At 59.5% G+C, this 55320-nt stretch carries 47 protein-coding genes (1 of these 47 cut by a window edge); 32 read left to right on the top strand and 15 right to left on the bottom strand.

Annotated features, from left to right (window positions below; translation table 11 throughout):
- Window positions 1-56 precede the first annotated feature (56 nt).
- The 3 genes from LQ220_RS18765 to LQ220_RS18755 are packed head-to-tail and all read left to right on the top strand — an operon-like array spanning window position 57 to window position 3964.
- Entirely contained in the window at window positions 57-1469 is a 1413-nt protein-coding gene (locus LQ220_RS18765) for an ABC transporter ATP-binding protein (RefSeq protein ID WP_230189666.1), read from the top strand.
- Window positions 1453-2538 carry a biotin/lipoyl-binding protein gene (locus tag LQ220_RS18760; RefSeq protein WP_230189665.1) on the top strand — a complete coding sequence of 362 codons (1086 nt, stop codon included), beginning with the start codon at window positions 1453-1455 and terminating at the stop codon, window positions 2536-2538. The genes LQ220_RS18765 and LQ220_RS18760 overlap by 17 nt, the downstream gene beginning before the upstream one ends.
- Window positions 2528-3964 (top strand): TolC family protein, encoded by a 1437-nt coding sequence (locus LQ220_RS18755; protein ID WP_230189664.1) that lies wholly within the window; start codon window positions 2528-2530, stop codon window positions 3962-3964. Before LQ220_RS18760 ends, LQ220_RS18755 begins: the two co-directional genes overlap by 11 nt.
- Window positions 3965-4059: 95 nt before the next feature.
- Here the strand turns inward: LQ220_RS18755 and LQ220_RS18750 are convergent, their stop codons facing one another.
- On the bottom strand, window positions 4060-5004 hold the full coding sequence (locus tag LQ220_RS18750) for a LysR family transcriptional regulator (RefSeq protein WP_230189663.1): 945 nt from the start codon (window positions 5002-5004) through the stop codon (window positions 4060-4062).
- A gap of 215 nt (window positions 5005-5219) precedes the next feature.
- On the opposite strand from LQ220_RS18750, the gene LQ220_RS18745 reads away from it, so the two are divergent.
- Together LQ220_RS18745 and LQ220_RS18740 are read left to right on the top strand one after the other, a co-directional pair.
- Window positions 5220-6581, top strand: a complete 1362-nt coding sequence (locus tag LQ220_RS18745; RefSeq protein ID WP_230189662.1) for an aminotransferase — start codon at window positions 5220-5222, stop codon at window positions 6579-6581.
- Window positions 6582-6631: 50 nt separating this feature from the next.
- On the top strand, window positions 6632-7828 hold the full coding sequence (locus LQ220_RS18740) for an MFS transporter (RefSeq protein ID WP_230189661.1): 1197 nt from the start codon (window positions 6632-6634) through the stop codon (window positions 7826-7828).
- Window positions 7829-7966: 138 nt separating this feature from the next.
- Here LQ220_RS18740 and LQ220_RS18735 read toward each other — a convergent pair whose 3' ends face one another.
- Window positions 7967-8770 carry an SDR family oxidoreductase gene (locus LQ220_RS18735; RefSeq protein ID WP_230189660.1) on the bottom strand — a complete coding sequence of 268 codons (804 nt, stop codon included), beginning with the start codon at window positions 8768-8770 and terminating at the stop codon, window positions 7967-7969.
- Between the two features lie 12 nt (window positions 8771-8782).
- Window positions 8783-9475: a fumarylacetoacetate hydrolase family protein gene (locus LQ220_RS18730; RefSeq protein ID WP_230189659.1), complete on the bottom strand. Its 693-nt coding sequence runs from the start codon at window positions 9473-9475 to the stop codon at window positions 8783-8785.
- A gap of 240 nt (window positions 9476-9715) precedes the next feature.
- Here LQ220_RS18730 and LQ220_RS18725 point away from each other — a divergent pair, with 240 nt between their 5' ends.
- Genes LQ220_RS18725 through LQ220_RS18690 form a run of 8 tightly spaced genes read left to right on the top strand, consistent with a single transcriptional unit; the run spans window position 9716 to window position 18232 of the window.
- Window positions 9716-11218, top strand: a complete 1503-nt coding sequence (locus tag LQ220_RS18725) for an aldehyde dehydrogenase family protein (RefSeq protein WP_230189658.1) — start codon at window positions 9716-9718, stop codon at window positions 11216-11218.
- Between the two features lie 36 nt (window positions 11219-11254).
- Window positions 11255-12289, top strand: coding sequence for a glycosyl hydrolase (locus tag LQ220_RS18720; RefSeq protein WP_230189657.1), 1035 nt, complete (start codon window positions 11255-11257; stop codon window positions 12287-12289).
- Window positions 12276-12788 (top strand): VOC family protein, encoded by a 513-nt coding sequence (locus LQ220_RS18715; protein WP_230189656.1) that lies wholly within the window; start codon window positions 12276-12278, stop codon window positions 12786-12788. The genes LQ220_RS18720 and LQ220_RS18715 overlap by 14 nt, the downstream gene beginning before the upstream one ends.
- Window positions 12789-12842: 54 nt before the next feature.
- A complete protein-coding gene (locus LQ220_RS18710) occupies window positions 12843-13448 on the top strand; it encodes an amino acid synthesis family protein (protein WP_230189655.1) in 606 nt (201 codons plus the stop codon).
- Entirely contained in the window at window positions 13408-14376 is a 969-nt protein-coding gene (locus LQ220_RS18705) for an alpha/beta hydrolase (RefSeq protein ID WP_230189654.1), read from the top strand. The genes LQ220_RS18710 and LQ220_RS18705 overlap by 41 nt, the downstream gene beginning before the upstream one ends.
- Window positions 14377-14402: 26 nt before the next feature.
- Entirely contained in the window at window positions 14403-15974 is a 1572-nt protein-coding gene (locus tag LQ220_RS18700; RefSeq protein WP_230189653.1) for an acetolactate synthase large subunit, read from the top strand.
- Window positions 15971-16747 carry an SDR family oxidoreductase gene (locus tag LQ220_RS18695; protein ID WP_230189652.1) on the top strand — a complete coding sequence of 259 codons (777 nt, stop codon included), beginning with the start codon at window positions 15971-15973 and terminating at the stop codon, window positions 16745-16747. Before LQ220_RS18700 ends, LQ220_RS18695 begins: the two co-directional genes overlap by 4 nt.
- 57 nt (window positions 16748-16804) lie before the next feature.
- Complete coding sequence (locus LQ220_RS18690; RefSeq protein ID WP_230189651.1) at window positions 16805-18232, top strand: NAD-dependent succinate-semialdehyde dehydrogenase; 1428 nt, start codon at window positions 16805-16807, stop codon at window positions 18230-18232.
- A gap of 45 nt (window positions 18233-18277) precedes the next feature.
- Here LQ220_RS18690 and LQ220_RS18685 read toward each other — a convergent pair whose 3' ends face one another.
- Both LQ220_RS18685 and LQ220_RS18680 read right to left on the bottom strand, forming a co-directional pair.
- Entirely contained in the window at window positions 18278-19654 is a 1377-nt protein-coding gene (locus tag LQ220_RS18685) for an MATE family efflux transporter (RefSeq protein ID WP_230189650.1), read from the bottom strand.
- Window positions 19655-19724: 70 nt separating this feature from the next.
- Entirely contained in the window at window positions 19725-20228 is a 504-nt protein-coding gene (locus LQ220_RS18680) for an Lrp/AsnC family transcriptional regulator (RefSeq protein ID WP_230189649.1), read from the bottom strand.
- A 130-nt stretch (window positions 20229-20358) separates the two neighbouring features.
- On the opposite strand from LQ220_RS18680, the gene ald reads away from it, so the two are divergent.
- Together ald and LQ220_RS18670 are read left to right on the top strand one after the other, a co-directional pair.
- Window positions 20359-21474: an alanine dehydrogenase gene (gene ald, locus LQ220_RS18675; protein ID WP_230189648.1), complete on the top strand. Its 1116-nt coding sequence runs from the start codon at window positions 20359-20361 to the stop codon at window positions 21472-21474.
- Window positions 21475-21719: 245 nt separating this feature from the next.
- Window positions 21720-24137, top strand: coding sequence for a TonB-dependent receptor (locus LQ220_RS18670; protein WP_230189647.1), 2418 nt, complete (start codon window positions 21720-21722; stop codon window positions 24135-24137).
- A 510-nt stretch (window positions 24138-24647) separates the two neighbouring features.
- Here LQ220_RS18670 and LQ220_RS18665 read toward each other — a convergent pair.
- On the bottom strand, window positions 24648-25175 hold the full coding sequence (locus LQ220_RS18665) for a cytochrome b/b6 domain-containing protein (protein ID WP_230189646.1): 528 nt from the start codon (window positions 25173-25175) through the stop codon (window positions 24648-24650).
- A gap of 714 nt (window positions 25176-25889) precedes the next feature.
- Here LQ220_RS18665 and LQ220_RS18660 point away from each other — a divergent pair.
- From LQ220_RS18660 to LQ220_RS18645, 4 genes are all read left to right on the top strand, one after another.
- Complete coding sequence (locus LQ220_RS18660; RefSeq protein ID WP_230189645.1) at window positions 25890-27008, top strand: hypothetical protein; 1119 nt, start codon at window positions 25890-25892, stop codon at window positions 27006-27008.
- 69 nt (window positions 27009-27077) lie between these two features.
- Window positions 27078-29378 (top strand): bifunctional salicylyl-CoA 5-hydroxylase/oxidoreductase, encoded by a 2301-nt coding sequence (locus tag LQ220_RS18655; protein ID WP_230189644.1) that lies wholly within the window; start codon window positions 27078-27080, stop codon window positions 29376-29378.
- Between the two features lie 46 nt (window positions 29379-29424).
- The gene (locus tag LQ220_RS18650; protein WP_230189643.1) at window positions 29425-29907 is read left to right on the top strand and encodes a MarR family transcriptional regulator; all 483 of its coding nucleotides are present in this window, start codon (window positions 29425-29427) and stop codon (window positions 29905-29907) included.
- Between the two features lie 2 nt (window positions 29908-29909).
- Window positions 29910-30326 (top strand): thioesterase family protein, encoded by a 417-nt coding sequence (locus LQ220_RS18645; protein WP_230189642.1) that lies wholly within the window; start codon window positions 29910-29912, stop codon window positions 30324-30326.
- 60 nt (window positions 30327-30386) lie between these two features.
- On the opposite strand, the gene LQ220_RS18640 is transcribed toward LQ220_RS18645, so the two are convergent.
- Both LQ220_RS18640 and LQ220_RS18635 read right to left on the bottom strand, forming a co-directional pair.
- Window positions 30387-31298, bottom strand: coding sequence for a fumarylacetoacetate hydrolase family protein (locus LQ220_RS18640; protein ID WP_230189641.1), 912 nt, complete (start codon window positions 31296-31298; stop codon window positions 30387-30389).
- Between the two features lie 22 nt (window positions 31299-31320).
- Window positions 31321-32463 carry a cupin domain-containing protein gene (locus tag LQ220_RS18635; RefSeq protein ID WP_230189640.1) on the bottom strand — a complete coding sequence of 381 codons (1143 nt, stop codon included), beginning with the start codon at window positions 32461-32463 and terminating at the stop codon, window positions 31321-31323.
- Between the two features lie 112 nt (window positions 32464-32575).
- On the opposite strand from LQ220_RS18635, the gene LQ220_RS18630 reads away from it, so the two are divergent.
- From LQ220_RS18630 to LQ220_RS18610, 5 genes are all read left to right on the top strand, one after another.
- Window positions 32576-33514 carry a carbon-nitrogen hydrolase family protein gene (locus LQ220_RS18630; RefSeq protein WP_230189639.1) on the top strand — a complete coding sequence of 313 codons (939 nt, stop codon included), beginning with the start codon at window positions 32576-32578 and terminating at the stop codon, window positions 33512-33514.
- Between the two features lie 4 nt (window positions 33515-33518).
- Complete coding sequence (locus LQ220_RS18625) at window positions 33519-34148, top strand: flavin reductase family protein (protein WP_230189638.1); 630 nt, start codon at window positions 33519-33521, stop codon at window positions 34146-34148.
- 300 nt (window positions 34149-34448) lie between these two features.
- Entirely contained in the window at window positions 34449-36629 is a 2181-nt protein-coding gene (locus LQ220_RS18620; protein ID WP_230189637.1) for a TonB-dependent receptor, read from the top strand.
- A gap of 11 nt (window positions 36630-36640) precedes the next feature.
- Window positions 36641-38083 (top strand): PepSY domain-containing protein, encoded by a 1443-nt coding sequence (locus LQ220_RS18615; protein ID WP_230189636.1) that lies wholly within the window; start codon window positions 36641-36643, stop codon window positions 38081-38083.
- A 109-nt stretch (window positions 38084-38192) separates the two neighbouring features.
- Window positions 38193-39482 carry a PQQ-dependent sugar dehydrogenase gene (locus LQ220_RS18610; RefSeq protein WP_230189635.1) on the top strand — a complete coding sequence of 430 codons (1290 nt, stop codon included), beginning with the start codon at window positions 38193-38195 and terminating at the stop codon, window positions 39480-39482.
- A gap of 95 nt (window positions 39483-39577) precedes the next feature.
- On the opposite strand, the gene LQ220_RS18605 is transcribed toward LQ220_RS18610, so the two are convergent.
- Window positions 39578-40138 (bottom strand): nuclear transport factor 2 family protein, encoded by a 561-nt coding sequence (locus LQ220_RS18605; RefSeq protein WP_230189634.1) that lies wholly within the window; start codon window positions 40136-40138, stop codon window positions 39578-39580.
- A 410-nt stretch (window positions 40139-40548) separates the two neighbouring features.
- Here LQ220_RS18605 and LQ220_RS18600 point away from each other — a divergent pair, with 410 nt between their 5' ends.
- Entirely contained in the window at window positions 40549-41877 is a 1329-nt protein-coding gene (locus LQ220_RS18600) for a PepSY-associated TM helix domain-containing protein (protein ID WP_230189633.1), read from the top strand.
- Between the two features lie 47 nt (window positions 41878-41924).
- The gene (locus LQ220_RS18595; RefSeq protein WP_230189632.1) at window positions 41925-44168 is read left to right on the top strand and encodes a TonB-dependent receptor; all 2244 of its coding nucleotides are present in this window, start codon (window positions 41925-41927) and stop codon (window positions 44166-44168) included.
- A gap of 105 nt (window positions 44169-44273) precedes the next feature.
- Here the strand turns inward: LQ220_RS18595 and LQ220_RS18590 are convergent, their stop codons facing one another.
- From LQ220_RS18590 to LQ220_RS18580, 3 genes are read right to left on the bottom strand one after another with little or no spacing between them, the layout of a single operon-like run.
- Window positions 44274-44906 carry a hypothetical protein gene (locus tag LQ220_RS18590; RefSeq protein WP_230189631.1) on the bottom strand — a complete coding sequence of 211 codons (633 nt, stop codon included), beginning with the start codon at window positions 44904-44906 and terminating at the stop codon, window positions 44274-44276.
- Window positions 44903-45598 (bottom strand): HupE/UreJ family protein, encoded by a 696-nt coding sequence (locus LQ220_RS18585; protein WP_230189630.1) that lies wholly within the window; start codon window positions 45596-45598, stop codon window positions 44903-44905. The genes LQ220_RS18590 and LQ220_RS18585 overlap by 4 nt, the downstream gene beginning before the upstream one ends.
- Before the next feature lie 5 nt (window positions 45599-45603).
- Complete coding sequence (locus LQ220_RS18580; protein WP_230189629.1) at window positions 45604-46089, bottom strand: hypothetical protein; 486 nt, start codon at window positions 46087-46089, stop codon at window positions 45604-45606.
- A gap of 344 nt (window positions 46090-46433) precedes the next feature.
- Here LQ220_RS18580 and LQ220_RS18575 point away from each other — a divergent pair, with 344 nt between their 5' ends.
- A complete protein-coding gene (locus tag LQ220_RS18575) occupies window positions 46434-46922 on the top strand; it encodes a DUF6644 family protein (protein WP_230189628.1) in 489 nt (162 codons plus the stop codon).
- 55 nt (window positions 46923-46977) lie between these two features.
- Window positions 46978-47481 (top strand): DUF6644 family protein, encoded by a 504-nt coding sequence (locus tag LQ220_RS18570; RefSeq protein ID WP_230189627.1) that lies wholly within the window; start codon window positions 46978-46980, stop codon window positions 47479-47481.
- Window positions 47482-47747: 266 nt separating this feature from the next.
- Here LQ220_RS18570 and LQ220_RS18565 read toward each other — a convergent pair whose 3' ends face one another.
- Entirely contained in the window at window positions 47748-48839 is a 1092-nt protein-coding gene (locus LQ220_RS18565) for an AraC family transcriptional regulator (RefSeq protein ID WP_230189626.1), read from the bottom strand.
- Window positions 48840-48985: 146 nt separating this feature from the next.
- Between LQ220_RS18565 and LQ220_RS18560 the strand changes: the two genes are divergently transcribed.
- From LQ220_RS18560 to LQ220_RS18545, 4 genes are read left to right on the top strand one after another with little or no spacing between them, the layout of a single operon-like run.
- Window positions 48986-50215 carry a tyramine oxidase subunit B gene (locus tag LQ220_RS18560; protein WP_230189625.1) on the top strand — a complete coding sequence of 410 codons (1230 nt, stop codon included), beginning with the start codon at window positions 48986-48988 and terminating at the stop codon, window positions 50213-50215.
- A gap of 43 nt (window positions 50216-50258) precedes the next feature.
- Window positions 50259-50681, top strand: a complete 423-nt coding sequence (locus tag LQ220_RS18555; RefSeq protein ID WP_230189624.1) for a Rid family hydrolase — start codon at window positions 50259-50261, stop codon at window positions 50679-50681.
- Window positions 50682-50731: 50 nt separating this feature from the next.
- Entirely contained in the window at window positions 50732-52024 is a 1293-nt protein-coding gene (locus LQ220_RS18550) for an FAD-binding oxidoreductase (RefSeq protein ID WP_230189623.1), read from the top strand.
- 44 nt (window positions 52025-52068) lie between these two features.
- Complete coding sequence (locus LQ220_RS18545) at window positions 52069-52902, top strand: DMT family transporter (RefSeq protein ID WP_230189673.1); 834 nt, start codon at window positions 52069-52071, stop codon at window positions 52900-52902.
- 19 nt (window positions 52903-52921) lie between these two features.
- Here LQ220_RS18545 and LQ220_RS18540 read toward each other — a convergent pair whose 3' ends face one another.
- Window positions 52922-54442, bottom strand: coding sequence for an aldehyde dehydrogenase family protein (locus LQ220_RS18540; RefSeq protein WP_230189622.1), 1521 nt, complete (start codon window positions 54440-54442; stop codon window positions 52922-52924).
- Window positions 54443-54471: 29 nt separating this feature from the next.
- Window positions 54472-55320, bottom strand: the 3' portion of a protein-coding gene (locus LQ220_RS18535; RefSeq protein ID WP_230189621.1) for an APC family permease. Its footprint extends 630 nt past the window's final position; the window shows 849 of its 1479 coding nt (coding positions 631-1479); its start codon lies beyond the right edge, outside the window; the stop codon is at window positions 54472-54474.

Below are 55320 nucleotides of genomic sequence, written 5' to 3'. Positions count from 1 at the left end.
TATGATCTCAACTTCACGTAGCTTGCCGATGATCTCTTCCGGCTTGTGCTTCTTGCTTGGCATTCAATGTCCCCTTCGTGGTCCAGACTATCATAGTCTCTGGGCCACTCAGCGGGGGGCAGATCAACCTGTTCAACCGCTTCTTTGAAGTGATGAACGTGCAGAAAGCGATCCCCTCCCTGCTGGTCGGAGGATTCTCGATTTTCTTTCAGGCGATGGTCGGCTTCATCGTCACCTCCTTCTATCATCCGGTTTTTTTGGGCTTCAACCTGGCGTTCATTTTTACGGTCTGGTTGATCTGGAAGCTGTGGGCGCGGCGCGCGATGGAAAGCGGCATTGCGCTTAGCCATCGCAAATATGAAACGGCCCACTGGCTGGAAAGCGTCGGGGCATCTAACGGCTTTTACAAGTCCAGCCGCCATCTCGACTATGCCATGGACATGTCGGAAAACCGGACCGCTGCTTATGTAGAGGCTCACGCAAACCATTTCCGCGCGACCTTCCCGCAGGCGGTGGCGCTGCTGCTGCTCTATGCCATCGCCAGCGCGGTACTGCTCGCGATGGGGGGATGGCTTGTCATTCAGGGGCAGTTGTCCATTGGACAACTGGTCGCTGCGGAATTGATCCTTTCCAGCATATTCTACGGCGCAGCGCAGCTTGGCCCCTATCTCGATACCTTTTACGATCTGGTCGCCGCTGTCGAGGAATTGTCCCTGTTTCGTGCGATCACGTTGGAGGATGTTCCGACCGAAGCAGGGGACGGTGCAAGGCCGCGTGACGGGGCGCTGGCGCTGCGACAGGTGTGGATCACGGCAGACGGAGAGGAAGCCTCATTCGATCTGGTCATACCGGCGGGCGCTCATGTCGTTGCCGCCGCCGACCCCGGTGTCGACCGGTTGCTGGCGCGCCTGCTGAAACGCCATTATCGCCCGGACGCAGGGATCGTCAGTCTGGGTGATGCGGACATCAGCGCGCTCAACATCTATCAGCTTCGCAGCGACGTGATCGTCCTCGATCGCCCAACCATCGTGGAAAGCAGCATTCGCGACTATCTGCGCCTGGCCGATCCTACCGCGAGTTCGGCCAAGGTGCTCGACGCACTGGAGTTGGTGGGTCTGGGCGAACGGATCACGCGGTTGCCGCTGGGACTGGACAGCCTCCTTTCCTCGACGGGCTGGCCGCTGTCGGTGGCCGACACGATGCGGTTGAAGCTGGCGGGCGCCATTCTCGCCCGGCCCCAACTGCTCATCCTGTCCAACCTGTTCGATATGCTACCGTCCGAAGAGCTGCGCACAGCGCTGCACCAGTTGGACGGCGGGGATGGCGGCACGATCATCGTCTTTACGGCGCGGCCCGATGCACTTGGCTTCGACCATTTGCTTTGGCTGGGCAGGACACGCCAGTTGCTGACGCAGGATCCCAGCGCCTTTGCCGCAGCTCGGGGAGGCGACGATGCGATTTCGCGCTGATCACCTTACGCATTTCAAAACTCTGGCAAGTCTGCGCCCGCCGCGCCCCGCGCGCGTGCTCGGCTGGATGCTGCTCATCGGCATGGTGGCATCTATTGCCTTCCTGCTGTTTGTCCCCTGGGTGCAAACCTCCACCGGCATGGGGCAGGTCATTGCGCTTGACCCGCGTGATCGGGTGCAGAACATCACTGCGCTTGTCCCCGGGCGTGTCGAACAATGGTATGTGACCGACGGCGAAATCGTTAAGAAGGGCGATCCCATCGCCCGCATAGCCGACAATGATCCCGACCTGCTCAGCCGCCTGCGCGCGGAACGTGCGCAGGCCGATGCCGAGATCGCCGCGACGCGGCAGGCCATGGCCGTGGCCCAGCGCGACGTTGGCCGGATGCAACAATTGTTCTCTGAAGGGCTGTCGCCGCGCCGCGATCTGGAACTCGCGCAGATCAAGGTGGCCGATTATGAAGCCAAGGTCGCCAAAAGTCTGGCCGACCGAAACCGGCTCGACATCAACATCAATCGTCAGTCGGTTCAGATCGTACGCGCGCCGCGCACCGGTCGCGTCTTGCGCATCCTGGGCGGCGACAATGCAACGATGGTGAAGGAAGGCGACATCATAGCCACCTTTGCCCCCGAACAGGCGGTGCGGGTAGTGGAGCTGTATGTGGATGGGCGTGACGTGCCGCTCATCTATCCGGGCCGGCCCGTCCGACTGGAATTTGAAGGCTGGCCCGCTATCCAGTTCAGTGGCTGGCCCTCCGTAGCGGTCGGCATGTTCAACGGTCAGGTCCGCGCCATCGACGTGTCGGCCTCGCCCAGCGGCCTGTTTCGCGTACTTGTCGAACAGAAGACGGGCGCGCGCCCTTGGCCAAAAGAGCCATTCGTGCGGCTGGGCGCCAAGGTGCGTGGCTGGGTGATGATGGACACGGTGTCGACCGGCTACGAACTCTGGCGACTCCTCAACGACTTTCCGCTGCAATATCCCGCTGGCGTGCTCGATCAGCAGACCGGCCAGAGCGGATCAACGGGTACCACATCCGGCAGCGGCAAGGACGGCGGCAATGCCAAATAGGATCGCACGTGTTCTACTGGCGCTCGCCGCTGGCGTCATCGTTCCGCCCCTTGCCGCGCAGGACATCGCGCCCCTGCCACAGATGGCGTCGGTCGACGCGCCAACACTTACCGTTGACGCGCTACTCGCCAATTCCGCGCGGCAATCTCCACAAATTCTGGAGGCACTGGCAAAGACAAGGGCCGCCGATGCGAAGCGACTGACCGCCGAAGGCGCGTTCGACACCGTGTTTTCGGCGGAAGGCGGGTCACGGCTGGTCGGCTATTATGGCGGAACCTATGCCGATACGAAGGTTTCGCGGCCGATCGAGGATTGGAGCGGGCAAGTATATGGCGGCTATCGCGCTTCCAGTGGTCGCTTCCCCATCTATGAGGACAAGAATTACACCAACGAACTGGGCGAAATTCGGGCCGGCGCGGTCTTCTCCCTGCTGCGGGACCGGATGATCGACGAGCGGCGCTTCGGTCGCGTCAGCGCGGAAGCCGATCAGGCGATTGCCGATGCGGAACGGCTGATGGTCGCCATCGGCGTGCAGCGCAAGGCGCTCGACGCCTATCTCTCATGGGTTGCGGCGGGCCAGCGCTTGGCCATTTATCAGCACCTCCTGTCGCTGGCGCAGGATCGTCAGCGCGGTTTGCAACGTACGTTCGAGGCCGGGCTGCGTCCCCGCATCGTCCTGACCGAGAATGAGCAGCAATTGCTCCGTCGTGAGGCGATGGTGGTCCAATCGCAACAGGCGCTCTACGCCGCCGCCAACACCCTGTCGCTTTACTGGCGTGACGCTGAAGGCCGACCGACCATTCCGCGCATCGAACAACTACCAGATGCGCTGCCCCAACCGCTGACGACGGAACGTCCAGCAGCGGTGCAGCGGCCCGATCTAGTGGTCGCGCAAGTGCGGCAGCGATTGGTGCAGGATCGGCTTGCGCTGGATCGTAATGCGCTGCTGCCGCGCCTTGATCTGCAGATGGAGGTCGCGCGCGACATTGGCAACATCGGGCCGGGCGGCGTCTCGCGAAGCGGCAACGATGTCCGGCTCGGCGTCAAGTTCTCCGTGCCACTCGAACAGCGCGCGGCGCGCGGACGGGTGATGCAGACACGGGCGGAGTTGGACGCCAATCGTACCCGCGCGCAATGGCTAGACGAACAGATCCGCGCCGAGATAGACAGTATCGCCATCACTTTGGACGCAACCGCGCGCCTCATCGACTTGTCTGAACAAGAAAAGAAGCGTGCCGACGAAATGGCGACAGCGGAACGTCGACGATTCGACATGGGGGCAAGCGACCTGTTCCTTGTGAACACACGGGAAGACAGTGCCGCAAATGTTGCCCTGTCGTTGCTCGATATGCAGTTACGGCGTATCATCGCCGGCGCAGATCTTGCTGCGGCGTCTGGAGATGCAGAAGCCCTGGGGCTCCGTTAAACAGAGGTTGCCACGCTGTTGTTTTAATTAGACAGCCAAGTCAGCAAGTTCACTTGGGCTGAGAGCCAATGCGCCCGCAGGCCTGCTGGCTCTGCTCAGCCGACGGCGGCGAGGCCAATGCCCCTGTTGCCCACAGGCTCCGTCGCTCCACGGATTTCCTTGGTAAAGAAGTCGACAAAAGCGCGTACCTTGGCGAGCGTGTAATTGCCTTTTGGGAACATCAGGTAGAGCGGAATCTGTTCGGTAACGAGATCAGGTAGCAATATCTCTAGTCGACCCGCTGCAACATCTTCTTCCACGAGGAAGGATGGCAGATAGCTGATGCCCAGCCCCTCGAGGGTCGCTTCCCGCGCCATCCGCACAGAGTTGGACGTGAGTGGACCGCGATTGATGGCTACGGTCACGTCGCCTGAAAGCTTCCACTCGCCCATGCGGGACAAGTGGGTTTCCATGATGCAGGTGTGGTCCTTCAGGTCGCTTGCGATGGAGGGGCGGCCACGCTTGGCCAGATAGGATTGCGAGCCGACCAACACCATCGGGTAATCGCGAAGCCGTACCACATCGATGTTGGTATCATAAGGCTCGCCCATCCAGAAAGCGACATCGAAGCGCCCCTTGAGCAGATCGGCCCTACTGTCGGACAGATTCACGAATAGGCGTACGTCCGGGTAAGCCTGGAGGAAGTTCGGGATGATCTTCGTCAGGTCGAACAGTGAAGAGACGACTGGCGCGTTGACTTTGAGTTCGCCACGCGGGTGCGATGTCATGCTGGTGACGATGGTGTTGGCCTCATTCACCTCGTCCACGATGCGCGCGCACCGGCTGTACATTTCCCGTCCAGCCGGGGTCAGAGAGACGGCGCGGGTCGTGCGATCGAGCAGCTTGACACCCAAGCTCGCCTCCAACCGGGCAATCTGGCGGCTGACGGCAGCCTTGGAATAGCCAAGGGCCTTGGCCGCGGATGAAAATCCGCCGGTGCTGACTACAGCGGCGAACGACATCATGGCAATGACATTGTTGATTTCGGGTTTCTCGTCCATGACTTTCCATCCAGTTTGTTTCGGGCGCTGTCAATAATTCTGGGTGATTGACAGCCAATCTCGCAACAGAAGCGGCATTATCATTGTTTACTATTGACAACCATACGCGCTCAAATAAGGTAACTGTTGCTTTGGCATTGCCACCGGACAAGGTCTGGCCGCAATGTTTGATATTTGCCGGATGCCATGTTCATCCGTTTGCCCAGGAGAGCCAGATGACGACCAACGCCGCAGACCTTGCCCGCATGGACAAGCAGTCCCAGTTCCATCCCTTCACCTCGATTGCCGATCTGGAAAAAGATGGCCCTACTATCATGGTTGAGGGTAAGGGCGTTCGCGTTCGCGATGTCCACGGCCAGGAATATCTGGATGGTATGGCAGGTCTGTGGTGCGTCAATCTTGGCTATGGCCGCCGGGAAATCGTCGATGCGATTGCCCAGCAGAGCGAGCGGCTCTCCTTTTTCCACACCTTCAATGGCATGACGACCGATGTAGTGGCCGAATGTGCCGATGCGCTGCTTAAGCGCGCGCCTGTCCCCATGTCGCGGGTTTTCTTCGGGGCTTCTGGCAGCGATGCCAATGAAACGCAGCTCAAGCTGATCTGGCTCTATAACAACCTCATGGGGCGGCCAGAGAAGAAGAAGGTGATTGCGCGCTGGAATGCCTATCATGGCTCGGGCGTTGCTACGGCCAGCCTCACCGGCCTGCCGGGCATGCATAATCTGTTCGATCTCCCCAAGGGGCCGATCTTGCATGTCAGTGCACCCTATTACTACCGCAAGGCGCCTGAGGGCATGAGCGAGCGGGAATTTTCGAAGCATCTCGCCCGTGAGTTGGAGGACGTAATCGAGCGGGAAGGTGGGGACACGATTGCGGCCTTCTTTGCTGAAGCCGTGATGGGTGCTGGTGGTCTGATTCCGCCGCCAGAAGGCTATTTTGACGAGATAGGCCCCATCCTTAAGAAGCACGACATTCTGCTCGTTGCGGACGAGGTTGTCTCCGGATTCGGTCGCCTTGGTACCTATTGGGGCAGCCAGACCTATGGCTATGAGCCGGATCTCATCACGGCAGCCAAGGGCGTAACGAGCGGCTATTTCCCCATGTCGGCTTGCTTCATATCGCCCAAGGTGTGGGATGTGATTGAGCGCGATGCAGTGAAGACCGGTGTGTTCGGACATGGCTACACCTATTCCGCGCATCCGGTGGGTGCTGCGGCAGCGCTCGCCGCACTCAAGCTCATCGATGAGCTTGAGATTGTGAAGAATGTGGCCGATGTCGGTCCGCACCTGATGAATGGTCTGCGCGATCGCCTTGGTCAGCATGCTCATGTCGGCGACATCCGCGGGCAGGGCCTCATGGTCGGCATCGAGTTGGTGAAGGATCGCGCGAGCAAGGAGGCGCTGCCGCCAGCCAACCGCACGGGTCGTGAAGTGCTCAAGGCAGCAGCCAAGCGCGGACTTATTACCCGTGCGCTGGGCGATACACTCGTGTTCGCGCCGCCACTCATCCTCAATCGCGCTGAAGCAGAAGAGCTGGTCGACAAGTTCGCGCTGGCAGTGAGTGATGTCCTGGGCTGATTCCCGGTTTAAATAATCAGAAGCACCGGCGATCACAGGAGTGGGCAATTATGGAACTATCATCGCCAGTCGAGGGGTTGGCGCATTTCGCCACCCACGCTCCTCGCTTAAAACCGGCGGGCCTCGCTGGTGCGGTGGTCATCGGCATTGTCGGTGCTTTGATTATTTTCGTCACGCCGGGATTTCTCGCGATTATCGCTGCCCACGCGGCGCTGGATGATGCCCAACTAGGCTACATCGCCGCATGGGACATCAATGCGATGGCAGTGGCCATTGGCGTCAGCGCCTTCTTGCTGACGCGATGCAATTGGCGAGTGGCCGTGGGCGTTGGCCTTGGCCTCATCGTGCTGGGCAATATCGGTACGGCCCTGGCGTCCAGCTATGCCGGGATCGCTGCGGCGCGCGTCGTGGCGGGGGCTGGCGAAGGTATCGCGATAGGTTTCTCCTTCGCGGCGCTGGGGCGGGCGCGCAACCCGGACCGCGCTTTTGCCATCTATCTGGTGACGGGGGCGCTGTTCAGCACATTGTTGCTCTTCACTATCCCCACACTGATCGAGCGGGTTGGCCCACGCGATCTTTTCTTCCTGAACGCAGGACTGGCGGTGATTGCGGGTATCAGCCTGTGGGGCTTCCCGGATGGCAGCAAATCCGAAGACGATATGTTTTCGATTGGTGCGCGGATAAACCGTGCGCTCGCCTTCTATTGTCTGCTCGCCGTGTTCCTCTACTTCTTCGCAACCGGTGCGATGTGGAGCTATATCGAGCGGATTGGCATGACGAGTGGCCTCAGCCCCGATGTGATTGCCAACGGTCTTTCACTTGGCACATTGGCGGGGGTGCTCGGTGCTGGTTGCGCCGGGTTGGTGCCCGCACGCTGGGGCCGGTCCTGGCCATTGCTGGCCAGCGGGGCGATTTCTATCGTAAGCTTCCAACTCCTGCTTGGGGTCGTACCTGCCATCGGTTTTGTGACGGCTGCAGTTATGCTGTTGTTCGGCTGGAACTTCGCCCAGCCGCTCCTATCGGGCATCTGCTCGGAGGCGGATCGTTGTGGCCGCGTCGTCTGTGCAATGGGCGCTATCCAGACATTCGGCACGGGGCTGGGCCCGGCGGCAGCTGGCGCAACGCTGCGTGGCGGCGATTTCAGCCTCGCCATCTGGTCGAGCTGCGGTATCCTGTTGCTCAGCTTGGGCGTCATCATCTTCGCCATTCACCGGACCGGCCCGCCCGCCGCATCTGATCGGTGCTGAGACGCGGACCGGCCCGACTGCCTCCGCAAATAGCCCAAACAAAATTCAGCGCAGCATCCGAAAAGGAGGCTGCGCTGATTTGCTTTGATCTTTGCGGGGAGGAGACAGGCTCCACCCCTCGTGAAAAACAGGTCGGCTTTACAGGAAGATTGCCCGCGATAGGCCACCATCCACGGCGATGGATTCACCTGTGATGCCGCTGCCTGCCTGGGATGCGAGCATCACGATGGGGTCTGCCACTTCCGAAGGTTCGAGCATCCGCCGCAGCGCCGCTGGCGCTGCGGCCTCGCGCTCCACAATCGCCTCAAATGTGGTGCCTTCTTCGGCGGCCATCTCGGCAAACCATTCCTCGATATGCTCGGTGCGGGTCACGCCGGGGTGGATGATGTTCACCGTGATGCCGTCGCGACCCAGTTCGTCAGAAAGCGTCTTGGTGAAATGCACCAGCGCTGTGTTGCGCATCCCGCTCAATGCTTCGGTGCAGCGTGCGGTCAACCCGCCCACATTGACGATCCGGCCCCAGCCGGCTTTGCGCATGTGAGGCACGCAGGCTTTGCTGGTGCGGAAGTAGCCGAACAGTTTGGTGTTGAGATCGAGCATCAGCGCGTCCTCATCGGCATCCTCGATCGCGTTGCGCACCAATCCGCCTGGCGCCGCCGCGCAATTGACCAGAATATGCACGCCGCCGAACAGCTCGACTGTGCGGTCTACCATTGCCTGTACGGATGCCATGCTGGTCGTGTCGACTGCGATCGGCACCACAACGCCGCCCGTGGACTCGACAATCTCTTTCGCCGCTGCTTCCAATTTGGACATAGTGCGCGCTGCGATCACGACCTTTACGCCCTCAAGCGCGAGCTTGCGCGCGGTTTCCTTGCCGATGCCGACGCCCCCGCCGGTCACAATGGCAATCTTGTCCTTCAAGCCCAGTTCGATGCTCATCTCGGTCTCCGTTCACGATTCTGATGTAAATTCTACTGTCGCGCCGCCCAAGCCCGCGAAATCGGCTGAGACTCGGTCCCCCGCCGCTACGGGCTTAACGCCTGTACATGTTCCACTGCTCACCCATTGTCCGGCTTCCAGCGCCAAACCATTTTTTGCCAGCCAATTTGCGAGCCAGGCGATCGCCTGCAAGGGATCGCCCATCACGGCAGCCGTCGTGCCCTCGCGGCGGTCTTTACCGGGGCCATCGAGCGTCATCGCCATGTCGGCGAACCGATCTTCCCAGCCATCGGAAACCTTGTCACCGATCACCAGCCTGTCCGCCATGCAATTATCCGCTATCAGCAGGCCAAGCGGCAGGTCATCTGGTGCGAACCGCGACGTAACGAGTTCGATGCCGACATGCACGGCATCGATTGCAGCAGCAACTTGCGCCGATGTGAACGGTGCATCGCGCGCTGGTAACGCCGTGCCAAAGCGCACGACCAGTTCTGCCTCGACATAATGATCGCCGGTGCTGATGGGGGCGAGGGCAGGGGAGGAGAGAATATCGGCCCCCGCAAGTCGGCCCGCCGCTGGCGCATCGGCGCCCTTCGATTTGCGCGGCGCATCGCCTGTCAGACCAATCTTCCAGCCAGCGATTGGCTGGACGCCTTCTGCAAATATCGAAGCCTGAATAGCATAGGCCGCCGACAGGTCGATCATTGAGTCGACGGGCGCGCAACGCTGCCTGCTCCGGCGTGCATTCCTGATTGCCGATGTAACCATCACTGCCACCACAATCTCATCCTATGACTGTCGACACTGAACACGGTCATGCCGCGATTGTCTCGTAAACGCAACATAGATTGACAAAAACTTTCTATTGTTCGAAATATGAAGCTGAGTTAGAGGTGATTCACAACGCCGTCATAGCCTCGAGGCGGGCGTAAGGAGATGAAGATCATGGCCCTGGATGTTTACGCCACCGCAAAGAAAATCGGTTCGGATCTGGCGGCATCGCCGCGCGGGCTCATCATTGACGGCAAGCAGGTCGCCTCGGTTTCCGGGCGCACGTTCGCAACCATCAACCCGGCGACGGGGGAAGAGATTGCGCAGGTCGCGCAGGGCGGCGTCGAAGATATCGCTCTGGCAGTATCTGCCGCGCGCCGCGCATTCGATAATCCTGCCTGGCGCCGCATGAGCGCCATCGAGCGGCAGAACCTGCTGCTCAAGCTCGCTGATCTGATCGAGCAGAATGCCGATGAGCTGGCCGTCCTCGAATGTATGGACAATGGCAAGCCCGCCAGCATGACGCGCTGGGTCGAGGTGGAGGGCGCCATCCGCACCTTCCGATATTTCGCGGGCTGGCCAACCAAGTTTGGTGGCGAGACATTGCCGGTGTCGCCTCGCAGTGGCGCGCAGATTCTCAATTACACAACGCGTGAGCCCGTCGGTGTCGCCGGGCTGATCGTGCCGTGGAATTATCCGCTATCAATGGCGGCCTGGAAGGTCGCGCCTGCCCTCGCTGCCGGTTGCGCTGTCATCCTGAAGCCCGCCGAGCAAACGCCGCTCACGGCGCTGCGACTGGGTGAGCTGGCGCTGGAGGCTGGCTTCCCTGCTGGTGTGCTCAATGTCGTGCCGGGCTTTGGCGATGCGGGCGCTGCGCTTGTGGACCATCCTGATGTGGACAAGGTGGCGTTCACCGGCTCCACGGAAGTCGGTAAGCTCATCGTGCGCGGTTCGACCGTCAATCTCAAAAAGGTCAGTCTGGAGCTTGGCGGAAAGTCGCCGCAGATCGTTCTGCCCGATGCGGATCTGGAAGCTGCTAGCGCTGCAATTGCTGCTGGCATCTTCTTCAATCAGGGTCAGACCTGCACGGCTGGCTCGCGCCTTTATGCTCATGCATCGATCCATGATCGCCTGCTCGAGATGGTTGCCGCTCATGCCGCCGCGCTCAAGATCGGCAATGGTCTGGATGCGCAGACGACCTTCGGCCCTCTAGTTTCGCAGGAACAGTGGGATCGCGTGAGCAGCTATGTCGAAATCGGCAAGGCGGAAGGCGCCGAAGTCGTGACTGGCGGCAAGCGCCCGGTTGCGCAGGATAAGGGCTTCTTCTTCGAGCCGACCATTTTGGCGGGTGCCACATCATCCATGCGCGTTGTGCGTGAGGAGATTTTCGGCCCCGTGTTGAGCGCCTTGTCCTGGACCGATCCGGACGATCTGGTCCGTCAGGCCAATGATAGTGACTTCGGCCTGTCGGCAGGCATCTGGACGAATGATGTCAAGAGCGCCCACCGCCTTGCTGGTGCCGTGCGTGCAGGCACCGTGTGGGTTAACTGCTTCAATCTCGTTGATAATTCCACGCCTTTTGGTGGCTTCAAGCAGTCAGGCTGGGGCCGCGAGCACGGCCGGCAGGCCATGGAGCTGTATAGCGAGATCAAGAGCGTCTGGATCAATCTGAGCTGATTGCTGGCCGGAAAATATGATGAAGGATGAGATCAAATGACCAACGAACGCACGCTTCTCGTCGCGACAGATGGCCAAGCTGTGATGCGCAGTCATGACGACGGCAAAAGCTGGTATCGGATCAACACCGGGCAAGACCTTGAGTTTGACGACCGGGTGCGCTGCCTGCTGATCGACCCTGCCGATCCACGAGCGATCTTCGCGGGTGCCGAGCGCGGCTTGTTCCGCAGCGCAGACAGCGGATCGCGTTGGGATCGCGTTGATTGTGCGCTCAATGATTATGCTGTGTGGAAGTTGGTAGCGAGCGAGAGCGATCCCAAGGTCATCTATGCAGGTACTGGTTCGCCGACCCGGTCGATCCTGTTCCGCTCTCGTGACGGCGGCGCGAGCTGGGAGCGCACGCCGCTCGAAATGCCGGAGCGCTGCGCGGGCGTCAGCCGTCCACGGATGCTTGCCATTGCGATTGATCCGGATGATGCCAATGATGTGATGGTTGGCGTGGAGGAGGGCGGTTATTTCCGTTCGCGTGACGGCGGCGATAGCTGGAAGCGCCTCGATACCGAGTGGGAACAACATCCGGGTAATTCGGATGTTCACGACATCGTGATCATGCCCGGCGATCCCAAGGTGATCCTGGTGCTCACCGTGGTGTCACTTTTCCGTTCCACCGATGACGGCAAGAGCTGGACCTATATGAATGCGCGTGACACTTGGGGTCTGCGCTATTCGCGTAAACTTGAGCGCAAGCACGGCAGCAACCGTAAGTTGTTGCTGGGCATTGGCGACGGAACGCCGGGTACCAAGGCTGCTGTGTTCGCTTCTGATGACGCAGGCGAAAGCTGGACGCCGATGGAGATGGATACGCCTGCCAATAGTTGCCTGTGGGCATTTGGCAGCAACGTGGCAAATCCGGATTTCTTGCTGGCCGGCACCAAGTTTGGCAACCTTTACCGCAGCGAAGATGGCGGTCATCACTGGACCAAGGAATGGCGCGAATTTAACGAGATCACCGATCTCGTCTGGGTGGACGCTGTCCCGCAGGATATGGAGTTACCTCATGTCACAGGCTGATCTTTCACCCGTTCGTGTTGCTGCAATCGCGCACATCGTCTTGTTCGTCAAAGATCCTGAGGCGTCGGCGCAATGGTATTGCGAGATGCTCAACATGTCGATCAGCGCCCGCGCTGGCGATGGACCCTACAAGGGCGGTGTGTTTTTGAGCTTCGGCGTGCACGATCATGACATTGCGCTGTTCCCTAATGACGCCCCGGATGAAAAGGGCCGCGAGTTCGAACATATCGGTCTGCGGCTGGCCACGGACAGCGCAGATGATCTGCGCCGCATCTACGCCTTCTTCCTCGACAAGGGCGTGAAGATTGCTGAGGTTCTCGATCATGGAGTGTCTACCGGGATCTATTTCTACGATCCCGATGGTCACATGCTAGAGGTGTTTCATCAGCGCGTTTCGCCCGAAGGCGGTGCGTCCATCGCAGAACTGCGCGGCAATGAGGGGCAGGCCGATCCGGTCGAGCTTGAGCCGCTCCGCAATCCAGACCCATCCGGAAATTGATACTGGCCCGCGTAAGATATTTCGCATGTGCCGCATGTTGAGAAAGGAAAGTTTATGAGCAATCCCCAAGGCCTTGAAGCGTTCAAGATCCGCAGATGGTTCAGCCAGATTCAGGAAATTTGCAGCGGTGAGACCGGTGCGGCAGCCGATGGTGAACCCGTATTCAAGTATATGATCGCAGCCTGCATCCAGAACCCCTATGCGGGTGAGTATGTCGAGGATCTGAGCGTCTGGATCGAGGCATCGCCCTCGATCGGCATCGAAGTGGGCCGTCGCCTGGCGGAGTTGACCGGTGGCCGCGCAATCGAAAGCTATGGCAAGGCCATTCTCGTCGGGCTTGACGGCGAATATGAGCATGGCAACGCCTTGCTGACTAATCCGGCAGCCAACCCGGTGCGCGACGCCCTGGGCGGTGCCAAGTCCTGGGTGCCCTCCACGGGCAAGCGCGGCGTGCCCGGCACTATTCTGGATATTCCGCTTGCTCACAAGGATGCGCTCTACGTGCGCTCCCACTATGACACGATGAGCGTATCATTCGACGATGCGCCCAATCGCGATGAAGTGATCGTCTGCTGGGCATTTGCCACCCGCGGTCGCCTCAATGCGCGCCTTGGCGGCCTTGAAGCCTCGCAGGTGCGCGGCGAAGACGGTCTGGTCTGATATGGTCAGCCAGCCGGCATCTTCCCTGTCGAGCCATCCTCCACTACCAGTGCCCAAGGCGCAGGGGGAGAGAGAAGGCTTCATCAAGACCCGCGACGGCTTAAGCTTGCGGGTGCGCGAATGGGGCGATCCGGCTGGCGATCCGCTTATTTTGCTGCATGGCCTGCGCGGCTATTCGGGCACGTGGCGCGGCCTTGCTGCTGCACTGGGTGACAGCCGCCGCGTGATTGCACTCGATCAGCGCGGGCGGGGTGAAAGCGATTGGGACCCGGCAGCCAATTATTACACAGATTTCTATCTGAGCGATCTGGAAGTGCTTGTTGAGCGACTTGGCCTCGGACGCTTCACGCTGCTTGGCCATTCGATGGGCGGGACCACGGCCTATGTCTATGCGGCGCGTAACCCCGAGCGGATTGACGCGCTCATCATCGAGGATATTGCGCCCGGTGCATCGATCAGCGGTGCCGGTGCCGAGCGCATCAAGGCGGAAATGAAGGCGCTTCCAAGCGACTTTGCGGATTGGAACGCAGCGCGCGCTTATTGGCACGCGGCCCGGCCCACCGTGGGCGCGGAAGCCATCGAGCAGCGCGTTGCAGAAAGTCTACGGGAAAACGCCAATGGGCGGGTTGAGTGGCGTTACGATGCGGCAGGTGTCAGCCGCACGCGCATGGAGCCTGATCCTGCGCGCGTAGTGGATCTATGGCCCGTCGTCGATGCAATCCGCGTGCCTGCGTTCGTGATCCGTGGCGGCCGCTCGGATTTCTGCAAGCTGGAGGCAGTGGAAGAAATGGAGCGCCGCAACCCGCGCATCACCCATGCCACCGTGCCTTCGGCCAGCCATTATGTGCACGATGATGCACCCGATATTTTTCATGGCCTTGTGGCCGGGTTTCTGGCGGGCGTCCGGTCCGCTGCGGCCCCGGCATGACAACCTCAAGCGAAGGACGAGGCGCGATGGAACATGCAGAGACGAAGAGCGGCAATGGCGCGGTTGCGCTGCTAAAGGCGCTGCATGCTGGGGGCGCGCGCATCTGCTTCGCAAACCCCGGCACAACTGAACTGACGCTCGTCGATGCGCTTGCCGATGTGCCTGAAATCCGCTCCGTGCTTGCCCTGTTCGAGGGCGTTTGCACCGGCGCGGCGGATGGCTATGCGCGTGTGTCCGGCCAGACGCCGCTGACTTTGCTGCACCTCGGGCCGGGTTTTGGCAATGGCATCGCCAATCTGCACAATGCTCGCCGTGCGCGCTCCGCTATTGTGACCATCATTGGGGACCATGCGAGCTGGCACCTGCCTTATGACGCGCCGCTCACATCGGATATTGAATCGCTTGCATCGCCTGTTTCCGTTGCTGTGGTGCGGATGCGCGATCCGCAGGCAATCGGAACTGATGTGGCCCGTGTGCTTGAAGCAGCGGCAGGCGCGCCCGGCGGCCCCACTACGCTGATCGTGCCGACGGACATCATGGACGTGCAGGTTGATCCCGTCACTGTGCCGGTTGCGCCACCAGCCCGGCGCACCGTGGGCGCGGCGCATATCGACAAGGCCGCAGAATTCGTCACTGGCGCGCAGGACCTGATCCTGCTGCTGGGGGGCGACGCATTGACTGAGCAGGGCCAGCGCGCTGCGGCGGATATTGTGGCGAAGGTCGGGGGGCGTGTGCTGATGGAGCCTTACCCTGCGATCGTGCCATTGGGCGGCGATCTTCCTCCCATTGAACGGCAGGCCTATTTCCCAGAAGACGTGATCCGCCAGATGGGCGAGGCCCGTGTTGTGCTGGCTGGCGCACTCAAGCCGATCAGCTATTTTGGCTATGAAGGCTTTCCAAGCCAGCTCGTCCCCGATGAACGCTTGCTGTGCTTGAGCGACCCTGCCGAGGCAGGCGTTGCAGCGCTTGAGGCGTTGGCCGCGCGTCTCGATGGAGCGGTAGCCGCACCTGCCGCCAAGGCACCGCGCAGGCCTACCGCGCGGGCGCCAGATGCGCCACTCTCGGCAGACATGATCGTGGACAGTCTCGTCCAGCAATTGCCGGATGACGCCATCATCTCGCTGGAAGGTTCCACCCTTGGCGGTCCGTGGCTGCGCAATGCAGGCCATGCGCGGCGTCATCGTGTGATGACGAACACCGGCGGCGCTATCGGTCAGGGTCTGCCGTGTGCGGTGGGCGCTGCGCTCGCTGCACCGGGTAGCCGTGTGGTGTCGCTCCAGTCGGATGGAAGCGGCCATTATACGGTGCAATCCCTCTGGACGATGGCCCGCGAGAAGCTGCCCGTGACGATCATTATCGCGGCCAATCACCGCTATGGCATTCTGCAGACCGAACTCAACCGCGTTGAAGCGCCCTTGGAGGATCCGGTGATTGCCTCTCTGACCCGCCTCGACAACCCGCGCGCTGACTGGACTGCGCTAGCTGCGGGCTATGGGGTCGAGGCTGTACGGGTGACGACGGCTGGCGAGTTCGATGCCGCTCTCGCACGCGGTCTGTCGCATGATGGTCCGCTGTTGATTCAGGCGGAATTGCCATGACGGGCAATCCCGTCGCTATCATTACGGGCGCAAGTGGCGGCATGGCGCCGGGCATCGCACAGGTGCTGTGCAACAAGGGTTATGCCCTCGTATTGGTAGCACGAAATATGGTTGGCCTGCGCAAAGCTGCTGAAAAGCTCGGCGGTTCGACGCGCGTTGAAGCGATCAGTTGCGATGTGACCGACACGGCTTCCGTTAACACGATGGTCGCCAAGGCCGTCGAGCAATTCGGCAGGATCGACCTGTTGGTGAATGCCGCTGCTAGCAGCAACCCCATCGGTGGCTCCATAGAGCAGGTCGATGTCGATGCGCTGGTGGCGGACACAGACACAAAGGTTGGCGGCTATCTGCGCTGCATTCAGGCGGTCGTGCCTATCATGAAGGCGCGCGGATTGGGCTGCATTATCAATGTCGGCGGTCTCACCGGACGGTCGAGCGATACGCTGAGTGGCCTGCGCAATGTGGCCGTAACGCACCTCACGAAAGTACTGGCGGATCAGCTTGGTCCTTTCGGCCTCACGGTCAACGCTGTGCATCCCGGTCTGACGCGCACGCCGCATCTCGATGAATTATTTGTCGACATGGCAGCCGAGAAAGCCGTCTCGCCGCATGAGATCGAGGCTGAATTTGTCAGCCAGATTCCCACACGCCGCCTCTCTATGCCGCAAGAAGTGGGTGAAGCGATTGCTTTCCTCGCGAGCGCGCATGGCGGCTCCATCAATGGAGAATCCATCGCCATAGATGGGGGCTATTCGCGCGGCATCTATTTGTAAGCGCAAAAGTAATGGTGCTTTAGACCGCGCTTTGCCTGATTCACTGAAGGTCCCCTCATGACATCCCATATTCTATCGCTGATCAACGACAGCTTCTGCGATGCGGACGGCGTTGCCGTCTATAATCCCGCCAATGACCAGCTGATTGCCCGCGTGAAGAGCCATGATAGCGACATGGTGTCCGCCATCATCGATAAGGCAGATGCGGTCCGCGCCGACTGGCAAATGAAGACTGCCCAGCAGCGCGCGAACATATTGCGGCGCTGGCACGAGTTGATCCTGCTTAATAGCGATGAGCTTGCCCGGATCATGAGCATGGAGAGCGGCAAGCCATTTCGTGAGGCGAAGGGCGAAGTTGCCTATGGCGCATCCTATGTCGAATGGTTCGCAGAGGAGGGCAAGCGCGCCTATGGTGAGGTGATCCCAGGCTTTTCCCCGAACAGCCGCACGCTCACAATTCGTCAGCCGGTCGGCACGTGCGCAGCAATCACGCCGTGGAATTTCCCGATGGCGATGATCACGCGCAAGGTCGCCCCGGCTCTGGCGGCGGGCTGCGCAATTGTCGTCAAGCCACCCGAGGCGACGCCACTTACCGCGCTCATTCTTGAGGCGCTTGCGCATCAGGCGGGCATTCCCGCCGACCTGTTCCGCGTCACGCCCACCAAAACCTCATCCAAGATCGGCGCACTGTTTTGCAGTCATCCGCTTATCCGCAAGCTCAGTTTCACAGGGTCTACGCATGTGGGCAAGATACTGATGGCGCAGGCTGCCCAACAGGTTACGCGGCTTAGCCTGGAACTAGGTGGCAATGCGCCCTTCATCGTCTTTGAAGATGCGGATCTGGATGCTGCGGTAGAAGGCGTAATCCTGTCGAAATATCGCAATGCCGGGCAGACATGTGTGTGCGCCAATCGCCTGCTTGTGCAGGATGGCGTGCATGACGCATTTGTTGAGAAGCTGGTAGCACGGGTTGGCCAGTTGCAGATGGGCGATGGCTTAAGCGAGGGTGTCGACCTCGGTCCACTGATCGATGCGCGCGAGGCAGCGCGTGTCGCCGGTCTCGTGGAAGAGGCCGCCGCAGCTGGGTGCGCCGTGCGCACGGGCGGTACTGGCGCGCAAGGCGCCTTCTATCCTGCCACGGTGCTCACGGGCGTCACACGGGACATGAGCATTGTGCAGGACGAGATTTTCGGTCCAGTTGCACCCGTCATCCGCTTCAAGGATGAGGCCGAGGCCATCTCCATTGCCAATGACACCATCTACGGGCTGGCCGCTTATCTCTACAGTCGCGACCTTGGTCGTGTCTGGCGCGTCATGGAGAAGCTGGAATATGGAATGGTCGCCATCAATGAGGGCATTCTCTCGACAGAGACCGCGCCCTTTGGGGGCGTCAAGCAATCCGGCATGGGGCGCGAGGGCTCACGCCACGGTCTGTCGGATTATATGAACATTAAATATGCGCTGATGGGTGGGTTGGGCGCATAAGTCTTTGCCAGTTGTCGGCGCACTGCTTTGCATAGCTTGCGTTGATCACGCGCGCACGGCGAGCCGACTTATTGTCGAGAACCAGCGCCAGGCCAGGAACGGCGCCACCACCGCCAACCCGCTGGCAAGACCAATCCAGATGCCAAGGCCGGCCAGCGGAGTCCTGAAGGCCAGGAACGATCCGATACCCATGCCGAAAACCCAATATCCCGTCGCCGCGATGATCATTGGCACTTTGGTATCGTGCAGGCCGCGTAAGAGCCCAGCGCTTACAGCCTGAGTGGAATCGAACAACTGAAACAGAGCTGCCACATAGATAAAGCTTGTCGCCAGACGTACGACTTCGACATTTGCGGGGTCGCGCAGGTCAAGGAAAAGGCCGATGAACTGGGTTGGCAACACCGCAAGCAAAGTAGCGGCGGCAACGGCGAAGCCAACGCCGACAGTGAGGGCAACTCGGCCTGACCGTCTGACTGCATCCGCATCACCCCGGCCAAACCCAAGGCCTGCTCGGATCGTTGCGGCCTGACTGATCCCAAGCGGTATCATGAAGGCCAGCGCGGCGGCCTGATTGGCTATGGCATGGGCAGCGAGCGATGCTTGCCCGATAGTACCCATCAGAAAAGCAGCCGCATTGAACACGGTCACTTCCATCGCAAAGAGGACGGCAATGGGCATGCCAAGCCTGAGCAGCGAGCCGAAGCGCGGCCAGTCTGCCACCCAGAAGCGGCCAAACAGTTGAAAACGCCTGAACTGGCGGTCGCGTGAGATGACGATGACTATCGCTACAAGCATCGTGACCGCCGTGAGGCTGCTTGCCAGACCGGCGCCGAATAGTCCCAGCGCGGGCATTCCGAGATTGCCCAGAATGAGTGTCCACCCCGCAAGAAAATTCACAGGCAGCGCGATTAGCGTAATTATGACGCCCCAGATCGGGCGTTCCATAGCGCCGACATAGTGCCTTAGAACATAGAACCATAAATAGGGAAGAAGAGCCCATTGCAGTCCGCGTAGAAGCGATGCCGCCTGGGCGGACAATGCGGCTTGCTGTCCCAAGGCGAGGAGAATCGATTCAGCGTGCCAGAGCAAAGCCCAAACCGGCAAGCAAATCGCGAGCGTTACCCACATGCCTTGGCGAACCGTGCGGCGGATGTCGCGCACCGCAAATTTGCGCCGTCCGCGCTCGCGAGCGATCATCGGGGACACAGCAGTCGCAATCCCCATGCCAAATATTTGGAGGGCATTGTAGAGATTGGTGGCGAGCGAACCGGCTGCCATTGCCTCGGCACTTACCCGGCCCAGCAGGAACAGGTTGCTCGCCGCCACAAGCGACCACGCGAGGTTGCCAATGACGAATGGCAGCGCCAATGCACTCAACGCCCGGATTTCTGCGATCCAGGCCGCCCTTTGATGAGACTTCACTGTGATGGATTCTTTGCTTTAGAATAATCTTGGCTGCCGGGAGGCCGCTGCGTTGGGGTGGATTTGATGCTCAGATGGCAGCGATGCCTTCATCTTCCTGATGGATGCCTCCCGAAAGATGAGTCAGCGGATACCCTTGCCACGCCTTGATGTTGCGGATCGAGAAGCTGGTCCGCATGGACGATACGCCCGGCAGCTTGGAAAGGCACATCCGGTGCAACCTGTCGAAATGGGCGATGTCGATGGCAGCGATCCGTAGCAGATAATCGGCTGAGCCGGACATGAGATGGCATTCGAGAATATCGTCATGCGCGCGCACAGCAGCTTCGAACGCAGCCATCATTTGCTCGGACTGGCTCACCAAGCTGATTTCAATGAACCCGTGAATGCCCAGCCGGAGTCCTGCAGGATCGAGCCGCGCGGCATAGCCGGTGATCAGGCCGCGCTCTTCCAGTAAACGGATGCGCCGGTGGCAGGCCGATGTCGACATGTTCGCCACCGAGGCCAAGTCAGCGATGGAGCGATTGGAGTTGGCCTGAAGTTGGGACAGCAGCACCACATCAGCGCGCGTCATCGAAAAAATTTCCCTGATTGTTACTCGTAAGCAATAATATACGGAATATTTGATTTAATATCCATAAAAATAGACAATTTTTTTCGCTGAGTTTCGCTAGATTGGCGTCAACTCAAGCTGGAGGTGCGCGATGATTATTGGAACGGTGAAAGAAATTAAGAACCACGAATATCGCGTGGGGCTGACGCCTGAAAGTGTGCATGAATTTACGGCTCGCGGTCATGAGGTTATCGTCGAGGCCGGTGCAGGCGAGGGCATTGGCGCCAGCGACGATCAATACCTTAAAGCGGGCGCAACGCTGGTCTCAACGGCTGCCGAAGTATTTGCAAAGGCCGAGATGGTTGTGAAGGTCAAGGAGCCGCAGCCAGTCGAGCGCGCAATGCTGCGCAAGGGGCAGATCCTCTATACCTACCTCCACCTCGCACCGGACCCGGAACAGACGCGCGATCTCATGGCATCGGGCGCAGTTTGTATCGCTTATGAGACCGTCACGGATGCGCAAGGCGGTCTGCCATTGCTCAAGCCCATGAGCCAGGTCGCTGGCCGCATGTCGGTTCAGGCCGGTGCGACCGCGCTGGAAAAGGCACATGGCGGGCGCGGTGTGTTGCTGGGTGGCGTGCCGGGCGTGCTGCCTGCCAAGGTCGTTGTTATTGGCGGCGGCGTGGTCGGCTTCAACGCTGCGCAAATGGCGGCTGGTCTCGGCGCTGACGTCACAATCCTTGATCGCAGCCCGGAAGTGCTGGAGCGCCTTGGCATGTATTTTGAGGCGCGGGCCAAGACGCGCTTTTCGAGCCGCGCGAGCTTGGCTGAGGAAGTTGCGGCGGCTGATCTCGTTATCGGCGCCGTGTTGGTCGCCGGTGCAGCGGCGCCCAAGCTCGTCACACGCGATATGCTCAAGACGATGCGCAAAGGCGCCGTGCTGGTCGACGTTGCGATCGATCAGGGTGGCTGCTTTGAAACCAGCCACGCGACCACCCATGCCGAGCCCACCTATGTAGTCGACGACATCGTGCACTATTGCGTTGCCAACATGCCCGGCGCTGTCGCGCGCACCAGCACCTATGCATTGAACAGCGTGACGTTGCCTCATGCTCTGCGGATTGCAGAGCATGGCTGGAAGAAGGCGCTGCAGAATGATCCGCATCTTCTTGCCGGCCTCAATGTGTGGGATGGCAAGGTGACCTATCAGGCGGTTGCCGAAGGGCTTGGCCTCGAGCATGTTCCAGCGGAGAAAATTTTCGGCTGACGCTGCAAGTACTTATCCCCATCCCCATGCATCGCTCAGGCTGTCGAAGAGGACCGCCTGAGCGTCATGGGCCATGTCAGCGCATGCAAAGCAGCGTTGCATTTACTTCAATCTTGAAATATGTATTTGCATAGATAGAGTCGACGGCAAGGTGTCGTCAATTACGCCTCGGTCGAGCCAGCATACTGGCAGGGCGAGCGCGGCAAAGATCGGTTGCTTTGCAACGGGGAAAAGGGAGACCCAATTTGAACGCCACCATGCCATTCGGTCGGAACATGCCGATCAAGATATTGCTTCTGTCCAGCGCGATGCTTTCGTTCATGGCGCCGGCGCACGCCCAAACTGCTGGCACGACCGCAGATCAGGCAGATGAACAAGCCAGTGATCTGGGTGAGATCGTGGTGACGGCGACCCGCAAGTCGACCGTCCTAAGTCGCACCCCGGCTAGCATCGTCGCCAAGGGACGCGAGGAGTTAGACGTGCAGGGCGTGCGCTCGATTGCGGACATCGCTTCGATCACCCCCGGCATTACCTTCGGGCAGAGCGCAGTGCTCTATGGTACTGGGCAGACCGCAATATCCATAGGCGGTGTCGACTCCCAGTCGGGTATTCCAACAACGGGCATCTACATTGATGACACGCCTGTGCAGACGCGCGTGGGCGTGAGTCCGTCGCTTAGCAATGCCTATCCCCAGGTCTTTGACCTGGAGCGAATCGAAGTGCTTCGTGGGCCGCAAGGCACTCTGTTCGGCAGTGGATCTGTCGGCGGTGCGATCCGCTTCATCACGCCCAAGCCCAATTATACAGGCATGGACATCTATGCCCGATCGGAGCTTGCCGATACTTTGAATGGCGGCCTAAGCTATGAAGGCGGCGTTGCCGTGGGCGCGCCTTTAGTGGAAGATCAGATCGCCTTCCGTGCCAGCATCTGGCATCGTCATGACGGCGGTTATGTGGACCGGCTCGATCCCAATACGGGTGCGCTGGTCAAGAAGGACATGGATCAGGCGGGCACGGTTGCTGCGCGCATTGCGCTGGGCTTCAAACCCACTGAAACCCTTGCTATTACGCCGTCTTTGTTCTATCAGAAGCTGCATATCAAGGATGGCTCGCGGTTCGAACTGGCGACGTCAGACCTCGACCGTGGAGATTTCCGGCTGAGCTTGAACCAGCGCGCAGAGCCCCGCAAAGATCGGTTCAAGCTCCCCGCGCTCAAGGTTGAGCTTGAGCTGGGCGGCGTGTCGCTCATCTCGGACACCTCCTATTTTCACCGCACGACCGAGACGATCAACGATGACAAGTCGCTGAGCTTCGTTTTCTCGGGCGGTCTGGTCGAAAGGCCGTTCCCGGCCGGGTTTGAGGATTATTCACCCTACACCCTGAACCAGACCAAGCAGACGGCCTTCACGCAGGAACTGCGGCTGCAGGACGATAACCAGAATGACCGGTTCAACTGGATCGCCGGCTTGTTTTATCAAAAGTCCTATGTCCGCGATCAATATGGCGCCTTCGATCCGCGCCTGCTGGACGTCATCAATATTGGGCAGGCTGCCCAAGGGGCGCCGCCATTCGACAGCCTGACCGATTCTCCCTTCGGAACAGAACTGTACCAAGGGCTCTATTCGAACTTCGTACGTAACGAGCATCGCGACACGCAATATGCCGCTTATGCTCAGGGCGATTACGAAATCCTCGATGGCCTCAAGCTGACTGCCGGGCTTCGTTACACCATAGCGAAATACAAGTTCAAAGGCTTCGGCGCTGGTCCGGTCCCTTCGACAGATGGCCAGACGGATGTTGCCGATACGACCAGCAAGACGCTGACGCCGAAGTTTGGCGTCTCGTTCCAGGCCGATCGGAACAATCTCTTCTATGCCAGCGCCAGCAAAGGGGTTCGTGGGCCGGGTGTATCATCGCCGGTCGGAGCGAACTGTGTCGCTGATGCGGCGGCTATCGGCTTCGATCCATTCGCGACGCTAACCGTGAACCCGGATTCGATCTGGAGCTATGAAATCGGCAGCAAGAACCGTCTGTTCGGCGGGAAGGTTGCAATCGACGCCTCTGCTTATCGGATCGATTGGAAAGACGTTCAGACGCTGTTCGCTCTCCCGCAATGTACGATCCAGACCGCGCTCAACCTTGGCAGCGCCAAGATTGAGGGTTTCGATCTCGCTGTTTCGGTCAAGCCGGTAACAGGTCTGACACTGGGCGCCTCCGCATCCTACATCAATGCGCGCTACACGACCGCCATTCCGGGGCCCGATAACAGCGTCATTCGCCAAGCGGGCGAACCATTCCCGCTGGTTGCACCGTGGACGTTGCAGCTTAATGCGGAATATACCCAGCCAGTTGGTGAAACGGAGCTCTATGGACGGGCGGACTTCAGCTACAGCAGCAAGATCAATCGTCCCGTGGACGTGAACTCGCCACTGGTCGATCCTACACTGCCGCGTCCGCCTGCAACGTCTCAGCTTGATGTGCGTCTGGGTGGACGCTTCGGAGCGTTGGGTGACAAGAAGCTGGACCTCAGCCTCTTCGTGAACAATGTGACCAACAGCCTGCCGTTGCTCGGTCTGTTCCACGAAACGCCGGATTCGACATTCTATCGCGCTGGTTCATTCCGCCCCCGCACCGTGGGTTTGACGCTCTCCATCAGAAACTGAGAGCTACCGACCTCTCCTAGAGCGATCGATCCAATGCAATTGGATCGATCGCTCTAGTTTTTTGTTTCGCTGCGTCGTCCGAACCACCAGACAATTCGAACCGATTGGAGAATGCTCCAGGCTCTGGTCCTCATCTGAGGGCGCGGAGTTTTTTAGGTCGTCGCTGGGTTTGGCCGCCGCAGGGGCGCGCGCAAAGGGCGATGCTGTCCGGCTGCATCGGGGAGGTAGGGCCGGATGAACTGGCGCCGCTTTTGCAACGGGTATCTATGCAGTGAGTCCAGGGGAAGGTATGGGCGAGTGTCACGGCCGCCTTAGCCTTGCTGCGCAACAGTTCCACATCCACTGATAGTATCGAGCCCCGGGTCGTGACGGATCAGGCTATCTAGGATCGTTCCGAGATGTCCCTGCCGTGCAGTGGGTGCGCGAGGGAAGCGGCCTGACGGGGCGGTCGTACCGCTAGCCCGTCAGGCCGTGATCAGATTAGCGCTCGCCTTAAAGTTAGCGCTCACCCTAGAGCATGCGGGGCAGAACGTCGCTTTCTCCACCCTTGTCGGTGAGGCGGTGCTTGATGGCACCCGCGATGTGCAGCACGATCAGGCCGAGCAGGGTATAAGCGGCATATTCGTGCAGCATGTCATAAACCTTAAATGCCGCGTCATTCTTCGGCAATATCTCAGGCACTTCATGGATGAAGAAGAAGGGTACGCCATCGCTCTGTGTGAAGCTGGATGACATGGCATAGCCCAACATCGGCACGAGCAAGGTAAGCGTGATGATAAGCCGATGCACGACCTTGGATAGTATCTTCTCCCAACGAGACAGGCCGGAGGGCGTCTGCGGCAGGATCGCTTGCTTGCGCCAGCGGATAACCAGATGGACAATGGCGATCAGCCAGACGAGGACGCCGAACTGCTTGTGGTTGGAATAGTAAAAATTGAATTTTTCCATCGGTGTGTCTTCAGGAAAACCGGTCATGCGCCAGCCCGCCCAGATGAGGCCCAATATCAGAACAGCCCGAATCCAATGAAGGATACGCATGGACAGCGGGTACTTTAACAGCCTGGAATCATGTGACGCTTCAACCATTTTTCTTCCCATCTTCCTCTTGTAGGCTACGTCTTTTCCGCGGGACGATCGCCTTCGACCCTATTTCTGCAACGCCATGGGTAGACGTTGTAAGAACAATACGCAATAATACTCGGTAATTGTCTCTTAATCGCAACATGAAAAATCAGATTTACACGGTGAAAAATGTTTAAAAACATTGGCGTAAATCTATTCATTGGGGCATCGTGGACAAAAGAGGCGGGGTGATAAACTGGTTCACAAAAGCAACGAATTGCGCTTAGTGCCAGCAACCATAAAACAAATGTTCGTCGCGCGATGGCACCGTCATTGCCGAGAACCGCAGGCCCGTTCGGTCCGCATAAATACAAGCCTTAGGGAGGGGCGTTATGAAGCATCATTGGACAAGAATGAGTAGAGCGGCATTATTGCCGGTCGAGATAGCCATTGCGGCCAGGTCTTTCTGATGAAGCCGACCGTCTTGCATTGTGGCTGGAGCATGCTCCAATCAGTGTTGCGCGCGACTGGACTATCGGAACGCGCATAATCTGAGGCCGACGGCAAGCGATCGGAGGAGCCTATATTGCCCGACGATATCCAATCGCCATACGAAGCGGAAACTGCGCGATTTCGCGAGATTCTCGCCAAGGACGTTCAGCGAACCAACTTGCTCTTTTCGATCTTCTGGTGGAGCGGTCCCTTGATCAGCGCTCACCCAAGGAAATCGAGATTGCCATTGCCCTGTTCGGCAATGATGCGACGCTTGAAACCAGCTCAGATTCGGGAGTGCGGGTGTATGTCCATCGCCTGCGCAAACGTATCGACGACCATTATTTGGGCAAGCAAGGCCCCCGGCTTATCATCCCGAAAGGGGAATATCGCATCGTGCTGGTGCAGGATGATCCAACCGGTCCGGCCTCGGGGCTGCCGAATTGGCTGGCGGCCCTATCTACAATGAACCCGGCACTTGGCGCTGGTTTGCTCCTGATTGCCTGTGCTGCCATTGCTTTTCTTAGCTGGAGCCTGGTGTCACCAAAACCTATGCAGACGCCTGGTAAAGTGGACAATCGCCAGACGTTGCTTGGCGCAAGCGCAGAGCCGTTCAATCCACTGATCGTGGTGGGCGACAGCATGATGCTTGCAGAAACGCAAGATCATCGCAGCATTCAGCGGATGATCCTCAATCCTGAAATCCGAACGCGTGATGATTTCGGCACCTATCTCAAGGCACACCCGGAAACCTTCTATCAACTCTATGATTTCGGACTCAATTTTGCGCCGTTCAGCGCGGTCGAGGCCGCGTGGGCGGTGCAGGGCAAGCTATACCCACCCGATGGAGACCGTGCTGAGGCCGGCGAAGTCATGCCTGTTTCCGGCCTGAACAATGAGTTGCTCGAGAGCAGTGACATTGTCTTCGTCGGTAGGCTCTCGCAACTTGGCCCGCTAACATTGCAGGTCTTTTCGAGTTCGCACTTCCAGCTAGCCGCTTATGATCGGCTGATCGACCGGACACGAGGTACAGTGTTCCAGGGGGAGGTTTATACGGCCGACCGGTCCCGCGTGCGCAAGGATTTTGGGTATCTCTCGGTTCGAAAGAGCGCAACAGGGAAGCGGCTGATCATACTTGCCGGCTTGGGGGATGAGGCAACGACGGCTGTTGTCGCTCTGCTGACCAACCCGCGCGAGCTTGCTCAACTACGGCGTGAGGTGCGCGGTGCGCGCCAGTTCGAAGCATTGTTCGAAGTCGAGATACGCATTGGCGCGCCGTTGCTGCGTCGCCTCATCGCTGCTCACGCTACCTCATAATTCCACCTCACAACATCAGCCTTGGCTATGCCAGAATTTTGCTTTAATGTTGAAGTAAAGGAGATTGCTATGCGTGTTGCCTGTCTAGGCGGAGGGCCTGCCGGATTATATTTCGCGATCTCAGCGAAGCTACGCGATCCAGCGCACGACATTCATGTGTTCGAACGCAATCGCGCTGGCGAAACGTTCGGCTGGGGGGTGGTCTTCTCAGACCAGACGATGGCCAACCTGACTGCTAACGATCCGTTGAGCGCCGATGAAATGTTGCGCGAGCTTGCGCATTGGGACGATATCGAGGTGCAGGTATCGGGACAGTCTGTGGTCTCTTCCGGGCATGGCTTCATCGGGATCGGTCGCAAGCGGCTGCTGGAGATTCTGGCACAGCGCGCGCTCTCACTTGGGGTAGAGCTGCACTATGAAAGCAACGTCGATGCCGATCTTGCGCGCTTTGCCGATTTCGATCTGATTGTCGCGTCAGATGGCATCAACAGTCAGGTGCGCACTGCCAACGCGGATCGGCTTGGCGTCACTATCGAGCAGCGCACCAACAGATTCTGCTGGCTGGGCACGACACGCAAGTTCGATGCTTTCGCTTTCCTGTTCGAGCACACGCATGCTGGTTGGATATGGGCGCATGCCTATCGCTTCGATGAGACGCATTCGACTTTCATCGTCGAGTGTTCGCCTGAAACCTGGCAGGGGCTTGGCCTTGACACGATGGAGCAGGCGCAATCGATCACGCTGTGCGAGCAGATTTTCGCTCGTCAATTGGAAGGGCATCCGCTCATTTCCAATGCCGGTCACCTGCGCGGCTCTGCGGCGTGGATCAATTTCAACCGCGTGGTGTGCGATCAATGGTCGTTCGATAATGTGGTGCTGCTGGGCGATGCGGCGCACACTGCTCACTTCTCCATCGGCTCTGGAACCAAGCTTGCGCTGGAAGACGCCATTGCTCTGGCCGACGCAATCGACAAGCCAGGCATGGATGACTCCGCAGTCTTGCGCCAGGCGCTGACAGAGTATCGCGATCTGCGACATGTCGAGGTGCTCAAGATTCAGAACAGCGCGCGCAATTCTACCGAGTGGTTTGAAACATTGGACCGTTATATCGGCTTCGACCTGCCGCAGTTTGCTTATTCCCTGATGACGCGAAGTCAGCGCGTCAGTCACGAAAATCTGCGACTGCGCGATCCACAATGGCTGGCTGGCATTGAGAGCTGGTTTGCGGAGCATGCGGGCTGCAACGGCGCGACTTCGCAGCCGATGTTCACGCCGTTCAAACTGCGCGATCTCCAAATGGCGAACCGTGTCGTGATCCCAGCGATGCTGACCTACAGTGCCGATGAGGAAGCCCGGGTGATGCCGTTTCACGGTGTGCATTATGGCGCGCGAGCGTTGGGCGGAGCCGGGTTGATTATCACGGAGACCTTGGCCGTAGCGCCGGAAGGCCGGATGACGCCTGCCTGCCCTGGATTATATGAGGATGATCAGGTGAGTGGGTGGGCGCAGATCGTGTCGTTCGCGCACCAGCACAGCAAGGCGCGCCTGTGCGCGCAGCTAGGCCATGCCGGGCCGAGAGGTGCCTGTGAGGTTCCTAAAGGCGCCGATGGATTTGACCGTCCCCTGGAACAAGGGTGGCCGCTCATCGCTGCCAGCGCCCAGCCTTGGCAGTCGCGTGGAGCGACCCCAAAATCGGCCGACGAGGAGGATCTCGCCCGGATCTGCGCGCAATTCGTCGCGGCGACCCATCGCGCTGATCGCGCCGGTTTCGACATGATCGAAATCCACGCAGGTCACGGCTCACTGCTTGCCAGTTTCATATCTCCCGCGCTTAATCGCCGGACGGATCGCCATGGCGGCATGCTGGCCAATCGGATGCGGTTCGTGGTGCAGGTGACGGAGGCGGTGCGTGCAGCCTGGCCTGCCAATAAGCCGCTAGCGGTGCGCATCTCCGCAAATGACTGGCTGGGAGAAGAGGGCACGACGCCTGAGCAGGCTGTTGCGATCGCTCGAGTATTGCGCGACGCCGGGGTGGACCTGATCGACGTTTCAGCGGGCGAGACAAGTCCGGATGGAAAGCCGGTTTACGGGCGTATGTTCCAGACTCCATTGGCTGACCGTATACGCAATGAAGTCGGCATTCCCGTCATTGCCGTGGGTAATATTGTCGAATCTGATCAAGTGAATAGCATCGTGACGGCAGGGCGCGCCGATCTGGTTGCGCTGGGTCGGCCGCATCTTGCAGATCCGGTGTGGACATTGCGTGCGAGCACTCTCACGGGGGATAACTCCCAGTTCGTGCCACCTGCCTACGCTCTTGGATTTGATCAGGCGCGTAGGCTGGCTCGATCAAGCCCGGCAACGCGATAAGCGGTGTCAAATACAGTGATATGGCGATTTGATACAGGATTTCGCGATGGCGTTATTTGATAAGTCGAGCGAAGAAGGGGTGCCAGTTGGTGCGGGCACCCCGGAATTGCGCATGTGGGTTCGTTTGCTTGCTTGTGCCAAAATTGGCGAAAAGCAGTTGCGCCGCCGGTTTGAGGATCAGTTTGACACGACCTTACCGCGCTTCGATGTTCTGGCGGCTTTATACCGAGCGCCGGAAGGTTTGCGCATGAGCGCGCTCTCCCGCGATCTGTTAGTGTCCAACGGCAATGTGACGGTCGTCGTGCGGCATTTGCAAGAGCGCGGGCTGATCGTTTCACAAATCAACCCGCTGGATGCGCGATCGGCGATCGTCTCCCTTACGCCAATGGGCCGCAAGCATTTTCTTGAGCTGGCAGAGGCGCACCATCGCTGGATATCAGAACTGTTTGCCGAAGTTCCGGCCACACAAAAGGAAGAGTTGGCGCGCATGCTTGGTGATGTGCGTGGCGCTTTAGGAGGGAAGCGCTGACTATGCCGTTCGAAACAATCACAAAGGTTCGCTTTGCGCATATAGATGGTGCCAGCATTGTCTTCTACCCACGCTATTTCGAGATGCTGAATGCTGCAGTTGAGGATTGGTTCGCGCTGGAGCTTGGCGTGGACTTCCGTTCGATGCACACGGACCGTGGCTTGGGGGTGCCAACTGTACAGCTTTCGGCCGAGTTCATTGCGCCAAGCACTCTGGGCGAAGACCTGACAATCTCGCTCACACCCGAACGAGTAGGTCGCAGCAGTTGCACCTATTCAGCGGTGTTTGCCGCAACGGGGCAGGACAGGCTGCGGGCCACCGGGACTCTCGTGTGCATGAACCTCGAGACGCAGACGTCAGAGCCTTGGCCAGAAGACATTCGCGCTCGCATGGTGGGAGTTCTGGTCCCCGACATGTGAAAACAGCCGGAGTGGTTCTGGGACCACCCCGGCTGTACAATCCTTCGGTTTAAGTGACTTTTACGCGGCTACCACTGGGTGACGCAGCGTGCCGATGCCCTCAACACAGGCAATGATCGTGTCGCCGGGCCAGACCCACTCCTGGGGATCACGGCCCGCGCCGACCCCAGCGGGGGTGCCTGTAGCAATGATGTCGCCGGGCTCCAGCGTGATGCCCTTGCTGATATCGGCAATCAGCTCATCCACCTTGAAGAGCATGAATGCGGTGTTGCTACGCTGCTTCTCTACTCCATTAACGGTCAGCCACAGATCGAGCGTCTGGGGATCGGGAATTTCATCGGCCGTGACCACCACTGGACCCATAGGGCAGAAGCTGTCCTGTCCCTTGGAGTAGATCCATTGGCCGGCGCGTCGGCAATCGCGCGCGCTCATGTCGATGCAGACCGTATAGCCAAACACGTAGTTGAGCGCTTTGTCGCGTGAGACACCCTTGGCTCGCGTACCAATGATCGCTGCCAGCTCGACTTCCCAATCGAGCTGTTTCGTGATTTCCGCATTGTGCAGGATTGGCTCGTCCGGGCCGATTACACTGGTTGGCGGCTTGGAGAAGATCACCGGCTGGCGCGGCAGTTCGGCTGATGTGTCCAGCGACTTGGCACTCTCAGCGACATGCTCAGTATAATTGAGCCCAATTCCAAAGATATTCTTGCGCGGACGCGGGATCGGCGCGAGCAGTTTTACGTTGCTGAGCGGCACTGCACTGCCGATGGGGAACACGCCCTTTGCGCTGCTGATCAGCGCGGTGACGGCGCTCACCGCTGTCGGACCAAGATCGATAAACTCCAGCATGGTCGAGGGGAGATTGACCCCACGCGTTTCGCCGAAACGGGCAAGATCGAGCACGAGATCGTTAATGATCGCGCCGAGGCGCGCTTCGGCTTCGACCGATGCGCGATAGGTGACTAGTTGCATTGCATTTCCTTGGTTCGCTGAATTATGGGTTTGATCGCTTGGATAGGATTGGCTGGTGACCGCCATTGTCCCCAAAGGCTTCCTCGCGGTAGAGCCCGAGGGCGCGCATCACGGGCAGATCGTGGAAAGCAAACAGGCACGCATCATCGCTGTCCGATGCATTGGCATGTTCGTGATACATCCAGGCCGGAACGACGAAAATGTCACGTTCCTGCCAGTCGAACCGCTGCCCGTTAATGATCGACCAGCCCTTGCCCTTGCAGCATTGATAGACGAAGCTGCCCGTCTGGCGGTGCGCCTTGGTGTGCTCGCCGGGCCGCAGCATCTGCATATGTGCGCCAATTGTAGACATCACCGCGCCACCCGTATCCGGGTTCACATATTCCATGAGCACGCCATCGAAAGGCGATCCATCGGTTACGCGAGCATATTTGTTAAGCGCCTCATAGGTGGGCGCCCATTCATATTTGAGTAGCGGAGAATAGCGCTTGTCCCATGTCGATCCCCAGGGACGCAGGCCTGCATTTGCCCAGGTCGCCACCGATGCGTCGACAGGATAACTGACCGCCTGATTGAGATCCGGGTGAACCTCGTAGAAATTGGCTTCGAGCGCATTCATCAATGGGATGTCCAGGCCATCCTGCCAGATGCATATGGTTCCATCTTCAGCCACGCCATGCTCATGCCATGTGCCATTGGGTGTGAGCACGAAATCATTCGCGCCCAACGTCATTTTCTGTCCATCCACATTTGTGAAGGCACCTTGACCCTCCATGATGAACCGCAAGGCCGAGGCGCTATGCCGGTGGGATGAGGCGCATTCGCCGGGCTTCATCACTTGCAAGCCCGAATAAAGCCAGCCGACCGCGGCCACTACATCGCTCCGGCCAGGATTTTCCAGATAGATTACCCGCCGACCCGCTTCTTCAGGGGTGACGAGATCGAGTGCCCGAAGCACATCTTCACGCAAATCGCGATAGCGCCAGAGCATTGGCACGCTGGTTGAAGCGGGCTGCCACGGCTCGATCTTATTCGCGACCGTCCAAAGCGCGCCTGTCCCAAGCTCGGATAGGCGCCGATAATAGGCCAGTCGTTCGGGTGTATCGACCACGTTGGCGCGGCCGAGCATATCTTCACGATATAGATCGAAGCTGGTTTCAGACATGGTTGTCTCCTGCGGATTACTATAAGCTTAAAATAAGTTGCGCCGGAGTCAATTGGAATTATAGTGTTTGCACGCTGGCCGATGCCAGCAGCCATTCGGCGCGAGGATAGCCATGCCAGAGATTTTCACCGCAGCGGTCGTTCAGGCTGCGTCGTTACCCACTGATTCAATGGCATCGGCGTTGAAAGCGGCGGACCTCATCCGCGAGGCGGCGGGCAAGGGCGCCAAACTGATCGTATTTCCAGAGGCTTTTCTTGGTGGCTATCCCAAAGGTGCGTCTTTTGGCGCGCCTGTGGGAATGCGTCGTCCTGAAGGGCGGGAGGATTATCGTCGCTATCATGAGGCAGCCATTGCGCTGGAGGGACCCGAAGTGTCCGCCTTGGTTGACGCGTGCGCCGAAACAGGGGCCTTCGTCGTGGTCGGCGTGATCGAGCGGGATGGCGGCACTGTCTATTGCACGGCTTTGTTCCTCGATGGAGAAAACGGCCTTATTGCGAAGCATCGCAAGCTGATGCCGACCGGGTCCGAGCGCCTCATCTGGGGCTTTGGTGATGGTTCGACCATGCCGGTGATCGAGACACCGCTAGGCCGGATCGGTGCTGTAATTTGCTGGGAAAACTACATGCCCATGCTGCGCATGGCGATGTATGATCAGGGCATCACGCTCTATTGCGCGCCAACTGCGGACGATCGCGATGCTTGGGCTAGCACGATGAGACACGTCGCGCTGGAAGGGCGCTGTTTCGTTTTGTCGGCTTGCCAGCACATCACGCGCGGGGCTTATCCCGCCGATTATGATTGTGCGCTCGGCGATGATCCTGACACGGTGCTGCTGCGCGGCGGCAGCATGATCGTGGGGCCGCTGGGTGAAGTGCTGGCCGGGCCGGACTTTTCAGGCGAGACGATCCTTTACGCCACAATCGATCAGGCCGAGGTCATCCGTGGCAAATATGATTTTGACGTGACCGGCCATTATTCCCGGCCCGATATCTTCAATCTCACTGTAGATGTTGCGCCCAAGCGCGCGGTGCGTCTGACCGGAGAAAATTGAGGTTATGGAATTTGATTTTGCAGCGCTGACCGGCGCTGAGCGCTACAAGCTGATGGCTGCGGCCATCACCCCGCGGCCAATCGCGTGGTTGACCACGGTCTCGCCAGAGGGCGTGCGCAATGCAGCACCCTATAGCTTCTTTAACATGATGGGCGCGGAGCCGCCGCTGGTGGCCATCGGGCTGATGCGGCGCGCGGACGGCAGCTATAAGGATAGCGCGCGCAACATTTTGGAAACTCGCGAATTCGTTGTGAATCTGGTGAGCGAGAGCGACGCCGAGGCGATGAATTTCACCTGCATTGACGCGCCACCAGGCTTCGATGAGCTGGAAGCCGCGCATCTTGAAACCGTGGCCTCCACGCTCATCGTGCCACCGCGCATAGCCTCCGCCCCGGTCACGATGGAATGTCGGCTGCACCAGAGCATCGAAGTCGGATTAACGACGATCGTGCTGGGCGAGGTAGTGAAATTCCATGTGCGGGACGATCTGGTCGACCCCGAGCGCCTGCATATCGATACGATAGCGATGGGGCTCATTGCGCGCATGCATGGCGCAGGCTGGTATACGCGCTGCACGGATATGCTGCAGCTCACACGTCCGGTGTTCGATGACTGGAATAAAGCAGAGGGCTGAGCCGAATAGGCAGTGTCAGCCAGATCTCGCTGCGTCGTTACCAATTTAGGTTGCCCGTTCATTTGCGCGAGCGACTGAAATTCGCATGCGCTTTCGCTTTTGAAATATCCCGTCCCAAAACAGAACTGATGCGCGCGCTGTAGCCACATTCGGCGCCGGTGTAACATCCGTCATTACCGTTGCCGATTGTCTCACAACCGTAACTAACACGTTATGGCTTGGTTGGTTGCGGCTTCGCTCTTTACGCAAGCAGGCCCCGGAAGCGGGAACTTCCCATAGCATATCGAGAGGTTTGAGCCTGTGAAGCAAGCTACTGCGTGCCGTTTGGTCGGCATTTCCGTCATTGCCACGGCAGCAATGCTGCCTGCCCCCCTTTTTGCTGCGGAGGATAGCAGCGAGACCATTATCGTAACGGCGCAGCGGGAGCGTACATTGACGCAGCCAAGCTCTACCGCGAGCCGTCTTGGCATGACGTTGCTGGAAACGCCCGCCACGGTGAGCGTCATCACGGGCAATGATGTCCGGGCGCGGGGCGATCTGGCGATTGTGGATGCCGTCTCGCGCGCCACCGGTGTCACCAACAATGGCAATCCGGGCAATGCGGGACTCTCCTTCGCGATGCGCGGGTTCAATGGTCAGGAATCGGTTATGCAGCTCTATGATGGCGTGCGCCTGTTCCCCAATAATGGCTCCATTTCCTTCCCATCCGACCCATGGAATATCGAGCGGATTGAGGTGTTGAGCGGCCCTGCGTCGGTGCTGTTCGGCCAGGGTGCGCTGGGAGGCGTGGTCAACATCATTCCGCGTTCGCCCAATACGGAACACATGGAGGTCGATGCAGAAGCTGGCTATGGCTCGCAGAATAGCTGGCGCCTTGCCGCGGGCGTGGGTGGTCCGATCAGCCAAACGCTCTCCTTTCGCAGCGATGTGAGCTATCGCCAGTCCGATGGCTTTGTAGACCGTGGGGAGAGCGACAATCTGGCGATTTCCGGCGCGCTGCGGTTCGCGCCGAGCGAGACGTTTACGCTCATGCTGCGCAATGATTTCGGCAATGCCAACCCGAGCAAATATTTCGGTACGCCGCTGGTGAACGGTGTGCTCGATACGGCGATCCGCCACGAAAATTACAATGTTGGCGATGCCACCATGCGCTATCGGGACAATCGCCTGGCGTTGACCGCTACTTGGGCGCTCAACGATGCCATATCGATCGCCAACACCAGCTATTGGCTGTCGAGCAACCGCAAGTGGCGCAATCTTGAAAGCTATTGTTGGATCGCAGGTGACGGCAATTGTCCCAACGGGAATGGTGTCGGAACGCCCGGCCATATCTACAGGGCCGACAATTATGGCATCGTTCATGATGTCGACCAATATGGCAGCCAAGGACACATCGCCTTCGATCACAAGTTTGGCGGCATGAAGAACAAACTGCTGATCGGCGCCGATGTCAGCCGCGTTACACTCAACTACTCCCACCAGTTCGATTCCGTAGCTCAGCAGGATGAAGTGCCGCTGACTGGCTTCAACCCCGGCCTGTTTTTGGATACGGTCGGGTTGCTGCCGCGCTATCATACGCGCACCACAAGCTGGGCAATCTTCGCCGAGGATCGCCTTGCGGTGACGGACAAGCTCTCTCTGGTTGGCGGCCTGCGGCATGAGGAGAATAAGGTCGGACGCTGGAACTGGGTGTATAATGGCAGCGGCACCCAGATCATCGGCGATGCGCCCGCGCTCAATGGCGGCAGCGATTCGTTCAAGAGGTTGAGCAGCACGACCTGGCGCGTGGGCGCGGTCTATCAGCCGAGCGCAGCGCTCTCGCTCTATGCGCAATATGCAACGGCTGTCGATCCGCTCGGCACGCTCACCACTTTCGCCACCTCGGCTGCCCAGTTCCAGCTTACCTATGCCAATGGCTATCAATATGAGGCGGGCGTGAAGGGGCTGTTCATGGATGGCCGCGGCAATTTCACGCTGGCGGCCTATCGTCTAGTCAAACAGAACCTCTTCACGCAGACAGTTCCGGGCGGGGCTATCGATCAAGTTGGGCAGCGCTCATCGCAAGGTATCGAAGCGAGCGTCGATTTCGATCTGGTCGGCGGCTTTGGCCTGTCCGCCAACGGCACGGTGCTCGATGCCAATTTTGACGAATTTACAGGGTTCAAGGACAAGACGCCACCCGGCGTACCGCAAGCATCGGCCAATCTGGAATTGCGCTGGACAGACGGGGGGCGCTTCTCGACAGGGGCTAACCTGCGTTATGTGGGCCATCGTTTTACCGACAATGCCAACATATTCCGTGTGCCAGCCTACACCGTTGTCGATCTGGGCGCTTCCTATGCCTTCACACCCAATCTCGCGCTGGATGCGCGCATCTATAACCTGTTCGACAAGGCTTATGCCTTCAGCACCTATGGCAATGAGCAGTGGATTTTGGGGCGTCCGCAATCATTCGACGTGTCCGTTCGCGCCAAATTCTAGTCGGCGCGAGCATGATCTGGCACCGGGGCAAGCGCTGGCTCTATCTGATCCATCGCTGGATAGGCATTGCGACTTGCCTGCTTTTCGTCATCTGGTTCGCTTCTGGGCTGGTGATGCTCTACGTCCCGTTCCCCTCACTGGCTGATGAGGAGCGGGCGGCTGGGCTGCCCCCTATCGCGTGGGGGCGATTGGGCGCCGCCGCGCGTGCCGCACTGGCTCAGCCAGCAGGGCAGGCGCGGCAAATTGTGCTGGAGATGCGGGGCGACCGGCCCGTGTGGCGCGTCACTCTGTGGGATGGCGCACCGCTCACGATCTGGGCCGATACGGGTGCTGCTGCGAGGCACGCCTCGCGGGTTGAGGCAGCGCATATCGCGTCCGCATTTGGCAGGGAGCAAGTTGCGCACATCAGCGCGATCCAGAGCGATCAATGGGTTGTCGCCGGGGGCTATGACGCCCATCGCCCCTTGTGGAAGGCGCAGCTCGCGGGCGCGGGCGGACGCATCCTCTATGTCTCGTCCACCACTGGCGCTGTCGTGCTGGACACTAATGCGCAGGAGCGGTTCTGGAACTGGCTCGGATCGGTGCCGCATTGGCTCTATCCACGTGCATTGCGCGAGGATCAGCCGCTCTGGCGGCAAGTGGTGATGTGGTCTTCGGGACCGTGCATCCTTGTGGCGCTGACAGGGATCTGGATTGGCCTAATGCGAGTTAGGCCGGGCAGGCGGCGCTATAAGGGGGGGCGCATGACGCCCTATCATGGCTGGATGAAATGGCATCATATTTCCGGCCTGGTCGGCAGCATGTTCCTGATCCTGTGGATCTTTTCAGGATGGCTATCGGTCGATCCATGGCGGCTGTTCGCCAGCGAAGGGATCGGCACCGATGCACAGCATGATTATGCCGGGCGGGCGCCGCTGACGATCCCTGACCTTCGCGGGATCGCCGCGCGCGTGCCCGATGCGCGCCGGGTCCTCATCGGTGCAGCCGCTGGGCGCGCAATCGTCCGCATTCAAGGCGGCAGCGGCGACGAGCGCTTGCTCGACGCTAAGGCGCTCACGCCGCTGCGCCCTGATGGTGCAGCAATTCTGGCCTATGCTGCCAAACTAGTGCCTTCCGCCCAAATCACCCATGTCGATCTGCTGTCTCGGCCGGATGCTTATTGGTATGCCGTGCGCGGGCAGGTGGCGTTGCCCGTGCTGCGCATGAGGTTTGACGATCCCGCCGCAACCTGGGTTCACATTGCCCCCAATAGTGGCGAACTGCTTGGCGAGGCTGATCGCAGACGCCGCGCCTATCGCTGGCTGTTCGATCTGTTCCATCGCTGGGATTTGAACCTGTTGCTTCAAGCGGCCCCAGCGCGTGATCTGCTGATCTGGATCATGTCGATCATAGGTCTAGCCATGTCCGCCACGGGCATCGTGATCGGCTGGCGGAGATTGCACAGGCATTGCTGACCCAAGATGCCAAGGATATGGTCGTCCCTGCAATCATCGGTCAAACCGCGTAGCGACTAGAACAAGGGCCGCAAAGGCCCGTCATTTGGGCATAGGCAGGAGCGGTTGAATGAAACACTTTCGCAGCAAGGCTAGGCATTGGGTACAGGCAGGAGCGGTTGCGCTGTTCTCCACGGCTGCGTTTGCGGCTGATGTGCCAGAGGTTGGCGTTCCAGCAGAGCTTCCAGGGCCAGGGCCTTATGTGATGCGTAGTGCGGAACAGCCTGTCGTGAAGGTGGAGATCGTCGCCAAGGGGCTTGAGAATCTATACACCCTTGCTTTCCTGCCGAATGGCGACGCGCTGATCGTGGAGCGCGGCCAGCGGCTGCGCCTGCTCCGGCAAGCGACCGGGCCAAATCCCGTGCTGGAGGCGCAGCCAATCGCCAATGTGCCAAATTACAGCAAGGCAGAGCATCTCAAGCCGATCGACGTGCTGGGCATTCAGGATGTGCGGCCAGATCCTGACTTCGCCACCAACAAGCTCATCTATTTCACCTTCAACCGCCCTGTCGGCTATGATGCCAAGGCAGATCGCATCACCGCGACAACAGTGTTGGCGCGGGCGCGGTTGGATGGTCTGCGCCTTGTGGATGTGAAGGATCTGCTGGTCGGCGAGGTGATGGTCGGCACCGGTGGATCGCGCATATTGATCGATCCCAAACGGCAGCTTTTCGTTGCTGTTGGCGCGTTGAGCGAAGGCGATATCCAGTCCGCCCAACGGACCGACAACATCTATGGCAAGGTGATGCGGATCGGGATCGACGGGAGCATTCCGGCGGACAATCCGTTCAGGAACACCAAGGGTGCCCGGCCCGAGATCTGGACCTATGGCCATCGCGATCCGCTAGGGCTGGCGATTGATCCGCGCACGGGGCGTCTCGTGGCATCCGAACATGGCCCGCAGGGTGGGGATGAGCTGAATGCGCTGCTGCCCGGCCGCAATTATGGCTGGCCCAATTCTACCTATGGCACTGAATATGGAGGCTCTCGCTTGCCGGTTGGCCCGGTTGCCGCTGGAACGGAAGGGCCTACGCTGATCTGGTCCCCTGCAATCGCGCCAAACGGAATTGCTTTCTACACAGGAATGGCAATGCCCGGCTGGACAAATAGTCTTTTCGTCGCCAGCGCTCGCCGCGGGCAGATTAACGGCACGGGATCGCTCATCCGTGTGGTCTTCAATGATCGGTTGGAGGAGATGCGCCAGGAAGTATTGTTGGACGGGCTCCACCAGCGCTTCAAGGATGTACGGCAGGGGCCGGATGGGCGGCTCTATGCCGTGACGGATGAGCCGACCTCCATCGTGGTGCGGATCGGCCCCGCTGATGAGGCGATGCTCGCCAAGGTGGCGACAAAGCCCTGATGCAGGACGCCTGAAACTAAGAGCGGCGCGATCCGGACGGGCAGTGATTGCCGCATCCGGATCGAGCCGCTCAGGTGAATTGATTTGTCGCTAAGTCAGTACGCTGCGCGAGAGGCGTCATCGATGATGAAGCGCCAGCCGCCATCGGCCTGCTTGCGGATCACCTCGATGCCGCCGCCGGTCAGCTCCTGCTTGACCCCATCGGCATTGGTGAAATTCATGCGCCAATGGTTGGTCGTGAGCACTATATCCTGATAGACCACATGCTTGCGGTTACCGAGAACGATCTGTGGTTTGAGGGCAAGCAGCCCTTCAAAATCGGCCTTCACCTGCGCCTTGCCGTGCAGCAGCTTCTTGTCGGAATTCACATAAGTGACATCCTCGACATAAAGATCGACCAGACCTTCTAGATCGCCGCTGTTCATCCGTTCCTGCCAGGCGTCATAAAATGCATCGAGATCGGTGACGGGCGCAATGCGCCGCGCATTGGTGGCTGCGGTTGCCCTGGCAATCCCACCAGAGCTGGCCACTAGCGCCCCGGCGGCCATCACGCGCAGAAAATTCGCGCGTGTCAGGCTGGAGAGCGTCGTGTCGAGCGGCATGGAGGCATCTTCCGAGATGGTCGCCTGCCAGGCCTTGCGAATGGATCCGATCACATCTTGCTCCTTTAACAGTCAGCACTTTAGCTGGCGCAGACAATGTGAACAGGCGCGCTACATGTCTATTTCATCTTCGGCCTAAATCACCATTGTTTCGGCCCCGGGGCAAATATGCTGATTGCCGGCGCAGAAGTCCGTGGGCGGGGCGCTTCGGAGGACCGGGGGTACGGTCCGGCGAAGTCAGCCAAGCTTGCGATCTCGGACGATGGCCGAAATTGCAAGCTATGTGAGCGTGCGGGCAATTCTGTCTTTCCGTATCCATGTCAGTTTAAGCTGAAAGTAAATCAGGGGAAACGGAGGCGCCGCGTACCCTGCATAAGGATGCCGCAAATCTCTCTCGCAGTGGTGGGAGTGGTGACGCACTTTTTAAAAACGTTACATAATTCGTCCACGCATGGAGTTTGTATTTGAGCGGTCCGTCGCAACTTAGACTCACGGTTGTAAAGGTGCATCGCTATGTTGGCCTTGCGCTTGCTTTCTTCCTTGTCTTGATTGCGGGCACGGGCAGCATAATCGCTTATTATGACGATCTCGAGCGCGCTCTGAATAGTCGCATGCGCGTGGTCACACCGCAGACGCAGGGCTGGACGATTCATGATGCGCTGGCCATCCGCGAACGGCTGGAAAAGCAGGATCCGCGCGCTCACCTCTTCTCGCTCCAGTTCCCGCAAAAACCTGATGAGACGCTGTTTTCACGCGTCATGCCGGCTATTGATCCGCGTACTGGCGAGCCAACGCAGATTGATTATGATGAGGTGTTCGCCAACCCATACACAGGTGAGCGGCTTGGCCAGCGCGTAATTGGCGCCGCGACGCTTGCGCCCTCAGGCGTGCCGTCTTTCCTCTATTATCTGCATTATGCGCTCATTTTTCCGCTCGGCGTCGGTATTCTGCTCATGGGATCGCTGAGTCTGGTCTGGGCGTTTGAAACAGCCGTCGGCCTTTACCTCACCCTTCCGGCGAAGCTGAAACGGCACAAGGCAGGCGGGCAGCGCCGGTCTTTCCTGCAGCGCTGGTCAACATCGTGGAAGGTTGATCGGAGCGGCAACGGCAATCGGTTCGTGCTCGATCTGCATCGTGCGTCCGGCCTTTGGCTGTTTCCGTTACTGATGATCTTTGCGGTGACGGGCTTTGCGCTCAATCTGGGCACCTATTATGCGGGCTTCGTAAAGCTGTTCACCACTTACGAGCATTTCCAGGAAGCGCCCCCCCGGCCATCGCTCCCCAAGCCATTGCTCGATCCACCAGTGGATTGGTTCAAGGCCGCTGATCTTGGGCAGCTCTACTTTGCGCAGCAGGCCAAGCGTGAGGACTTCACACTCGGCAAGCCCGCCTCGATTGAATATCGGCGCGACCTTGGCGTCTATTTTTTCCAGATGCACACGTCGCGCGATCTCCTCGACGGACAGGGCAATCCGACCGAGACGAACTCGCCAGCCACGGCTGCAACGATTGCGATCGATGCCCTTAATGGCCGGTTTCTGGGCATGCAACTGCCCACCGGCCAACATGTCGGCAACACTGTGACGAGCTGGCTGATGGCATTGCATGTCACCGCAATTGGCGGACGGCCCTGGCAGATTGCGGTCTCCGCATTCGGCTTGATGGTGGTCGGGATTGCCATGACCGGCGTCCTCTTGTGGTGGCGACGACGCAGACCGCTCCAGGCCAGAGCGCGACCGGCCGCACACGCCGCCAACCCAGTTTCGCCATCCGGCGCAAAACAAGCGGGATAACCGCAGATTTCGTCAAAATAAATAACTTAACAAAAGGGGAAATGACAATGACAAGGACTTTCAAACGAGCGCTTAAACTATCCTGCGTGCCCATGTCGGGCATTCTGGTGTTGGCACTTTCCGCTCCCGCACAGGCGCAGGTCGATGCCAATGAAGGCGCGATTGGCGGCGACATCATCATCACGGCTCAGAAGCGCGAGGAGCGTCTGCTCGACGTGCCGGTGCCAGTGACAGCGGTTAGCGGCAGCGATATGTTGGCTCAGAACCAGACCAGAGCGCAGGACTTTTTCGCCAGCGTGCCGGGCGTAAACCTGCAATTCCAGAACAACCGTGCGCAGCTTGCCATTCGCGGCATCACGACCAGCCCCGTGACGGGTAATCCCGTAGTCGGCTTCACCATTGACGATGTGCCTTATGGCTCGTCGACCGGGCAGGGCGGCCTATTTGGCGCGGCGCCTGATCTCGACCCTTCGGAGCTCGCTCGAATCGAAGTGCTGCGCGGCCCACAGGGTACGCTCTACGGTGCGAGCAGCATGGGCGGTCTGGTGAAATATGTCACGATCGACCCTGATCTGAAAGATTTTGGCGGTTCGATCGGCGGCGGCGTGCAACGGGTCGCAAAAGGCGGTCAGACGCTAGGCTATAACGTGCGCGGTGCCATAAATGTGCCACTTGGTGAGACGGTCGGCGTGCGCGCCAGCGCTTATACCCGCAAGGAACCCGGCTATATCGATAATGTCCGCACGGGTAAGACGAATGTGAATTCCTCGCAGGTTACGGGCGGCCGCTTATCGGCTCTGTGGAAGCCATCGGAATCCTTCTCGCTTAAGCTCAGCGCGCTCTATCAGGAACGGGACATTTATGGCTCGTCGAACGTGGATGCATCGCTCGGTTCGGTCTATCTGCAAAGCGATCAGCTCGGTTCAGGCCGCAGCCGCTCGGATACGCAGATGTATAGCGGCCTCATCAATGCCGACCTTGGTGGCGTTGACGTTACTTCTATTACGGCGTTCTCACGGGCCACTAATTATGACTTCCTGGACTTCACCGCATCGCCGCTCACGGGTTTCCTCTTCCCGCTGGTATTCCCTGACGCGACCGAGTTCGGCAATGTTCTGCGCCAGGGTTATGAAGTGGACAAGTTCTCGCACGAGACGCGCCTCTCCGGGGCGGCAGGCAATGCGATCAACTGGATCGTTGGCGGTTTCTACACGCACGAGAAGGCGCGATACACCATCGACACGGCGGCGACGAACCCGACTGACGGCAGCGTTTATGGCTATCCGGTCGTATGGCGCGATAATGTAAAATATAATGAATATGCCGCATTCGCCAATCTGGCCGTAACCCTGTCCGAGCAGTTCGACGTGCAGTTTGGTGGCCGTTATAGCAAGAATAAGCAGGAAATGACGCACCGTGAGTGGGTTCGCTCATCGCCTGCGCCGGATCCCGCAAATTATGCGGAGACTAACCCGAGCGCCAGCGGGGAGGCCTTCACTTTTCAGGTTACGCCCCGCTTCAAGCCATCGCCCGATCATATGATCTATGGACGTCTGGCGACTGGCTATCGTCCGGGCGGGCCGAACGCCGGTTGCAGCGAAGATCCGGCCGAGCCAGTCCCTTGCCAGTTCCGGCCTGACAAGACGGTCAATTATGAGCTGGGCGCTAAGGGCACTCTGGCGGGAGGCTTGCTCTCTTATGATGTCTCGGTGTTCCACATCGACTGGAAAGACATTCAGATCACGCAGGTTTCTTCGCTGGGTACCTTCACCTTCAATTCCAACGCAGGCAAAGCGCGCAGTCGCGGGTTCGAGGTTGCGTTTGAAGCTCGGCCAACCCAAGGCCTGACCGTCAAGGCATGGTGGGCCTATGTGAACGCGACCCTGCGTGAGCCCTTCGCGTCGGCAGCAGTCTATGCGGCCCGTGGTGATCGCCTGCCTTTCTCCAGCGATCATTCCGGCCACCTTTCGTTCAATTATGAGGCACCGGTGTCGGATCGTGTCACGGCCAACTTCGGCGCAGCGGCGACCTATGTTGGTAAGCGCCGCGGTGAGTTCGTACCGGCGGAAAGCCTGGCCCCACTGCGCCAGACATATCCTGACTATGTGCAAATTGACGTCAATGCCGGGCTCAAATTCGACAATTGGACGCTCAGTGCCTTCGTGCAGAACCTCACCAATGAGAGTGGTGTGATCGGTGGCGGTTTCTACAACCAGACCTCTTTCAACGCGGACTGGTTCAATTACATCCGGCCGCGCACGGTTGGTTTGAATGTCGATTTCAGCTTCTGAGCTGACTGATCCAATCCGCCAGACATTAAAAGGGCCGCATCGGGTGAAACCGGTGCGGCCCTTTTGCTATATGTGAGGCAGGCGATGGAAGCAGGGGTTGTTGGCCTATGGCTTTGCGCTGCTTACCGGGGCAGGTGTAAGGCTGCGCGGTTGGGGCTGTCGACCATCCATCACCATAGAGCCTTTGATCTGTCCGGACGTATCGAGCGTCAACGTGACCGGGGAGAGGGTCCGGTTCTGCCAGTGCCAGCCATGAATGCCGGAAAAAGCAGCAACATAGCGCCCGTTCTGGCTGCTGCCTTTGGCGATGGCATAGCTTTCGGTCAGTGCCTCGCCGCCATCGAAAGGGTGAGCGTGCATGTCATAGTTCAGCGGCCCGTCGGCCCGCCATGCAAAGCCAATCGCCGCGCCCTTGTCGAGCGTATATTTCAGCTCGATCTCACCATAGGGTGGCAGCGTATAGGTCCAGTGATCGCGGGCGCCGGCTAGGGCGGCAGGTGGTGCGTCACTGCTGGTGAGCACGCCCGTGCGCTTCTGGCCACGATCAAGTGCTTCCTTGGCTTGCGGATTGGCCATCTCGGTTAGGCCGCTTGCCTTGCCTAGGCCAGTCGGGTCGATGCCCGTCTCTGCGGGAAGGATGAAGACCACTGTAATTGCCGCAATCGCCACCGCTGCCGCTGCACTCAGCAGGATTATCTTGCGCGGGTTTGAGGCAGTAGCCGGTTCGATATCGCTCATGATGCCAGATACTCCGATGTTTGATGGAACATGATTGCTGCACCGCTTACGATGAGCAGCCAGTTTGCGACCGCAGCCTTTGCTGCAAATCCGGAGCGGTTGCGCACAAGATTGAGCAGGCAGACGACGAAGAAAAGAACGATGATCTGCCCGATCTCCACGCCGACATTGAAGCTCAGAAGGTTGACCAGCAAACCGTCAGGAGAAATCGAAAGGCTCAGCAATTTGGCGGCAAGGCCTAGGCCGTGGCACAGGCCGAAGGCCAACACCGCCAGCCGGGTATCCACGCGCCAGCCCAGCGTGCGCAGCAAGCCAAGGTTTTCCGCACCCTTATAGATGATCGACAGGCCGATGATCGCATCCACCACATGGCTGTTCGCACCGATGTGGAAGATAACGCCCAACATGAGCGTGAGCGAATGGCCAAGCGTGAAGAGCGAAACGTAGAGCACGACGTCGCGCAAGCGGAAGAGGAACATGACCACGCCCACGAGGAACAGGATATGGTCATATCCGGTCACCATATGCTTTGCGCCGAGATACAGGAACGGCATGATCGCCTGTCCCTGCGTTGCTGCAACAAAGGCTCGGTCGCTTTGCGCCACATCATGCGCAAGGACACTATGTGCCCCGATCAACTGGAGCGCCACCGCCGCGAAGAGGATAGATGGGATTGTTAGGAGGCGCCGCACCAGTTTTACTGCTGTGTGCTGTTATGAGGGTCTGGACCCAACCGGACGGGCGTTGGCAAGTAGATCTCATGGCAGGCGGTGCAGACATTGTAGAGTGTGCCGCCTGCTTCGAGCACCTTGTCAGGTTCATGGGATTGCGCCGCAGTCTCAGCCCTGGCTGCAGCTTGCGCCAGACCTTCTGCAAAATCCTGCCAGTCGGTTCCGCGATTGGCTGCATAGGCAGGCTGCTTGAGTATTTCGGCCGATTGCTTGAGTGCTCGCGCTGCCTCGACCGTCCGGTTCCATTCTTCAGCGTTAGTAGGGACGATCTCACGGGCGCCTTTCTCGTCGCTTACATATTGGACGGCATCCCAATAGTTTTGTGCGGCAGGCTGCACATGCTCGATCATATACGCCTTGGCGTCGGCTGGCTTTACCTCCTCCGGCTTGGCACAGCTACTCATGGACAGGATCAATATCGCCGCAGCGCCTGCTGCCCGGATTCGTGTCATCAGTCTTCCCTTTCGGATACCGATCCGCCAGCATGGAGTGGACCGTCCTGCGTATAGTGGCGATCATCCTCGTTGTGCGGAATCAAATAGCGGTGACCCATAGGTTACAGCAGCGTTACAGCGTGTGAAGCGGGGGGAGCATTTAGCGGCATATCGCCATTCTGCTCGCGGGTTTTCCGGCCCAAACCACGCGCCGTTGCAGGCGAATGGCCAACGCGTCGCCATCTGTACCGGTATCGAACGGTTTCAACCTTGGAAGCTGGCCGTAAGCCCCTAGACCAGAACCATGCACAGCCCCTCAGCTTAAATGAGTGGCAGGAACTTACAACAGAGGGGATTTAGAGATGTCCGTCACAGAATTTGGCGATTGGCTTTATGCCACGCCGGTCGCGACCGCGATCCGCGAGACCAGTTGGATCATCCCAAGTATCCAGAGCATTCATATTCTCGCCATCGCGGTGCTGATCGGGTCCGCACTTTGCACGGAGTTGCGCTTTGCTGGCGTGTTGGCCACGGACCGTCCGGCGGCGGATGTGCTGCGGCGGTTTCTGCCCTGGATGCGCTGGGCGCTGCTGGTGCTGCTGACCACTGGCGTCATACTCGTTGTCGCCGAGCCTGGGCGCACGCTCACCAACAACGTGTTCATCACCAAGATGGTGCTGGTCGCCGGCGCAAGTCTCGTCACGCTGCGCGCCCGCAAGTCTCTGTTGGTTGCCGGTCCTGCGCTGGAGGGAGCCGCAGGTTCCGCTGAGTCCTCCAGACCGCTGGCTTGGCTGATGCTTTTGGTCTGGTGTTGCGTGATCTTCTGCGGTCGCTTCATCGCTTACGTCTGATCGCTTCGAGCGCCGCTTCGGCGGCCGTCCACCTGATTAACGGAAGAGTTTTGCCATGATCGACCAAGCCATCCTTCAGCAAATTTACGATTTGTCCCTGTCTTCTTCTATTCGTGAGAATGTGAATGCGTTTCCCCTGATTGAATCGCTGCACGTCCTTGCCATCACCCTTGTGTTCGGCACCATCCTGATAGTCGATCTTCGCTTGCTGGGCTTCGCGTCTTACCGTGGAAGCGCGGCGACGCTGATCGCCGAGCTGCTGCCGTACACGTGGATCGCCTTTGTGGTGGCGGTTATCACCGGTGGCCTCCTGTTCATTTCGAACGCGGTTGCGTATGCGAACAACACGCAGTTCCTGCTTAAGTTGGTGGCAATCGCTATCGCGGGACTGAACATGATGTGGTTCCATTCGACCGCGTACCGCAGGATTGCCGATTGGGATGCCGACATGCCGCCGCCCGCTGCGGCGCGCTTCGCTGGCATTTCGTCACTTATCGTATGGACCTTGGTCATCTGCCTCGGCCGCTGGATCGGTTTCACGCTCGAACTGATCTTCTGATTTTTTGAGCATTGATCATGCCGATTGTTCCCCTGGTGATCGGCATGGCGCCCTGGGCCACCCGCGCGTTCTAGACATGCCCTTGCCAGCGCGGGTGGTCTTCCGAAGGGGAACTATGCGCTACGAGACTGACCGCCGTTTTCAAGTGGATGGTATGCCGGGCTTGGCCTTGGCTAGCATGTGGTAACGACGCAGGCCGTCGTGGGGATGCCGCACCTGAAGGATGTTAATCAGGTGCAGCCAGTCACGAAGGCAAGTAGCGTCGTCTAGACCGGGCTTGCCATTTCATTTTCCGGCTTGCGAAGGAAGCGGCCTGGCGAAACGCCGGTCCACTCTTTAAATGCGCGGGAAAAAGCGGCAGTGTCGGAATAGCCTAGTTGCTCGGCGGCGACTGCGAGCGATATGCCCGGCTTGGAGAGGATCGTCTGTGCACGGTCCTGCCGCGTCGCCTGCAGCAACTCGCGGAAGGATGTGCCTTCCTCAGTCAACCGTCGCCGCAATGAGCGCTCTGACAATTTAAGTTCCGCCGCGACCGTCGCGCAATCTACATGGGTGCGACCCAGCCAGCGGGCGATGACATCCTTGGTGAGCGAGACGAAGCTTTCGCTCGGTGTGGATTCGGGTCCCATCAGGTCGAGCAAATGCCATTCGAGGATGGTGCGCAGCTTCACGTCTTCTGAAGGAACGGCACTGGCGAAGGGCTGATCCAAATCTTCGTTGCGAATCACCAACGCATTGGCGAGCTGGTTGCCCAGCACGGGTGCGCGAAAATAGTGTGATAGGCGCTCCTCGCGGCCCGTAATCGAATGCTCGAAATGAACGGCGGCTGGCGCCCATTTTGCTGAGGTGAGTTGTCGGGCCAGATTGACATAGCCAGAGATCGCGAACTCCGAATCCTGCAGCCGGGGCCACACCCCCTCATCCTCGATACGATAGGAATAGGTGGTCGTGTCCGGGTCGATCCGGCTGTCGAACAGCGTGCGACTTTGCAGGCGCGATTGAAACAGCACCAGATAATTGAGCGCGCCACGTAGCGTACCGGATGCGCGCAGCAGGGCATAAAAGGGGCCAAGCTCCGCCAGCCCGAATGTCGCGCCCATTTCCAGCCCCAAATGGGGGCGATGGAATTTGCGGGATGCTTGTTCGACCAGCGCCACATAGCGGTGGAGCGGCACGAATTCATAAGGCGTATCGAGCTGCGAGCGGAACATGCCATGCTCACGCAGCAGCGGGTCCACCTGCCTGCCGACATCGGCCAGTGCATCGAGCAGCGCCTTCAAAAATAACAGCCGGATGGTGCCCGTGCCGCTTCGGGAAGGGGATGTCGTCAGTAGAGGAGTGTCAAAGCTGCCTGCCATAGCGCAAGCTAATGGCCGATTATGCAAACGGTCAATCCCTAGATGCAATTTACTCGCCAAGCCCATCCGCCGAAACGGCTAGGGTGAGTGTCGGGATGCTGTCGAGACAGCAATCATTATTCGAACCGGCGATTGGAGAGTTGCTTGTGCCAGATTTGAAAGCGGATGCCCGGATGGCTGCTTCGACGCAGGAAGGCGCCGTGTTGTCCGAAAATGACAAAGCTGGGGCGAGCCTTCAGGCCGCGCTCCCCCGCATAGACTTCATCTATCTTTCCGAGCCGGACATGATCCGGGCGGGGGTGACCGATATGCCCAAGTGCGTCGATGCGATGGAAGAGATGTTTCGCCTGCTCCATGTGGGTGACTATCGGATGGCAGGCGGCAATAACAACTCCCACGGCGCTATCATCGTTTTTCCCGAAGACTCGCCCTTCCCGGATATGCCCAAGCCGACAACGGACCGCCGGTTCATGGCAATGCCCGCTTATCTCGGCGGATCGTTCCGCACGGCTGGCATGAAATGGTATGGCTCCAACGTCGAGAACCGCAATCGGAATCTGCCGCGCTCGATCCTCACATTCATCCTCAATGACGTCGATACCGGCGCGCCTTTGGCGATGATGTCGGCCAATCTTCTATCTGCCTATCGCACGGGCGCTGTGCCGGGTGTTGGTGCGCGCTATTTGGCGCGCAAGGATTCCAGCGTGGTCGGCATTGTGGGGCCGGGCGTCATGGCACGCACGTCGCTCGCTGCGTTCATGGCGACTTGCCCCTTGATCGACACGGTCAAGGTGCGGGGCCGGGGACAGGCCAATCTGGATGCGTTTACGGCATGGGTGGCGCAAACCTACCCACAGATTACCACAGTCAAGGTCGTCGAGACGGACGAAGAAGTTGTGCGGGATTCCGACATCGCCACCTTCTGTGCCTCCGTTGCGACCGGCGATCCATCCAAATATCCAACCGTGCGCCGCGAATGGGTGCGGCCCGGCACGTTCCTCTCCATGCCAGCGCCCTGCAACATCGATGAAGGGATGGAAGCGCCCGAGATCCGCAAGGTGCTCGACTTTACCGGGCTCTACGAAGCCTATCTCGAAGAGCTGCCAGCGCCGCGCCACAACCATGTGCCAGCCGTTGGTGTGCGCTATTTCGATCTGGTCGAGGAAGGCAAGCTGCCGCGCGATGCTCTTGAGGATCTTGGCGCCATCGTATCAGGCGCGACCCCGGCACGCCGCAATGATGACGAGATCATTATCCTCTCGGTCGGCGGCATGGCCGTGGAAGACGTGGCCTGGGGCACGATGGTCTACCGCAACGCCGTCGCGAAGGGCATCGGCGTCAAACTTAATCTGTGGGACGAGCCTGCGCTCAAATAGTCCGCACGAACCAACCCGATATTCATTTGGAAAGTGAGGCACCATGCCAGACGTCATCAAGGTAAAAACCGGCAATAAGTTTGAGGAGCATGGCTCTTATTCGCGGCTCGTCGCCGTGGATAACATGATCTTCGTTTCCAATACCGCCGGACGCAACCCCCGCACTAAGCTGATCCCGGAGGATTTGGCCGAACAGACCAATCAGGTGCTCGATAACATCGCCGGTGCGTTGGCTGCAGTGGATGCGGTACTGGAGGATGTGGTTTCTGCTCGTGTGTTCGTGCAATTCCCGGAGGACGTCGAGACGATCATGGAAACCTATGGCAATAGGATGCGCGGGATCAATCCCACGCTGACTATGACCTGCCCGCCGCTGGGCTCGACGCAATATAAGGTGGAAATCGACGTGATCGCCATTCGCGGTGTGTCCAAGGCGACGGTCAAAGAACTGCTGATCTCGCTCTAATTGCCGGCGGCAGGCTGGCCGCGCACGTCCAACCGTAAGGCCCCGCTTTTATGGCTCCTAAGATCGTCCCTGTTCAAACATCCGCCGCTTTGCCGAAGGAAACCACGGTGGTGGTGATCGGCGGGGGCATTGTCGGGCTGTCGACCGCCCTGTGTCTTGCCGAACGCGGCGTGCCGGTGGTGGTCATAGAGAAGGGGCGGCTTGCGGGCGAGCAATCATCGCGCAACCTTGGTTGGGTGCGCAAGGTGATGCGCCCGCCAGTCGATCTGCCAATGGCGCAGGCGGCAGAGCGGCTCTGGGCGCAAATGCCGCAGCGCACGGGCGATGATTGCGGTTTCCGTCAGGCGGGCATTGCTTATGTGGCACGCACTGAAAAAGAGCTGGCCGTCTACGAGGGCTGGCTCGAAACGGTGAAGGGCTCCGGCTTGGATTCACGCCTGCTGACCCCGGGCCAGATCGCCGAGCTTATTCCCGGCAGCACCGGTACATGGGCGGGTGGCATCGTTACCCCATCCGACGGTCGCGCTGAGCCGACGCTGGCATCGAGCGCAATCGCAAGGGCGGCGATGGCTAAGGGGGCGGTGATCGTTGAGAATTGCGCCGTGCGTACGCTTGAGACGTCCGGCGGCGCGGTGTGCGGCGTTGTGACGGAGCAGGGAGAAATCCGTTGCTCGCAAGTGGTGCTGGCCGGTGGCGTATGGTCACGCCGCTTCCTTGCCAACCATGGCGTGAAGCTCTTGACCCTGCCGCTCGTCGCCGCAGTGCTGCGGACAGAGGCGATGGAGGGGCCGACCGATTGCGCCGTGGGCGGCGCCGACTTCTCCTTCCGCAAGCGGATTGATGGCGGCTACACCATCACCCAGCGCGGCGCTTTGTTTGCACCCTTGACGCTCGATCACCTGCTGATCGGCATGGAGTATCTGCCCACGCTGATGGCGCAGTGGAGCAATTTGCGTGTGTCATTCGGGCGGGAATTTTTTGCTGACCTTGGCCTGCCGCGCCGCTGGAAAGCGGATCAGACCTCGCCCTTCGAGAAGGTCCGCACGATGGACCCGCCGGTCAATCATGCGCTGAATGAGGAAGCGATGCGCAATCTGATCGCTGCATGGCCGATCTTCGCCAAAGCCAAGATAGCGCAGGAGTGGGGCGGGATGATCGATGTGACGCCGGATTCGATGCCGGTGATCGGTCCCGTTGCCCGCTTGCCCAATCTGACGCTGGCAACCGGCTTCTCCGGGCATGGCTTTGGCACGGCGCCCGGCGCAGGTGAGCTGGTCGCTGATCTGGTGATGGGCAAGACGCCCGCCATCGATCCGACGCCTTACCGGCTGGATCGTTTCTGATCCCGCGGCAATCAGCGACGGACCTTTCGCTGCCTTTGCTGGCCGTGCTGCTTTGGGGCGGCAATGCGGTTGTTACCAAGGCTTCCGCAAGCGTGCTGAGCGCTGCGGAAATCTCCTTCTTCCGTTGGGCCGTGGCGACGCTGTTGCTGGCGCCGCTGGCTTGGCCTGCATTGCAGCGCGAACGGGCGGCCGTACTGGCCCGGCTGCCCCGGACTGTCATCCTGGGGCTGCTCGGCTGCGCGCTCTTCCCGTACATGATGTATCTTGCGGCCAGCTACACCTCGGCCATCCATCTTGGGCTCATCCAGACATTGATGCCGATGCTGGCAGTCTGCTTTGCTAGACTGCTGTTTGGCGCCGCGATCAGCCGGGCGGCGCTTATTGGCGCGGCGGTCTCCATGATCGGCATGGCGGTGGTCGTGTCGCATGGCGACCCGCTGCTGCTCTTTGCCCAGCCCGCCAACCGGGGCGATCTCATCATGATTGCGGCGACGGCCTGCTTTGCGCTCTATAGCGTGCTGCTTGGCCGCTGGCGCAGCGAGGCTGTGTCGCCGCTTGTCGATCTGTTGGGCCAGTCCTTCGTGGCGATGGTCGCCATGCTGCCGCTCTGGTGGGCCTCGGCCAGCAGCGCCGTGCAGCCGCAGGGCCTGTGGATGATCGCTTATGCCGGGGCGCTGGGATCAGTCGTGGCGCCATTGCTCTGGATGCAGGGCATATCGCGGATCGGCCCGGCCCGCGCCGCGCCCTTCTTCAATGTGTTGCCGCTCGTGACCGCCGCGCTCGCCATCGCCTTTTTGGGCGAGGCGCTCACGGTGTCACTGGTGATCGGCGGTCTGCTCACAATCGCCGGTGTGGTGCTGGCGCAGCATCGACGTTAATCGCGCTCAGCGCCCTCACTCAGCCAAAGTCATGAACGCCTTCTAGCCTCATGCAGACAGCCTTGGGCTCGGTGAAGGCATGGACTGCCTCAGTGCCAAATTCGCGGCCAAGGCCGGACATCTTGGTGCCGCCGAAGGGCATCGCAAGATCGAGCACATTATGGGTGTTGAGCCACACAGTGCCTGCCTCGATCCGCTCGGCGAGCAGATGGGCATGGTCGAGATTGCGGGTCCAGATGCTGGCGGCGAGGCCAAAGGGCGTGTCATTGGCGAGCGGTACAATCTGCGCGCGATCGGTGATGCGAGTTGCGCAGACCACTGGGCCAAAGATTTCCTCGCGCATCACGGTCATGCCCGGGGTGACGTCCGCTAGCACCGTTGGCCGATAATGCCAGCCTGCGCCATTGCCCGCCACGCCGCCAGCGATCACCTGCGCACCCTCGGCCACGCCTGCATCGACCAGACCGCTCACCTTGTCGCGTTGCCGCATAGAAATGAGAGGGCCGATCTGCGTTGCCATATCGAAGGGGGAGCCGAGCTGCAGCCCGTCAGCAATTTTGGCGACACCCTCCAGCACGGCATCGTAGATTGCATCTTCGACCAGCAGGCGCGAGCCTGCGGTGCAGATTTGGCCTGAATTGGAAAAGATGGCTGCTGCTGCGCCGGGAATGGCCCGATCTAGATCGGCATCCGCCAGGATGATCGTGGGTGACTTGCCACCCAGTTCCAGCGTGACGCGCTTCATTGTCTTGGCTGATGCGGCCAAAATGCTCTGGCCCGTTGCAGTCGATCCGGTGAAGGCAATCTTGCGGACGAGCGGATGATCGACCAGTGCGGCACCTGCCTCTGCGCCATAACCGGTTACGATGTTGACTGCGCCCGCGGGGAAGCCCGCCTCCGCGATCAATTCGCCCAGCCGTAGCGTGGTGAGCGAGCTCTCCTCCGACGGTTTGAGCACGACCGTGCAGCCAAAGGCGATGGCCGGGGCGATCTTCTGGATCGCCTGACCGATTGGGAAGTTCCAGGGCGTGATGCCACCGATCACGCCAATTGGGCGGCGCTGGGTGTATGCGCGGTAGACGGCATCCTCGGGCATCAGCGGATTATGCGTCACATATTCGCCGGTGATCTTGGATGCCCAGCCCGCGAAGTAGCGCAGCCCATCTATGGTGAATTGAAGATCGATGGCGCGCGTTACGAACAATAGCTTCCCGCTATCGAGCGATTCCAGTGCGGCCAGTTCATCGCGATGCTTCTCGACCAGCAAAGCAAGGTTTTCGAGCAGACGGCCACGATCAAGCGGACGCATCCCTTGCCAAGTCTTGCTTTCGAAACAGCGATGCGCGGCCTCAACCGCGCGGTCGACATCCTCGCGACTGCAGGCCGGGAAAGACATAATCTTGTTGCCGGTGGCAGGATCGAGCGCGTCGATCATTCGGTCTGAGCCACGCGGTTCGATCAGCTTGCCATCCAGCAGCAGCCGTCCGCTGGGCAGCGTGATCGGCGGCATGGTTGCGGGTTGGTTATCAAGTTGAGACATGGCTTCTTCCAAACTCGGTTTTGCGGGGTTCAAGGCCGCTGTTCAGGGGGCAAGGCAGCGGTAAGGTCGCCTTCGACATGAGTGGAGCCAACCTGCGCGTAAACGTCCGGACGGTTCCTGCGCAGCCAAAGGCCGTGCAGCAGACCAATCGCAATCAGCCCGACGAAAAGGAATGGCAGCCGGTTTACGATGGCCAGATCCGTGCCGGTTAGCGCAGAATAATTGGTGAGCGACAGATAGGTGATCGCGGTGATTGCGAGGCCTGCCACCAGAGGCGCCCAGAAGGTGCCGATGGAAATCTCCCCGCGCCGCGCGAAATAATAAGGGATAGAAAGGGAGGTGGTGGCGAGCAGGATTTCGAGCCCCACTGCGCCCATCGATGACAGGCTGGTGACGAGGCTTAGCAACGGGTCGAGCCCAGCCAGTGCAAAAAGGCCAATGATGACTGTGAGAATGGCCGTCAGCAGCAGGCAAGCGACATAGGGCGAGCCGTGGCGCGAGTGAACGCTGCCCAGCGCGGGGGGCATCAAACCGTCACGCGAGAGGGCAAACACATAGCGCGAAATATTGTTGTAAAAGCCCAGGGTCGCCGCGAACAGACTCGTGACCGTCAGCAGGTTAAGGGCATCGCGCCCAAAATGCCCCAGATATTGCATCGCAACCCCCGTCACGAGCCGCCCGGGGTCGGCGGCGGCGCGTGCCTGCGCGTTTTCAGGAGAGAGGGCCATCACGAGGCACCATGAGGAAAGCACGTAGAATGTGCCGAGCACCACCACTGCGCCATAGGTCGCGCGCGGAATGGTGCGCTGCCGGTCGCGCGCTTCTTCCTGATAGATGGCGGTCGCTTCAAAGCCGATGCAGCCGTTGATTGCGTAGAT

This window comes from Sphingobium sp. CECT 9361, from assembly GCF_918741285.1.
Taxonomy (GTDB): Bacteria; Pseudomonadota; Alphaproteobacteria; order Sphingomonadales; family Sphingomonadaceae; genus Sphingobium.
Note: the sequence above shows the minus strand (reverse complement) of the source record. Positions and strands in the feature narration are given on the sequence as shown.

Bases quoted from the DNA above. Each gene is read 5' to 3' on its own strand.
- LQ220_RS18760 (WP_230189665.1), top strand. From the start codon at position 1,453: ATGCGATTTCGCGCTGATCACCTTACGCATTTCAAAACTCTGGCAAGT.
- LQ220_RS18755 (WP_230189664.1), top strand. From the start codon at position 2,528: ATGCCAAATAGGATCGCACGTGTTCTACTGGCGCTCGCCGCTGGCGTC.
- LQ220_RS18750 (WP_230189663.1), bottom strand. From the start codon at position 5,004: ATGGACGAGAAACCCGAAATCAACAATGTCATTGCCATGATGTCGTTC.
- LQ220_RS18745 (WP_230189662.1), top strand. From the start codon at position 5,220: ATGACGACCAACGCCGCAGACCTTGCCCGCATGGACAAGCAGTCCCAG.
- LQ220_RS18740 (WP_230189661.1), top strand. From the start codon at position 6,632: ATGGAACTATCATCGCCAGTCGAGGGGTTGGCGCATTTCGCCACCCAC.
- LQ220_RS18735 (WP_230189660.1), bottom strand. From the start codon at position 8,770: ATGAGCATCGAACTGGGCTTGAAGGACAAGATTGCCATTGTGACCGGC.
- LQ220_RS18730 (WP_230189659.1), bottom strand. From the start codon at position 9,475: ATGATCGACCTGTCGGCGGCCTATGCTATTCAGGCTTCGATATTTGCA.
- LQ220_RS18725 (WP_230189658.1), top strand. From the start codon at position 9,716: ATGGCCCTGGATGTTTACGCCACCGCAAAGAAAATCGGTTCGGATCTG.
- LQ220_RS18720 (WP_230189657.1), top strand. From the start codon at position 11,255: ATGACCAACGAACGCACGCTTCTCGTCGCGACAGATGGCCAAGCTGTG.
- LQ220_RS18715 (WP_230189656.1), top strand. From the start codon at position 12,276: ATGTCACAGGCTGATCTTTCACCCGTTCGTGTTGCTGCAATCGCGCAC.
- LQ220_RS18710 (WP_230189655.1), top strand. From the start codon at position 12,843: ATGAGCAATCCCCAAGGCCTTGAAGCGTTCAAGATCCGCAGATGGTTC.
- LQ220_RS18700 (WP_230189653.1), top strand. From the start codon at position 14,403: ATGGAACATGCAGAGACGAAGAGCGGCAATGGCGCGGTTGCGCTGCTA.
- LQ220_RS18695 (WP_230189652.1), top strand. From the start codon at position 15,971: ATGACGGGCAATCCCGTCGCTATCATTACGGGCGCAAGTGGCGGCATG.
- LQ220_RS18690 (WP_230189651.1), top strand. From the start codon at position 16,805: ATGACATCCCATATTCTATCGCTGATCAACGACAGCTTCTGCGATGCG.
- LQ220_RS18680 (WP_230189649.1), bottom strand. From the start codon at position 20,228: ATGACGCGCGCTGATGTGGTGCTGCTGTCCCAACTTCAGGCCAACTCC.
- ald (WP_230189648.1), top strand. From the start codon at position 20,359: ATGATTATTGGAACGGTGAAAGAAATTAAGAACCACGAATATCGCGTG.
- LQ220_RS18665 (WP_230189646.1), bottom strand. From the start codon at position 25,175: ATGCGTATCCTTCATTGGATTCGGGCTGTTCTGATATTGGGCCTCATC.
- LQ220_RS18655 (WP_230189644.1), top strand. From the start codon at position 27,078: ATGCGTGTTGCCTGTCTAGGCGGAGGGCCTGCCGGATTATATTTCGCG.
- LQ220_RS18650 (WP_230189643.1), top strand. From the start codon at position 29,425: ATGGCGTTATTTGATAAGTCGAGCGAAGAAGGGGTGCCAGTTGGTGCG.
- LQ220_RS18645 (WP_230189642.1), top strand. From the start codon at position 29,910: ATGCCGTTCGAAACAATCACAAAGGTTCGCTTTGCGCATATAGATGGT.
- LQ220_RS18640 (WP_230189641.1), bottom strand. From the start codon at position 31,298: ATGCAACTAGTCACCTATCGCGCATCGGTCGAAGCCGAAGCGCGCCTC.
- LQ220_RS18635 (WP_230189640.1), bottom strand. From the start codon at position 32,463: ATGTCTGAAACCAGCTTCGATCTATATCGTGAAGATATGCTCGGCCGC.
- LQ220_RS18630 (WP_230189639.1), top strand. From the start codon at position 32,576: ATGCCAGAGATTTTCACCGCAGCGGTCGTTCAGGCTGCGTCGTTACCC.
- LQ220_RS18625 (WP_230189638.1), top strand. From the start codon at position 33,519: ATGGAATTTGATTTTGCAGCGCTGACCGGCGCTGAGCGCTACAAGCTG.
- LQ220_RS18615 (WP_230189636.1), top strand. From the start codon at position 36,641: ATGATCTGGCACCGGGGCAAGCGCTGGCTCTATCTGATCCATCGCTGG.
- LQ220_RS18610 (WP_230189635.1), top strand. From the start codon at position 38,193: ATGAAACACTTTCGCAGCAAGGCTAGGCATTGGGTACAGGCAGGAGCG.
- LQ220_RS18595 (WP_230189632.1), top strand. From the start codon at position 41,925: ATGACAAGGACTTTCAAACGAGCGCTTAAACTATCCTGCGTGCCCATG.
- LQ220_RS18590 (WP_230189631.1), bottom strand. From the start codon at position 44,906: ATGAGCGATATCGAACCGGCTACTGCCTCAAACCCGCGCAAGATAATC.
- LQ220_RS18580 (WP_230189629.1), bottom strand. From the start codon at position 46,089: ATGACACGAATCCGGGCAGCAGGCGCTGCGGCGATATTGATCCTGTCC.
- LQ220_RS18575 (WP_230189628.1), top strand. From the start codon at position 46,434: ATGTCCGTCACAGAATTTGGCGATTGGCTTTATGCCACGCCGGTCGCG.
- LQ220_RS18570 (WP_230189627.1), top strand. From the start codon at position 46,978: ATGATCGACCAAGCCATCCTTCAGCAAATTTACGATTTGTCCCTGTCT.
- LQ220_RS18565 (WP_230189626.1), bottom strand. From the start codon at position 48,839: ATGGCAGGCAGCTTTGACACTCCTCTACTGACGACATCCCCTTCCCGA.
- LQ220_RS18555 (WP_230189624.1), top strand. From the start codon at position 50,259: ATGCCAGACGTCATCAAGGTAAAAACCGGCAATAAGTTTGAGGAGCAT.
- LQ220_RS18550 (WP_230189623.1), top strand. From the start codon at position 50,732: ATGGCTCCTAAGATCGTCCCTGTTCAAACATCCGCCGCTTTGCCGAAG.
- LQ220_RS18540 (WP_230189622.1), bottom strand. From the start codon at position 54,442: ATGTCTCAACTTGATAACCAACCCGCAACCATGCCGCCGATCACGCTG.